Source organism: Candidatus Poribacteria bacterium (assembly GCA_028820845.1).
Lineage (GTDB): Bacteria > Poribacteria > WGA-4E > WGA-4E > WGA-3G > WGA-3G.
This window is the reverse complement of the sequence record JAPPII010000115.1, coordinates 1-57,671: the sequence shown is the minus strand read 5'-3', so window position 1 is coordinate 57,671 and position 57,671 is coordinate 1. Positions and strand designations below refer to the sequence as shown.

At 48.0% G+C, this 57,671-nt stretch carries 51 protein-coding genes (1 of these 51 running past the window's edge); 34 read left to right on the top strand and 17 right to left on the bottom strand.

The window, feature by feature from the left end; genetic code table 11:
* The 8 genes in view from OXN25_21835 to OXN25_21800 are tightly spaced (at most 31 nt apart) and all read left to right on the top strand, a layout consistent with a single transcriptional unit that may run on beyond the window.
* Positions 1 to 2,264, top strand: partial view of a hypothetical protein gene (locus OXN25_21835; GenBank protein MDE0427505.1) — the 3' portion only. The gene continues 541 nt to the left of window position 1, outside the view; 2,264 of the gene's 2,805 nt are visible here — the last part of the coding sequence; the start codon falls outside the window, past its left edge; its stop codon occupies positions 2,262 to 2,264.
* A gap of 9 nt (positions 2,265 to 2,273) precedes the next feature.
* A complete protein-coding gene (locus tag OXN25_21830; GenBank protein ID MDE0427504.1) occupies positions 2,274 to 3,185 on the top strand; it encodes a hypothetical protein in 912 nt (303 codons plus the stop codon).
* 31 nt (positions 3,186 to 3,216) lie between these two features.
* Positions 3,217 to 4,326, top strand: coding sequence for an XdhC family protein (locus tag OXN25_21825; protein MDE0427503.1), 1,110 nt, complete (start codon positions 3,217 to 3,219; stop codon positions 4,324 to 4,326).
* A gap of 2 nt (positions 4,327 to 4,328) precedes the next feature.
* A complete protein-coding gene (locus tag OXN25_21820) occupies positions 4,329 to 4,682 on the top strand; it encodes a hypothetical protein (protein MDE0427502.1) in 354 nt (117 codons plus the stop codon).
* 20 nt (positions 4,683 to 4,702) lie between these two features.
* Positions 4,703 to 5,467: a hypothetical protein gene (locus OXN25_21815; protein MDE0427501.1), complete on the top strand. Its 765-nt coding sequence runs from the start codon at positions 4,703 to 4,705 to the stop codon at positions 5,465 to 5,467.
* A complete protein-coding gene (locus OXN25_21810; GenBank protein MDE0427500.1) occupies positions 5,436 to 5,720 on the top strand; it encodes a hypothetical protein in 285 nt (94 codons plus the stop codon). The genes OXN25_21815 and OXN25_21810 overlap by 32 nt, the downstream gene beginning before the upstream one ends.
* 2 nt (positions 5,721 to 5,722) lie before the next feature.
* Positions 5,723 to 6,166 (top strand): type II toxin-antitoxin system VapC family toxin, encoded by a 444-nt coding sequence (locus OXN25_21805; GenBank protein ID MDE0427499.1) that lies wholly within the window; start codon positions 5,723 to 5,725, stop codon positions 6,164 to 6,166.
* Between the two features lie 28 nt (positions 6,167 to 6,194).
* Positions 6,195 to 7,088, top strand: a complete 894-nt coding sequence (locus tag OXN25_21800; GenBank protein ID MDE0427498.1) for a phytanoyl-CoA dioxygenase family protein — start codon at positions 6,195 to 6,197, stop codon at positions 7,086 to 7,088.
* Positions 7,089 to 7,119: 31 nt separating this feature from the next.
* Here the strand turns inward: OXN25_21800 and OXN25_21795 are convergent, their stop codons facing one another.
* From OXN25_21795 to OXN25_21775, 5 genes are all read right to left on the bottom strand, one after another.
* Entirely contained in the window at positions 7,120 to 7,536 is a 417-nt protein-coding gene (locus OXN25_21795) for a DUF420 domain-containing protein (GenBank protein ID MDE0427497.1), read from the bottom strand.
* Between the two features lie 15 nt (positions 7,537 to 7,551).
* Positions 7,552 to 8,430 carry a phytanoyl-CoA dioxygenase family protein gene (locus OXN25_21790; protein ID MDE0427496.1) on the bottom strand — a complete coding sequence of 293 codons (879 nt, stop codon included), beginning with the start codon at positions 8,428 to 8,430 and terminating at the stop codon, positions 7,552 to 7,554.
* 24 nt (positions 8,431 to 8,454) lie between these two features.
* Complete coding sequence (locus OXN25_21785; GenBank protein MDE0427495.1) at positions 8,455 to 9,258, bottom strand: phytanoyl-CoA dioxygenase family protein; 804 nt, start codon at positions 9,256 to 9,258, stop codon at positions 8,455 to 8,457.
* Between the two features lie 185 nt (positions 9,259 to 9,443).
* On the bottom strand, positions 9,444 to 10,412 hold the full coding sequence (locus OXN25_21780; protein MDE0427494.1) for an amidohydrolase family protein: 969 nt from the start codon (positions 10,410 to 10,412) through the stop codon (positions 9,444 to 9,446).
* Positions 10,413 to 10,448: 36 nt separating this feature from the next.
* Positions 10,449 to 10,940 (bottom strand): DCL family protein, encoded by a 492-nt coding sequence (locus OXN25_21775; protein ID MDE0427493.1) that lies wholly within the window; start codon positions 10,938 to 10,940, stop codon positions 10,449 to 10,451.
* Positions 10,941 to 11,125: 185 nt separating this feature from the next.
* Between OXN25_21775 and OXN25_21770 the strand changes: the two genes are divergently transcribed.
* The 6 genes from OXN25_21770 to OXN25_21745 all read left to right on the top strand — a co-directional run bounded on the left by OXN25_21770 (position 11,126) and on the right by OXN25_21745 (position 21,273).
* Entirely contained in the window at positions 11,126 to 15,256 is a 4,131-nt protein-coding gene (locus OXN25_21770) for a cohesin domain-containing protein (GenBank protein ID MDE0427492.1), read from the top strand.
* 78 nt (positions 15,257 to 15,334) lie between these two features.
* Entirely contained in the window at positions 15,335 to 15,835 is a 501-nt protein-coding gene (locus OXN25_21765; GenBank protein ID MDE0427491.1) for a type II toxin-antitoxin system VapC family toxin, read from the top strand.
* Complete coding sequence (locus OXN25_21760) at positions 15,828 to 16,019, top strand: hypothetical protein (GenBank protein ID MDE0427490.1); 192 nt, start codon at positions 15,828 to 15,830, stop codon at positions 16,017 to 16,019. Before OXN25_21765 ends, OXN25_21760 begins: the two co-directional genes overlap by 8 nt.
* A gap of 27 nt (positions 16,020 to 16,046) precedes the next feature.
* On the top strand, positions 16,047 to 16,247 hold the full coding sequence (locus OXN25_21755; protein MDE0427489.1) for a hypothetical protein: 201 nt from the start codon (positions 16,047 to 16,049) through the stop codon (positions 16,245 to 16,247).
* Between the two features lie 149 nt (positions 16,248 to 16,396).
* Complete coding sequence (locus OXN25_21750; GenBank protein ID MDE0427488.1) at positions 16,397 to 20,503, top strand: cohesin domain-containing protein; 4,107 nt, start codon at positions 16,397 to 16,399, stop codon at positions 20,501 to 20,503.
* Between the two features lie 62 nt (positions 20,504 to 20,565).
* Positions 20,566 to 21,273 carry a Uma2 family endonuclease gene (locus OXN25_21745; GenBank protein ID MDE0427487.1) on the top strand — a complete coding sequence of 236 codons (708 nt, stop codon included), beginning with the start codon at positions 20,566 to 20,568 and terminating at the stop codon, positions 21,271 to 21,273.
* A gap of 35 nt (positions 21,274 to 21,308) precedes the next feature.
* Here OXN25_21745 and OXN25_21740 read toward each other — a convergent pair whose 3' ends face one another.
* From OXN25_21740 to OXN25_21725, 4 genes are all read right to left on the bottom strand, one after another.
* Complete coding sequence (locus tag OXN25_21740) at positions 21,309 to 24,425, bottom strand: UvrD-helicase domain-containing protein (protein ID MDE0427486.1); 3,117 nt, start codon at positions 24,423 to 24,425, stop codon at positions 21,309 to 21,311.
* Between the two features lie 909 nt (positions 24,426 to 25,334).
* Complete coding sequence (locus tag OXN25_21735) at positions 25,335 to 26,135, bottom strand: phytanoyl-CoA dioxygenase family protein (GenBank protein ID MDE0427485.1); 801 nt, start codon at positions 26,133 to 26,135, stop codon at positions 25,335 to 25,337.
* A 19-nt stretch (positions 26,136 to 26,154) separates the two neighbouring features.
* Positions 26,155 to 27,234 (bottom strand): DUF1611 domain-containing protein, encoded by a 1,080-nt coding sequence (locus OXN25_21730; GenBank protein ID MDE0427484.1) that lies wholly within the window; start codon positions 27,232 to 27,234, stop codon positions 26,155 to 26,157.
* A 291-nt stretch (positions 27,235 to 27,525) separates the two neighbouring features.
* Positions 27,526 to 28,404: a sugar phosphate isomerase/epimerase gene (locus tag OXN25_21725; GenBank protein ID MDE0427483.1), complete on the bottom strand. Its 879-nt coding sequence runs from the start codon at positions 28,402 to 28,404 to the stop codon at positions 27,526 to 27,528.
* Positions 28,405 to 28,441: 37 nt separating this feature from the next.
* Here OXN25_21725 and OXN25_21720 point away from each other — a divergent pair, with 37 nt between their 5' ends.
* Entirely contained in the window at positions 28,442 to 29,119 is a 678-nt protein-coding gene (locus OXN25_21720) for an endonuclease III domain-containing protein (protein MDE0427482.1), read from the top strand.
* A 22-nt stretch (positions 29,120 to 29,141) separates the two neighbouring features.
* On the opposite strand, the gene ligA is transcribed toward OXN25_21720, so the two are convergent.
* The 3 genes from ligA to OXN25_21705 all read right to left on the bottom strand — a co-directional run bounded on the left by ligA (position 29,142) and on the right by OXN25_21705 (position 33,094).
* On the bottom strand, positions 29,142 to 31,148 hold the full coding sequence (gene ligA, locus OXN25_21715; GenBank protein MDE0427481.1) for an NAD-dependent DNA ligase LigA: 2,007 nt from the start codon (positions 31,146 to 31,148) through the stop codon (positions 29,142 to 29,144).
* 77 nt (positions 31,149 to 31,225) lie between these two features.
* Positions 31,226 to 32,653, bottom strand: coding sequence for an aldehyde dehydrogenase (locus tag OXN25_21710; protein MDE0427480.1), 1,428 nt, complete (start codon positions 32,651 to 32,653; stop codon positions 31,226 to 31,228).
* A 159-nt stretch (positions 32,654 to 32,812) separates the two neighbouring features.
* Positions 32,813 to 33,094: a BMC domain-containing protein gene (locus tag OXN25_21705; protein MDE0427479.1), complete on the bottom strand. Its 282-nt coding sequence runs from the start codon at positions 33,092 to 33,094 to the stop codon at positions 32,813 to 32,815.
* A 515-nt stretch (positions 33,095 to 33,609) separates the two neighbouring features.
* On the opposite strand from OXN25_21705, the gene OXN25_21700 reads away from it, so the two are divergent.
* The 12 genes from OXN25_21700 to OXN25_21645 all read left to right on the top strand — a co-directional run bounded on the left by OXN25_21700 (position 33,610) and on the right by OXN25_21645 (position 45,553).
* Positions 33,610 to 35,166, top strand: a complete 1,557-nt coding sequence (locus tag OXN25_21700) for a hypothetical protein (protein MDE0427478.1) — start codon at positions 33,610 to 33,612, stop codon at positions 35,164 to 35,166.
* Between the two features lie 123 nt (positions 35,167 to 35,289).
* Positions 35,290 to 36,534 carry an isocitrate dehydrogenase (NADP(+)) gene (gene icd / locus OXN25_21695; GenBank protein ID MDE0427477.1) on the top strand — a complete coding sequence of 415 codons (1,245 nt, stop codon included), beginning with the start codon at positions 35,290 to 35,292 and terminating at the stop codon, positions 36,532 to 36,534.
* Positions 36,535 to 36,624: 90 nt separating this feature from the next.
* Positions 36,625 to 36,762, top strand: coding sequence for a hypothetical protein (locus tag OXN25_21690; GenBank protein ID MDE0427476.1), 138 nt, complete (start codon positions 36,625 to 36,627; stop codon positions 36,760 to 36,762).
* Positions 36,763 to 36,841: 79 nt separating this feature from the next.
* Positions 36,842 to 37,243 carry a hypothetical protein gene (locus tag OXN25_21685; protein MDE0427475.1) on the top strand — a complete coding sequence of 134 codons (402 nt, stop codon included), beginning with the start codon at positions 36,842 to 36,844 and terminating at the stop codon, positions 37,241 to 37,243.
* The gene (locus OXN25_21680) at positions 37,210 to 37,620 is read left to right on the top strand and encodes a hypothetical protein (GenBank protein MDE0427474.1); all 411 of its coding nucleotides are present in this window, start codon (positions 37,210 to 37,212) and stop codon (positions 37,618 to 37,620) included. The genes OXN25_21685 and OXN25_21680 overlap by 34 nt, the downstream gene beginning before the upstream one ends.
* A gap of 296 nt (positions 37,621 to 37,916) precedes the next feature.
* On the top strand, positions 37,917 to 39,086 hold the full coding sequence (locus OXN25_21675) for a cohesin domain-containing protein (protein ID MDE0427473.1): 1,170 nt from the start codon (positions 37,917 to 37,919) through the stop codon (positions 39,084 to 39,086).
* Between the two features lie 69 nt (positions 39,087 to 39,155).
* A complete protein-coding gene (locus OXN25_21670) occupies positions 39,156 to 39,395 on the top strand; it encodes a hypothetical protein (protein MDE0427472.1) in 240 nt (79 codons plus the stop codon).
* A gap of 87 nt (positions 39,396 to 39,482) precedes the next feature.
* Positions 39,483 to 40,754, top strand: coding sequence for a DUF3696 domain-containing protein (locus tag OXN25_21665; protein ID MDE0427471.1), 1,272 nt, complete (start codon positions 39,483 to 39,485; stop codon positions 40,752 to 40,754).
* Entirely contained in the window at positions 40,751 to 41,239 is a 489-nt protein-coding gene (locus tag OXN25_21660; GenBank protein ID MDE0427470.1) for a hypothetical protein, read from the top strand. Before OXN25_21665 ends, OXN25_21660 begins: the two co-directional genes overlap by 4 nt.
* Positions 41,240 to 41,335: 96 nt before the next feature.
* Positions 41,336 to 43,261: a hypothetical protein gene (locus OXN25_21655; GenBank protein MDE0427469.1), complete on the top strand. Its 1,926-nt coding sequence runs from the start codon at positions 41,336 to 41,338 to the stop codon at positions 43,259 to 43,261.
* A gap of 188 nt (positions 43,262 to 43,449) precedes the next feature.
* Positions 43,450 to 44,466 (top strand): Gfo/Idh/MocA family oxidoreductase, encoded by a 1,017-nt coding sequence (locus tag OXN25_21650; protein ID MDE0427468.1) that lies wholly within the window; start codon positions 43,450 to 43,452, stop codon positions 44,464 to 44,466.
* A gap of 67 nt (positions 44,467 to 44,533) precedes the next feature.
* The gene (locus OXN25_21645) at positions 44,534 to 45,553 is read left to right on the top strand and encodes an SMP-30/gluconolactonase/LRE family protein (GenBank protein MDE0427467.1); all 1,020 of its coding nucleotides are present in this window, start codon (positions 44,534 to 44,536) and stop codon (positions 45,551 to 45,553) included.
* Positions 45,554 to 45,556: 3 nt separating this feature from the next.
* Here OXN25_21645 and OXN25_21640 read toward each other — a convergent pair whose 3' ends face one another.
* From OXN25_21640 to OXN25_21630, 3 genes are all read right to left on the bottom strand, one after another.
* Positions 45,557 to 46,957, bottom strand: a complete 1,401-nt coding sequence (locus OXN25_21640; protein ID MDE0427466.1) for an amidase — start codon at positions 46,955 to 46,957, stop codon at positions 45,557 to 45,559.
* A gap of 20 nt (positions 46,958 to 46,977) precedes the next feature.
* Positions 46,978 to 47,841, bottom strand: a complete 864-nt coding sequence (locus tag OXN25_21635) for a phytanoyl-CoA dioxygenase family protein (GenBank protein MDE0427465.1) — start codon at positions 47,839 to 47,841, stop codon at positions 46,978 to 46,980.
* Between the two features lie 86 nt (positions 47,842 to 47,927).
* A complete protein-coding gene (locus OXN25_21630; GenBank protein ID MDE0427464.1) occupies positions 47,928 to 49,400 on the bottom strand; it encodes a sulfatase-like hydrolase/transferase in 1,473 nt (490 codons plus the stop codon).
* A 182-nt stretch (positions 49,401 to 49,582) separates the two neighbouring features.
* On the opposite strand from OXN25_21630, the gene OXN25_21625 reads away from it, so the two are divergent.
* Entirely contained in the window at positions 49,583 to 50,203 is a 621-nt protein-coding gene (locus tag OXN25_21625; protein MDE0427463.1) for an NIPSNAP family protein, read from the top strand.
* Positions 50,204 to 50,414: 211 nt separating this feature from the next.
* On the opposite strand, the gene OXN25_21620 is transcribed toward OXN25_21625, so the two are convergent.
* The gene (locus tag OXN25_21620; protein MDE0427462.1) at positions 50,415 to 50,744 is read right to left on the bottom strand and encodes a hypothetical protein; all 330 of its coding nucleotides are present in this window, start codon (positions 50,742 to 50,744) and stop codon (positions 50,415 to 50,417) included.
* A gap of 18 nt (positions 50,745 to 50,762) precedes the next feature.
* On the bottom strand, positions 50,763 to 51,629 hold the full coding sequence (locus OXN25_21615) for a serine dehydrogenasease (protein MDE0427461.1): 867 nt from the start codon (positions 51,627 to 51,629) through the stop codon (positions 50,763 to 50,765).
* 143 nt (positions 51,630 to 51,772) lie between these two features.
* Between OXN25_21615 and OXN25_21610 the strand changes: the two genes are divergently transcribed.
* The 6 genes from OXN25_21610 to OXN25_21585 all read left to right on the top strand — a co-directional run bounded on the left by OXN25_21610 (position 51,773) and on the right by OXN25_21585 (position 57,641).
* Positions 51,773 to 54,733 (top strand): site-specific DNA-methyltransferase, encoded by a 2,961-nt coding sequence (locus OXN25_21610; protein ID MDE0427460.1) that lies wholly within the window; start codon positions 51,773 to 51,775, stop codon positions 54,731 to 54,733.
* 389 nt (positions 54,734 to 55,122) lie between these two features.
* A complete protein-coding gene (locus tag OXN25_21605; protein ID MDE0427459.1) occupies positions 55,123 to 55,614 on the top strand; it encodes a hypothetical protein in 492 nt (163 codons plus the stop codon).
* Between the two features lie 57 nt (positions 55,615 to 55,671).
* Entirely contained in the window at positions 55,672 to 55,854 is a 183-nt protein-coding gene (locus OXN25_21600) for a hypothetical protein (GenBank protein ID MDE0427458.1), read from the top strand.
* A gap of 212 nt (positions 55,855 to 56,066) precedes the next feature.
* Positions 56,067 to 56,411 carry a toxin-antitoxin system HicB family antitoxin gene (locus tag OXN25_21595; GenBank protein ID MDE0427457.1) on the top strand — a complete coding sequence of 115 codons (345 nt, stop codon included), beginning with the start codon at positions 56,067 to 56,069 and terminating at the stop codon, positions 56,409 to 56,411.
* 151 nt (positions 56,412 to 56,562) lie between these two features.
* On the top strand, positions 56,563 to 57,171 hold the full coding sequence (locus OXN25_21590; GenBank protein ID MDE0427456.1) for a hypothetical protein: 609 nt from the start codon (positions 56,563 to 56,565) through the stop codon (positions 57,169 to 57,171).
* Positions 57,168 to 57,641 (top strand): hypothetical protein, encoded by a 474-nt coding sequence (locus tag OXN25_21585; protein ID MDE0427455.1) that lies wholly within the window; start codon positions 57,168 to 57,170, stop codon positions 57,639 to 57,641. The genes OXN25_21590 and OXN25_21585 overlap by 4 nt, the downstream gene beginning before the upstream one ends.
* Positions 57,642 to 57,671: the final 30 nt, after the last annotated feature.

The following is a 57,671-nucleotide window of genomic DNA, read 5'->3' as shown; positions in this document are numbered from 1 at the left end:
CAGAGCAGACCCATATTCATCGCGTACACCTCAATGAAGATGCTCTTTTTGACCAACTGTTGAATAATGACTACAATCGACTTCTTGTTGTCATTAGGACTCATATTAGACAGTACCCTGATTTGACTGATTTGGGGCACAGTTTGGCGCTTCATACGCGCCTCTTTGAAACCTTTAGTGATGAAGGTGAAAAAGCAACGGATCCAACGACGGAACTCGGTCCCATTCAGGTACTCGCCACAGCAGCGGTTTACAATCCGCTCGAACCAGAAACACTTCAGTTAGTTCCTATTGCTTTTGATGCGTCTGCAGATGAAATTGAAGCAGCTATCACTGAGGGTGCCAAGAAAATTGAAGCGTATACGGTGAAAGCTAACCAGCACGCGTATCAGTTAATGGCGCAATTTCAGCAAGGGGTGGAAACCCGTTTGAGAGCACTTGTTCTCGGACCCGGACAGCGTGTCCACAATAAGGTTTGGGACGATTTGGTGATTCGAGAACTACGGAATACTATACTCGATTTTGTCGAATTTTATGAAACTTGTCTAACTGAATATTTTGGGGAGGACATCGCAGCAGCGAAAAAAGAGGTACTTACCCAGAATATTGATCCAATGATAGAATTTTGGCAGTTACAGGATAACCCGCAGCTAACGCTGAATCATCTCATCCAATCCTGTTACAAACTTGCGAATCAAGTACTGGATCGCGCTACCGGACTATTTCATGACTTGGTGTTTGAGCAAGATTTTATTGAAACCGGACTTGTCAAGCAGGTGGAACTCCTAATTTTTGAGAATAACGAACTTTTAGACGAGATTTATCTTCCGAAATGGACGCGCGGGACAGTACGTGAGAAAATTGCTGGCGTTGCGCTACGGTCAACTTTACATGCATCCCAAATTGAACGTCTTGGGACTATCTGGTTGGAATTGCTTGGACTCGCGAATTTTGTGAGTCAGCGCGAACAAGATTTTGAAGTCGTTATTCAACCGTTGGTCGATCTCTTATTGGCGACAAAAATGGTAGGGCAAACACAGCGCCGAAGTCAGCAGGCACAGCAACGCCGCAGTCCTGCCAATTTTGCCGGTTTTGAAATTCCAGATGATGATTTTGAGCAGCTCCTCAATCATGTGAAGCTGCATTTGCCAACGATAAAGCAGTGGTTGGAGCATCTGCCACCAAAAGTAGACCAGCAACAGCATTACGCGACCTTATGGACGTTACTGCTTGATGGTAAACTGCGTGAACGACTCCTCGCTGATATCCAACCCACTTGTGATATTAACCTCAGTGTACCAGACCAGACAAAGCGGCTCATCAATCTCATGTTGGGAAGTACGCTGATTATCCAAGCCGAAAAAGACCGAAAGTCGATAGAACGCAGTCTGAATCGGGCAATTATCTCGAAAACTGGGCACGAATTGACGAATGTCACCACACCCGCGATGCTCGCTATACATGGGGATGCGCTCCTTGCAATTCTCTATGAGGAATTATTGGGTTACCACGACACTTTGGCGAAGCGGGTGAACCGACTCTCCAATGCACCTCAAAAACGGAGAAAGCGGCGGCATCAGCAGTCAGGGAACGGTAACCCCGCGGATATTGAAGCAGTTGAAGCGGAACAGGAAAAAGTCAAGGAACTCATGATCTACCTGAGACCTTATCGGCAGGAGGAGGTTATCGGGACTTTAGCGATGGCTGGACTTGATCCGATCGCATCCAATCTTGAGGAGATTCGGAGACAACAGGTGCTCAGTTTTGATGTCAGTGATTTGCCTGCTATCGGTGAAACATGGCTTAGCGAAAGCAAGGGCATTGAGGATTATCCGAATCTGCGGATGTTCCTCCTACAGAACCAACTCCCTATATCTACGACTGGTAGGTTACTCATGGGATTGCGACAGCAGTTTCCCGATGAACTCTTCAACCATGTGATAGGACTTATTCAAGAGGTGAAAGTACTTCAAAGCGGGGACTATAAAGGCGAATCTCTCAATCAGTTTGTCTCTTATATCTCTGAAAAAGTGTGGCGATGGGAATTGACGCAGATTACAGAGGCTGAACTCCCACTTTTGCTCAAGGAGAAAGTCCTTGCATCAGCAATCTGCTATGAGAAAGAGGTCGAAACCTTGATGGAATATGTTGAGCGTTATGATGAACTTATATCCACTAAACTCGCTGCGGATTCGGAACTTGATGGCCATCGTCAATATCTTGAAGAACAGTTTCAAGCGATTGTTGAAACACTTTTGGTATAAAGGTGATAGATGAAAATAGTTTTGTTAGGCAACAATCAGTTTGCCGTCTCGGTTACTTGGGGCTTATGCCAATTAGAGGCGGTGCGTGAAGTTGCCTTTGTGTCAGCTGCGGCATCGAGCAAAAATAGATTTGTTCATTCAAAAGAAGCCGCACCGGCGAGTCTCCGAGATCTCGTGGAGGCAAATGCATTAAGCGCAAGTGGTACCGCAATTTCCGTTTACAACTCGTTAGAAGGGTTGTCCGGGGCAGATGTCATTGTTTTGCTACCACCGATGGGACAATCGGGTTTCCGGTCGCCTCAAGCGTCTAAAACAACAAGCATCGCATTCGCACGCGGTTTTGTTTCCGGAATCCAGCAATATGCTTCGGATGCCAAAATCTTGGTGGCGACATCTCCAGCGAATTACGTTGCTGCGTGGATATATCAAGCCCTCGGTACTGGACAGGTTATCGGTCTTGGAAACGGTGCTGCTACTGCGCACCTGACTGCTGAAATTGCGAATCGTGTCAAGGTTTCAGTGCAAGATGTGATGGCTCTGACTATCGGAAGTGATCAGGAGACATACCCACTTCCACAATACTGCCGTGTCAACGGTATTCCGATCGCACAACTAATGCCTGACACTGACATCGAACGTCTCCGTGAAGCAGTCGTGCAGCGTTGTCCATACACAACAGATGCGGGGTATACGTTAATCAGCCACATTTTGCAGGTGGTTTCAGCCATTGCACTTGATAGAAATCGGGTGATGAGTATTGGGACCCGTGTCTCAGCCGGATCAACATCGGTTTATTTGAACGTTCCAGCGAAAGTTGGATGTAATGGTGTTACCGACATCGTTCCGCTCGCATTGACGGAAGAACAACGCCAGCAGTTTAAAAAATTAGTCGCCGAGAGTGCTACAGACCAAGCGTCATAAAATTTCGGTTTCCGAATCAAAGAAATACAAGATGAGAGAAATATACCAGAAAATCCCAGAATTGATTGAGACTTCTCAGGTCGGTGCCTATTGTACCGTTGTGGAGACGAAGGGTTCAACACCACAAAAGCCTGGCTCAAAACTGCTAATTCTGCCCGATTTGCGAAATGTGGGCACCCTCGGCGGTGGATGTGTTGAAGCGGAAGCACGCCGACAAGCGATTGGGTTGATGCAAGGCGGAATGCCGCGACTCCTTGAGTTTCAATTGGATAGTGATTACGGTTGGGACGATGGACTCATCTGCGGCGGGAACATGAAAATCTTCATCGATCTGCCGAAAACGTCCGCCGAAGCCGAGATGTTTGAACGTCTTCAAGCACTCAATGAAGAAAAAATCCCGCTCGTCTGTGCGACTGTTGTAACCAGTGAAAAACAGGGCGTGGAAGTTGGGATGAAAATGATCTTTGCCAACACGGGTGAGCGCATCGGGACATTGGGCGATTCGGCTTTGGAGACTGCGATTGAAGAGAAAACTGAGGGGGTTCTTAAGGACAATCGCGCAGTCCTATTTCGAGAAAGCGGGACGGCTGGAGTTTTCTTAGAACCGTTGCAGCCGCGACCCACGCTGCTTATTGCGGGCGCAGGGCATGTCGGTCAGGCACTCTGTCATCTTGCCAATTGGTTAGACTTTGATGTCGTTATTGTTGATGATCGCGCCGACTTCGCTTCCGCTGAGCGGTTGCCGGAGGCAGACAACATTATTGTCGGTGATATTGAAACGGAACTCCGAAATTATCCAATCACCCCACTCACCTATGTCGTGATTGTCACCCGTGGACATCAACACGATGAGTCGGCACTCCATGCTGTTGTTGAATCGGATGCCCGCTATATCGGTTTGATAGGGAGCCGCCGGAAAATTAAACTCATATTCGACGATTTACTGGATCTTGGGATTCCCACGGAAAGACTTCAACGGGTTTACGCGCCTGTTGGTCTAAATATTAACTCGAAAACCGTGCCGGAAATTGCTGTGAGTATTGCATCGCAGCTCATCCAGATCCGTAACGCCGCTGAAAATGTTCAGACCTTCGATGCACAACCTGAGAGAATGCCTACGGTTAAAGTCGCAGGAGCATAGATATGAATGATGTTCATGTAAAAGAGGACAAATTTTATAATCTCTCCGAAGTCGTTGATGCTGTGAAAAAGACACTTGATCTTGTGAGTGAGAAGTCTAATAGACACAATGAACTTCGTTATTCATCCACGGATGTTTATTGGCTTTTGTATGATATGCTCCAGTATATCAACAGAAATGTTCCCGGTGAATTTTCCTTGCTTCAGATCCAAAAAGGAGTTTACCGAGTAAGATATACGGCTGAAGATATGGCAAAACAGAAGTCGAGTCGAAAACTCAAAGCAGAGGTAAACCGAACGGCACGTTATCTCGAAGAATTAACGGGTAGACGACCTCCGTGGGGCGAAAAAGAGTAAGTGTCTCTAAGGAGAAATCTATGGCAGTCATAGATTGGCTAAATGCAAATGACGGGTCTATAATAGGGATTGTCACTGTTGTACTTGTCGGTATCACAGGCTATTATGCCTATTTAACGCGTCGATTACTAAAAGCCTCTGACACACCTGAAATTGCGATCTCCGTCCGTCCGCATGAGGCACACGTTAATGCGGTTATGTTATGCATAGAGAATATAGGAACGGGAGCAGCTCGTAGTCTACAGTTCGCTACAAACCCTTCTTCTGTGTCTGCTCTAGATATACCGCTTGAGAAGATTGGTGTCCTTAGGAATGGAATCGCCTACTTTGAACCAGGACGGAAAATTGAGCAGCTTCTAGTGATTGTATTGGGGAAAGGGAAATTGAATGAATTAAGAAAAGCAGCACTTGAAATCACAGTTATGTATAAAGATTCAGCAAACCATGAACATAAACGTGCTTTTCGTCTTGATTTTGGCGAATTTGAAGGCTTTTCACAGTTTGGCACACCACCACTTTATGAGATGGCAAAAAATATTAAAAAGATACAAGAAGACTTACATCGTATTGTTACTGGCTCGCGAAAACCAATAATTCTCACGGAACCACTATCTGAACATCGCCGACAGGAGTTTACTAACTCGTTGGAAAATCGAATAAAACATTTGCCAAAAGAAACTCAAGAAAAAACTTTGCGGGAGGTCGATGTTGTCGTCAGCAAGCGAGAGCAGGAAGTATACGAAAAGGAGCAAAATGAGAAAACAGCAACAGACACAAATTCATGATGAAGAGGAAGTGAAACCGATGACAGTTACAGTTCATATCTGCCCAGGTGAACGTTTGTTTTTTGAAGTCCCTGATGATATAGACGATATAGTGGATATATCAATGAATGACAATCCACAATTACCCTATGAGGAATTTAAAGCAGCATTAGAAGAATGGGATGCCTTAGTGAGGAAATTTGCCAAGCCTGATGCCAAGCCATTATCCGACTATGCTGTGAGCCGTGAAGGTATATACGAAGACCATTTATAGACATGATTTATCTGATAGATACCAATATTTTGTTGCGGTTTGTGGATCCTACTGACGCAAGTTATCTAAGGATTCAAGCATCCATTGATAAATTACGGGCAAATGGTCATCAACTGCGGGCGACATCACAAAATTTCGCGGAATTTTGGAACGCTTCAACTCGACCCACTGATCGAAACGGTTTTGGACACACAGCGTTTGAAACAGGTCAGATATTGCAGCGTCTTGAACGACTTTTCCCGTTGTTGCCGGATTCGTCTGCTACATATCCCGAATGGAAAAGGCTCGTCGTGAATTATAGCGTTTTAGGTGTTCAGGTCCACGATGCGCGATTGGTTGCCGAAATGCTTATCCATGACGTAACACACATCCTAACTTTCAACACACAAGACTTTACCCGCTACGCCCCAGAAGGAATTGTGGCTGTTGATCCAGCGGCAGTTTAGTAAAACATAAATTTAAGGAGAGTATTTCGTGAATCAGGAATCAAAAGTAACGGTTGAAGATATTGAGATGTCCATAGAGGCGTTGGATGCCCAAAAAGCCGCCGACATCTTTGAGGAACACGGATGCCTTGTCGTCCGCGGGTTAATGAAACCCTATATTAAAGCAATTCATCAAGATATCGAGGCTGCTGCTGCGGAATCCATATCCTTACTTGACCAAGCAGAACAGATTGTTGAAGGGTGGCGTACACCGAATGGCACGCTATTCCTACCAGCACCAGAAGGCTATGAACGCGACAAACAGATTATGGTGTTGGCGGTGAACTATCAGACGAGCGCAGCGTTCTTCCAATCCTCTTTCGATGAAACCACAGCCAATATCGTTGAGGCAATCTTGGGACCGAATGTAGAAATATTTGGTAACGGACAATGTCTCTATAAGGAACCGGTTGGCGGACACCCGAAGCATCTACATCAGGATTCTGCCTACTTTGAACATCGCTATCAAGGTCCCGTCGGCATTCTGAACTATGTTGTAGATACGGATTTGGTAAATGGTGCGTTACACGTCGTGCCGGGTTCGCATCAACTCGGGCAGCTCAAACATATTGATACGTTCTCGCACCTCGGTCTGGAGGAAGATGAGTGGCCCTGGGAAAGCGCGCTCCCTATTTCTGGTAAAGCCGGTGATTCTATCTTCTTTAACGTTAAGACTATACACGGCTCCAAACAAAATATGTCCGACAAACCGCGTCCGGTTTTCATTAACCGTTACCGTCGAACAGACGACTTTGTAGTCATCGGTGGGACAACGACAACAAACCGGGCAGAAGCCGAGAAGCGTGCCGATGCAGCTGAGGAAGCGAAGAAATCTAATAGTGATCGAGGCTTGATGTTGCGCGGATTCCGTCCCTTTGGTTAATAAAAAATGAAATGGGCAGATGTCCTCTGCCTTACAATTGATACAACATCAGATAGATAAGCACGCCTGTTATCGAGACATACAACCAGATCGGAAAGGTAATCTTCGCGATACGACGGTGTGCATCAAACCGTTCACGCCACGCCAAATAGAGCGTCCGTAACGCCAACGGCACTATCACAAACGCCAAGATAATATGAGAAATCAGGATGGTAAAGTAGACGGGACGGATCCATCCCTGTTTTGTAAACGGCTTCGATCCTGCGTGATAGTGATAAATGACATAGCATATCAAGAAAAGTACAGATACGCCAAAAGCTGCCAGCATGCAATTTTTATGTGCTGTAATCTTCCGTTGGCGGATTTGCACATACCCTATTGTCAGCAGGAGGCCGCTGATTGTGTTTAGCGTCGCATTGATCGTCGGCAGGTCTGAAATCTCAAGCAATCTTTTCTCCTTCCGCTATCGGGGCCACCGATACGCTTGTGCACCTTTTGAATTCTCTAACGCAAATTCCCACCGTTCACACCACGTCTTATATTCTGTGTTACCCGCTTCGGGACGCAAACGACTCCGCATAAGAAATGCAGGGTAGAAAGGTCTTCCTGTCGGTTGATAGACATCGTGATAACGGAGGTCGAAACTCCATCGGATGCTGTCTGACTCGTTCGGTTTCGCACTATGAAGCGTGTAGTTGTGGAATAAGATAACACCGCCTGCGCGGATTGGTAGCGGCTTGGGCGTAAGGTCAGCAGGTTGATTTTCCGGTAGAACCGCCAATCCACCTGATGTCCAATCGTGCTTGAAAAGCCCCATCTTATGACTCCCCGGCAGCACTTGCAGACACCCGTTTTCCAACGTCGCGTCCACAATCGGAATCCAAACCGTTAGCATAAAGTACGGGTCCGTATCGGGCCAGCATACACCTGCGTCCTGATGCCAAGGTGTGGGTCCCCGCTGTGAGCTCTTTATTGGCAAAACAGCACGGATATGTTGGATCGGATTGCAGATAACCTCGGAACCGACAAAGGATTCTGCGATGTCAAGGATTTTCGGGTTCTTCAGAAAGTTAAAGGTCGCCTCACCACGCGCTTGCATAATATCAAGGCTTGCCGTTACTTCTTGTGCCTCATTCGCAAGATGAAGCAGCCGTTCCGTAAACGGTTTATCAGTGTGTGTATCGCTAACCTTTCCGTCTGTATGCAATTTCTCGGCGCGTTCTGCGATGATTCGGCTGTATTCGCCAATAACGGGACCCAGATCGGTTTCATCAAGCGCATCTTCAAGCAGTAGGTATCCGTTGTCGTGAAAGAACGAAACTTGAGATTCGGTTAAACGCATGATTGCGTCCTCCTTGCGTTGTGCCTATCCCCACCGTTGTTCTGGCGGATCAAAGACAAACCCGTGGAAAAACTTCCGCTGTTCGGGTGAAAGTTGCTCGTTATAGAAATGTTTAGAATAGCCCCAATGTTCTTGCGAAGCGATCATCCACGGATGCTCGTAGGCATAATAGAGCATTTCCCGGCATCCGTCTGATTTGGTAAAGATACCCGCAGAATGCCAGACGGCATTATGGAATAGAATAGCACTCCCCGGTGGCGCACACACCTCCAGTGCACCCGGATACTCATACGGATACCTGAGGTCTTCATGGCTCGGATCGTACATCGCTGTGTGGCTCCCCGGTATAAGCCACAAATTCCCTTGTCCACCTTCTGTCATGTCGGTCAGATAATAGCCGATTTTGAGCTGCAGAAACGGAATTGGACGTAGGTTTCGATAGCCTTCGTCGTGTCCGTCGATGTGCCATCCCATCGGACGTTCCTTTAAATCCGAAGCGTGTTCAACGATGGCATCCGAAGCGTGGTGGTGGGGCATCTTATTGAGCAAACCCGTAACATAAGGCAGAATAGGCTCCCAATCAAGAAGTTCCAAGAACGCCGGATGATCGCCGAGGATATAGAAAATACGGGTGCTTCTTTCACCGTGGATGTGGGTCATACCGGTTTCGGTTACCCCTTTCTCCTCACATTCCCGCCGTTTTTCAATCACCTCAGCAAGGGCACTCCTGAGTATGGAGACGTGTGAAGGGGTAAAAAAATCTTCCAAGACGAGATAGCCATTATTTTCAAAGAAAAACTTTTCGGCATCAGTCAATTCGTGAGACATACAGTAAACCCTCTTTTTTTTATCGTAAAACTCACAATTTATGTATACACCTACGGCTTAAAAAGGGACGCGTTTGTAGTAGGGCAATTCTGCGGCGTACTCGCCCCGGTTCATGCCATTAAGGCATGAATACCGTTGATTCATGCGAAGGGCATTATTGCCCGTCGTGTCAAAGGGTGCCTGGACTATAAATCGAACAACTTTATGGCGTTTTCACTAAAAATTCGTGCTTTATCTGCTTCAGGGATGGGCATCGCCTCAATCAAACCGACAAATCGTGGCATATCTACCCACGGATGGTCTGTTCCAAATAGCAGCCGCTCTGCCCCCGAATACTGATAAGCGTACTGTAATGATTCTACCGATGGCGACACGGTATCCAAATAGATACGTCGCAGATACGCACTCGGTGGTTGTGTTATATTTTCTCTGGCTCTGCCGAGTACCTCTGTCTGATGATCAATCCTGCCGCTCATATAGGGTAGAACACCGCCAACATGCGGCATCACGATTTGCAAATCCGGGTGACGTTCGAGAATCCCACTCAGAATTAGTCGTAACAGGGCAAAGCTGTTATCCACCTGTAACCCCATCATACCAATCATCCAGTGGTCTTTGATCGCCTCACCCCACGTCGGAACGGTCGGATGCATCACAATCGGCATCCGTAGTGTTTCAGCGTGTGCATAGACGGGTTCAAATTCTGGTGCGTCAACCGGTTTCCCACCGATATGGGAATAGAGCATTATCCCGCGGAATCCGAGTTGTTTGACGCGATCCATTTCTGTTATGGCTTCATCTGGATTTTGCCACGGAAGGCATGCCAATCCTACGAACCGCTGTGGATATGCCTCCACGAGTTCGACGATGGCATTGTTAATTGCTTGCGCGCCTTTGCTTCCTAATTCAGGCGCGAGCATGCACGGTGGGGGGATATTGGTGCTGAGGAGTGCCATATCGACTTCTGCTGCGTCCATATCCTTGAGTTTACGTTTCGGATCGTAGGCTTCGTCTTGTAAGCGAAAGGTCTGGACATCGCCGTACGTAACAACAGCCTCACTGCCGCGGCGGATGACTTGCGGAGGGTGCGGGTTCTGCCCCAGGATTTCGATATAGGCGTTTGGAAATATGTGGCTCTGACAGTCAATTCGCATTTTTTCGGTCATCAATATCGTTTAAGGCGCGGGTGCTTACTCTTTGAATTCTGCGATGACTTTGCGTATACCTGACAATGCATTTTCTGCAGCAGTTACCCGAGATTCAAGCTTTGCAATCCACGCTGCTTTTTCAGCAGAGAGTGTGTTCTGTTGCTGTTCTGGCGCAGGGGCGTTCACGGGGGACTTTTTGGTGTCGTCGGGTTGCTGGTTAGTTCCGAGCATTGCTAACGCTGCTTGTAGTTTCCGCCACGGCTTCTGAAAACTGAAATCCTCTGTGAGTTTATCGATGCGGACGATAGTGAAGACGCGCGTTGTCTTGAAGTCAGGATGATAGTCAACCATCAGGACACTGATGCCGGGTCCGATCTTCTCTTTGTAGCGCGGGTGCATCTGAAGCAGTTTCATGACCATCTTATGCTCTGTGCCCTGTAGGGGTTCTTTCAGGGGCGCGGTATCCCGAATCAACTCGAAGCGTTTTTGAATGTCTTCAACGCTCTCAAAAGTTTCTCCTACGAATTCAATCACTGTTTCATTCTCCTTTAACGAAAGAAATTTCGATAGATTTTGTGCCTTTTAGTATGCCACGTCTAACCGTTTTTTTCAAGGAATCTTTTTAGCCAAAGATTGTTGCGCTTCACTCCATCTTATGCTATCATCTAATACATAAAAAACCAACCGCTAATTGATCCTCTCACTTAACAGGAGCGTTTATGAAAGACCGGAAACATTTTATTCTCATCGGTTATCTGCTGATATTCAGCGTAAGTATTTATCAAAACGTTAACGCCCAAGAAAATCTCGCCCAAGAGGCGTATGCGATTTTTGAACAAAACTGCCTGAACTGCCACGGGGAACACGGCGCATTTACTGAGGAAATCATCATTGAGCACACGGTGCTCCTCGAAACTGGAGCTGTCATTCCAGGGCAACCGATTGACTCTACACTCTATACACGGCTCCTCGAAAAAGACCCTATCAGACGCATGCCCCTCGGACAACCTCCACTCCCACCCGCGGCGATCCACACCATCCGAAACTGGATTCAAGCTGGTGCCCCGAGTTGGGAACACACAACGGAGATCGCCGGCACTTTCATCACACCTGCGGAGATGCTGACACACATCGAAAACCACGTCAACACACTGGCACCGTTTGATCGCACCTTTGCACGCTATTTTACCTTCACACATCTGTATAACGCCGATGAGAGTGCTGAATCCCTTCACGCCTATCAACGCGCCCTTTCCAAACTCGTGAATAGCCTATCGTGGGGACGTGAAGTGATCCGACCGCAACCCATTGACGGAGAAGAAACGATCTTCTATATCGATCTCCGCGACTACGAATGGGAGATTGGCCCCAACCGCTGGACGCTGATTGAAGTGGAATATCCGTATAGCATTGCGTTCGACGCACCCACAGAGACAACACTGCGTGAAAAGTTAACGACGCTCCGTCAAGAAATGAACTGCGAAGTGCCGTTCGTGCATGTGGACTGGTTTCTCGCAACGGCTTCCCTACCGCCGTTGTATCACGATATTCTTGGACTACCTGAGACAGTCGGGGAACTGGAAGCAGACCTGGATGTGAATGTGGTTGAGAATATCCGTAACGCTGCGGGAAGGCGCGTCTGGCGTGCGGGTTTCAATAATTCGGGTGTATCGAACCACAACCGCGTTGTGGAACGCCACATCTCTCGGTATGGTGCGTATTGGAAGAGTTACGACTTTGCGGGAAGTGTGGGTTCACAGAACATCTTCACGCATCCGTTGTCTTTTACACACGATGGTGGCGAGATTATCTTCAACTTGCCGAACGGTTTACAGGCGTATTATCTCACAGATGCCGGGGGTAGACGTTTGGACGCGGCACCGATAAGCATTGTCTCGAATCCTGCGGCGAGTGATCCGACGGTTCGGAACGGTCTGTCGTGTATCGGGTGTCATACGGAGGGAATGAAAGCCTTTGAAGATCAGGTGCGTGTTGTTGTTCAGCAGAACCCCAACCCACCCTATAACAAAGCACAAGCGTTGCGGTTGTATACTGAAAAAGTCGTCATGGACCCACTCGTATCTGAGGATACGCAGCGGTATCGTCAAGCACTTGAGGCAGCAGGCGATATATTTGGGGGTATTGAACCGGTTCAACGGTTTCATGAGGCGTATCGGTCGCCACTTGATGCATCATACGCTGCGGCAGCAGTCGGTTTAGAGACAGAAACATTTCTTGCGGAGATTCGTGAGAATGTAGGTTTACAGAGTTTAGGGTTGCTGGTGTTAGAAAATGGGACGATAAAACGGGATACGTGGACAGAGAACTTTAGTGAAGTCGTTTTTGCATTGGATTTCCCATCGCGAAGTGCAGGCATCAATGTTGATCCACAAACAGAGATTATCCCTGGAGCGTCTGTACACATTCCTGACCCGAACCTCCGTGCCGCAATAGCAGACACCCTCGACAAAGCACCGGGAGACCCGATTACCACAGAAGAAATGGCTACTTTGCAGAAACTGTACACTGGTTACTATAACATTAGCGATTTAACAGGACTTGAATTCGCAAAGAATTTAATAGATTTAACTCTCCAGGACAATCCTTTATCAGACATTTCGCCGCTTGCTTCGCTGACAAAATTACGTCACCTAAGCATTCGAGACACTGAAGTCTTCGACCTTTCGCCGCTATCGAGATTGTATGAACTTGAAGTCATAGACGCCACATCACTTCGTATATCAAGTCTCGCTCCCTTGGCAGGGCTCAAAAACCTGAAAAAGTTAGACACCGCACACACTGATATTACTGACCTGTCACCTTTGGCAGGATTGACAAACCTAACAAGGCTCCGCTTATATGACTGCAAAGCAACCGACCTGTCCCCCTTGAAAGGCTTAACAAAACTGAGATGGTTCGGTTTGCCGCAGAACGATAATGTCCAGGACTTCTCACCCTTGTCAGGATTAACAGAGTTGAGACATCTTGACCTATTCGATACTGGTATTTCGGATCTTTCCCCGCTATCAGGCTTGGTTAATTTGGAAACGTTGATACTAAACAGCAACAACATTGTAGATGTCTCACCACTTACATCTCTGCGTAACTTAAAAAGGTTAGAACTTCACGAGAATAACATATCTGACTTCTCACCCTTGGATCCCATACGCGAGACGATAGAAGTCTTCATTTGGGACAGCAACCCTGGGTTTCCACAAGGTGGTCCAAAAATTGCGGGGCCTTGGCTATGGCTAACCTTGCCAGCAAACTGGGGTGAGGATTTCCTTCTGACGGATTACTTCGCAAAAGTATCCAACAATAAAGTTACAGAAGAACAGATCGCTACCCACGGGGTCTCGGAGGGAGCTTCTATAGGAGAAAGTGTGTGGTCGGTTGGAACACTTGAGCCTTATAACGCGGATCGCAAATATAAGAATGCGACGAACCTTACAAGACTATTCGACGCTCAAGGTGCTATTGAAGTTGGTGACGGCGCGGATCATGTTGTCGTCTATGGTTCTATCCCTGTGTTCTCTCCGAGAACACAGCAGACGAAAATATTCATAGGTACCAGTCATCCTCGGAAAGTCTATCTTAATGGCAAGTTAGTTCATGATCAAGCCTTCGGTCTCGGGGATCATGATTACAAAACATTTTTTCCAATCACACTACAACCCGGGAAAAATGTGTTTTTGATAAAACTTGGTGCTAAGTGGGAGACTCATCTATATTCTTTCTTGTTCGGATTTGAACCTGGCACGGAATATGAGGTATACAATCCGCGTGTTGGATATACTTTCTCTGAGCCTAAAGTCCATGTGGGTGATACCTTCACCCTCGATCTCAGCACAGAGGATGTCTACGATTTAGCAGGCTGGCAATTTGATATTGCATTTGATCCAACAATCCTTGAAGCCGTTGAAGTGAATGAAGGCGATTTTCTCAAGGAAGGCGGCGGAACGACCTTCTTCCAAAAAGAAACAATTGATAACGCGACAGGCAAGATTACAAAACTCAGCTCGGCACGACTCAGCGAAGACGGGGTCACCGGCACAGGAACACTCCTGTCAGTAACCTTCACCGCGAAAACACCCGGACAGACGCAGCTCACACTCGAAAACTTCCAACTCGCTGCGATTACGGGAGAACCTATTCCCGTAGGTCTGCCGGAGATACTTATCACGATAGAAGTACAACTCACGACTGGAGATGTCAACCGAGATGGACAGGTCAGCATTCTGGACATGGTGCTGGTGGCACGTCAGTTTGGGAACACTGTTCCTTCGGACTCGGCAGTTGACATAAACGGCGATGGCGTTATCAACGTTTTAGATCTGATTCTTGTCTCTCAGCACATGGGTGAATCCAGCGACGCAGCTGCCCCGTCTCTTGTTGGAATAAACGAGAGTGAATTGGATCCGGCGACAGTCAGGGCATGGATCGCACACGCAGAACTTGAAGACGATGGCTCTATTGCCTTCCAACAAGGGATAGCGAAACTTCGGGAACTCCTATCATCGCTGCTGCCGAAAGAGACAGCACTGCTCCCGAACTATCCGAATCCGTTCAACCCAGAGACGTGGATACCGTATCAACTCTCCGAACCTGCGGAGGTAACGTTGCGTATCTATGCTGTGAATGGTGAATTGGTTCGGACGTTGGCATTGGGACATATCCCTGCAGGTATCTATCAGAGTCGAAGCCGTGCGGCGTATTGGGATGGAAAAAATGAGGTAGGTGAGTCTGTCGCGAGCGGTGTCTATTTCTATACATTGTCCACGGAGTCCACACGCGACTCCGTTACCGCAGGCAACTTTACGGCTACGCGGAAAATGCTGATACGGAAGTAGGACGAAATTAACCAAATGTATAGCACGTCCCTTGAAAACTTTTGCTTTTCGGAACAGTTCGTGTTATTATAATAAAATATGGCAACGCATTCTCAAGAAGATAAGCATCGTGTTTACATTGATGCAACGATTCCGAGTTATCTGGTTTCTAATCCGAGTCAAGTTCCTAAGACTGCTGAGCGGCAAAGAATCACACAGGCGTTTTGGGAGGATACGCGTTTTGAGTTTATCTTGTCTGACTATGTTGTTGACGAAATATCAGTAGGAAATAGGGAACAGGCAGCCAATAGACAGCGCGCGGTTGAAGGACTCACTATTGTAGTCGCTGCGTCTCTGGAACTTGATTTTGCGAGACTTTTGGTTGCTGAAAAGGCACTTCCGCACAATGCGTTTACTGATGCGGTACACATAGCTGTCGCTACAACACATAATATTCACTTTCTTGCAACGTGGAACTTCGCACACCTCGCAAACTCACACACTAAACCGAGGATTGAGCAGATATGTCGTAATGCGGGTTATACACCACCCCGTATTGACACCCCAGAGGTAATATTGGAGGGGCTCTCTCATGTATGACGAATATGACGAAATTTTGAAAGAATGCCTTGATGCAAAAGCGCGTCTCGTCGACCTTTTCGGAGACTTAGAGACCTACATGGAATTCATGATGAAGAAACAGGAGAAGCGGATAAAACAGGGCGTGAAATATGCAGATTTCTCACCTTATCGTAAAAAGAATCCGGAAAAATCTGAGGTCTAAAGTTCAAATTGCCAGAGGTGCTCTCTCGTGTATGACGAATATGACGAAATTTTGAAAGAATGCCTTGATGCAAAGGCTCGTCTTGTGGCTCTGTTCGGAGACCTGGAAACCTATATGGAATTTATGACGAAAAAACAAGAAAAGGAGATGAAGGAAGGCAAAAAAAATTACATAGATTTACCAATCGTCCGCGTAAAGAAACCCGAAAATCCCAAGGGGAAAGAATAATAGCACTCGTTGATATACTGAAAAATCAGATGTCTTGGACGAGGTCCCTATGTCTTGTCCTTTTTTTTTGTTGGCAAAGTTTTGGGGTATTATCATTTAGAGTATCAAACCGATTCCCAATCAACTGTCTTATTCAAATAGGAGTCTGTATGAAAGTGTGGAAACATTTTATCATTGTGAGTTGTTTATTGTTGTTCAGTATTGGTATCTATCAAAGCGTTAACGCCCAAGAAAATCTTGCACAACAAGCGTATGCGATTTTTCAACAAAACTGCCTCAACTGCCACGGGGAACACGGTGCTTTTACTGAGGAAATCATCATTGAACACACGGCACTCCTCGAAACTGGAGCTGTCATTCCAGGACAACCGGTTGACTCTACACTCTATACACGGCTCCTCGAAAAAGACCCTATCAGACGCATGCCCCTCGGACAACCTCCACTCCCACCCGCGGCGATCCACACCATCCGAAACTGGATTCAAGCTGGTGCCCCGAGTTGGGAACACACAACGGAGATCGCCGGCACTTTCATCACACCTGCGGAGATGCTGACACACATCGAAAACCACGTCAACGCACTGCCACCCTTTGACCGGACGTTTGCACGGTACTTTACTCTCACACATCTCTATAACGCCGGTGAAACCCCCGAAGCACTTCACGCCTATCAGCGCGCCCTTTCCAAACTCGTGAATAGCCTGTCGTGGGGACGTGAAGTGATCCGACCGCAGCCTATCAACCCGGAAGAAACGGTCTTCTATATCGATCTCCGCGACTACGAATGGGAGATTGGTACGAATCGCTGGACACTCATTGAAGCGGAATATCCGTATAATATTGAGTTTGATGCCCCGACCCAAACGAATCTCCGTGAAAAACTGACGCACCTGCGCGGAGCAATGGACTGCGAAGTGCCGTTCGTGCATGTGGACTGGTTCCTCGCCACGGCATCCTTACCACCGTTATATCACGATATACTCGGACTGCCTGAGACAGTCGGGGAACTGGAAACACGCCTTGAGGTGAATGTGGTTGAGAACATCCGCAACGCAGCGGGGCGACGCGTCTGGCGCGCCGGTTTCAACAATTCGGGTGTTTCTAATCACAACCGCGTTGTAGAACGCCACATCTCTCGGTATGGTGCGTATTGGAAGAGCTACGATTTTGCGGGGAGTGTGGGTTCACAGAACATCTTCACGCATCCGTTGTCTTTTACACACGACGGTGGCGAGATTATCTTCAACTTGCCGAACGGGTTGCAGGCATATTATCTCACAGATGCCGGGGGTAGACGTTTGGACGCGGCACCGATAAGCATTGTCTCGAATCCTGCGGCGAGTGATCCGACGGTTCGTAACGGTCTGTCGTGTATTGGGTGTCATACGGAAGGAATGAAAGCGTTTGAGGACCAGGTGCGGGAGGTCGTCCAGCAAAACACGAATCCAGCGTTTAACAAAGCACAAACATTACGTCTCTATACCGAAAAAGTTATCATGGACGCACTCGTTTCTGAGGATACGCAACGGTATCGTCAGGCACTTGAGGCAGCAGGCGATATATTTGGTGGCATTGAACCCGTGCAGCGGTTTCATGAGGCGTATCGGTCGCCACTTGATGCATCATACGCTGCGGCAGCAGTCGGTTTAGAGACAGAAACATTTCTTGCGGAGATTCGTGAGAATGTAGGTTTACAGAGTTTAGGGTTGCTGGTGTTAGAAAATGGGACGATAAAACGGGATACGTGGACAGAGAACTTTAGTGAAGTCGTTTTTGCATTGGATTTCCCATCGCGAAGTGCAGGCATCAATGTTGATCCACAAACAGAGATTATCCCTGGAGCGTCTGTACACATTCCTGACCCGAACCTGCGTGCTGCGATTGCGGATGCATTAGGTAAACACCCCGGTGCCACGATTACCGCGGAAGAGATGGCAACGTTGACAAAACTGAACGCGGCAAACATGGACATCAGCGATTTAACGGGTCTTGCCTCTGCAAAAAACTTAACAGAATTACATATTAGGGATAACCCATTATCAGACCTCTCACCGCTTGCATCGTTGACAAAATTGCGTGACCTACAGTTTCGAGACACTGAAGTGGCGGACCTTTCGCCCCTATCAGGATTGCATGCACTTGAAGTGGTAAATGCCTCAGAGACTCACATAACAAGTCTCGCTCCCTTAGCAAGCCTCAAAAATCTGCAAAAGTTAGATATTGTCCATTCTGATATTACCGACCTCTCTCCCTTGGCAGGATTGACAAACCTAACGAGGCTCCGCTTATATGATGTCAAAGCGACTGACCTATCCCCCTTAAAAGGCTTAACAAAACTCAAATGGTTTGGTCTTACGCATACCAATAATATCTCGAATTTCTCCGCTTTATCGGGATTAACAGACTTGGAGCATCTGGACCTCGCCGATACTGAGATTTCGGATATTTCTGCCTTAGCAGGATTGATTAATTTGGAAACGTTGATACTCAATGAAAACTTGATTATAGATGTCTCACCTCTTGCATCTCTACACAACTTAAAAACTTTACAACTTCACGAAAATAACATATCTGATTTTTCACCCTTGGATCGCCTCCGCCAGACTGCAGAAGTCTTCACATGGTTTGGCAACCCGGGGTTTCCGCAAGGCGGTTCCAATATTGAAGGGCCTTGGCTATGGCTAACCTTGCCAGTAAACGGACGCGACGATGACCCTTTAGCACAAGCATCCAACGGTAAGTCTACAGAACAACAAGTCGCTACTCGTGGCACCTCGGAAGGCACACACATAGGTAGCCGTGTATGGTCGGCTGGGATGCTTGATCCTTACGACCCTAATAACCACAAAAGCAATATTACGAACCTTAGACGGTTGTTAGACTCCCATGGTGCGATTGAACCTAATGTTTACGGGCAGAAGTTCTTTGTTTACGGGGTTCTGGCGTTGTATTCTCCGAGAATACAACAAACGCAAATATTTATAGGTTCAAGTGCCGACCAAAAGGTCTACCTTAATGGCAAGTTAGTCCATGAAGACTACACAAACTATGCCCATGGAGCACACAATACCGGTTATCGAACATTTTTTCCTATCACGCTACAAAACGGGAAAAATGTGCTGTTGGTCCGACTTGAGGGGTTCAGAGCACATTATGAACTTTGGTCTCTCTTTTTCGGACTGGAACCTGGCACCGAATATCAGGTATACAATCCGCACGTCGGATATACACTCTCTACGCCTAAAATCCATGCAGGCGATACCTTCACCCTCAACATCACCGCGGAAAACGTTATTGATTTCGCAGGTTGGCAAGTAGACCTTGCCTTTAATCCGACTATACTCGAAGCAATTGAGGTAAATGAAGGCGATTTCCTGAAAATAGACAACGGCACGACCTTCTTTCAGAAGGGCACTATTGATAACACAACGGGTAAGATTACTAAACTCAGTTCGGCACGCCTCAGCGAAGATGGGGTTACCGGCACAGGAACACTCCTATCAGTGACGTTCACCGCGAAAACACCCGGACAGACGCAGCTCAAACTCGAAAACTTTCAACTCGCCGCGATTACAGGAGAGTCTATTCCCGTTGGTGCACCTGATATTCTTATTACCGTAGAAGGTCAACTCACAACTGGGGACGTCAACCGAGATGGACAGGTCAGCATTCTGGATATGGTACTGGTTGCACGTCAGTTCGGGAACACTGTTCCTTCGGACTCTGCAGTTGACATCAATGGCGATGGTGTTATCAACGTCTTGGATCTGATTCTTGTTTCTCAGCACATGGGTGAATCCAGCGACACAGCTGCGCCGTCTCTTGTTGGTATAAACGAGAGGGAATTAGATCCGGCGATAGTCCGGGCATGGATCGCACACGCAGAACTTGAAGACGATGGCTCTATTGCCTTCCAACAAGGGATAGCGAAACTTCGGGAACTCCTATCATCGCTGCTGCCGAAAGAGACAGCACTGCTCCCGAACTATCCGAATCCGTTCAACCCAGAGACGTGGATACCGTATCAACTCTCCGAACCTGCGGAGGTAACGTTGCGTATCTATGCTGTCAATGGTGAGTTAGTCCGGACATTGGCGTTGGGACACACACCTGCGGGTATCTATGAATCTCGGACGCGTGCGGCGTATTGGGATGGAAAAAACGAGGTGGGTGAGTCTGTGGCGAGTGGAATTTATTTCTATACGCTCACCGCAGGCGACTTCACTGCAACCCGGAAGTTCCTGATCAGGAAATAGCAGATAGTGATTAATAAATGGCGAACCGCGAACTACGAACCGCTACTAAAGGAAATAGCACGATGCACCAAAGACTACGTTCTGCCCCCACAGTCGTCTATCCCGAATCCGACGGTCAACCGATGGCAGAAACTCCGAGACATCAACAAGTCATGATAGATTTCGTGAATGTTCTGAGAAGACATTTCTATAAGATTCCCGAAGTGTATATTGGAGGGAACATGCTGCTGTATTACGAAGAAGGCAACCCTCGGAAGTCTGTCTCTCCGGATGTATTTATGGTTCGGGGGGTCTCCAAGAAAGAACTTCGGGTGTATAAGACGTGGGAACAGCATCCGACGCTTGATTTCGTATTGGAGGTCGCGAGTCCAAGCACAGTCAGAAAAGATTTAGGTGAGAAAAAGGAGCTTTACGCGAATGTCCTGAAAGTCAGAGAGTATTATATTTACGACCCCTATCATGAGGTAGAACCTTCGTTCATAGGGTTCCGTCTTGTCGGGGGTATGTACGAGGAGATAGAGTTTGTGAACGATCGACTTGTGTCTGAGCAGTTAGGCTTGGAACTTGGTGAGCATGAAGACACGCTGCGCCTGTATGACCCAATGAATGGTACGTGGTTGCCTACCTCTGATGAGCGAGCGGACGCAGCAGAGGCTCGCGCTGAAGGTGAGGCACGCGCTCGGCAAGTCGCGGAGGCTCGCGCAGCAGCAGCAGAAACCGAACTTGCTGAGCTTCGGGCAGTCCTTGAACGGCTACAAGCTTCTGAGTAGTGTCTACTATCATTCAAATCACTGTTAACAGCGTTCTATCTCCTGCGCTGTGGACTCCATCTAATCACATAATTAGATGGTATCTCCCTGACAAACATTGACGACGCGCGATCCCTGTCCCCAAAACGATAGGTGACAGAACTCAGATAAAGCTGCGCTTGCGCCCGGGTCATACCGACATAGAAAAGACGACGCTCCTCCTCAAGTTCCGCTTCTGTAATATCCTGCCGCCACATCGGAAAACTCCCCTCCTCCATACCAATAATGATAACGATCGGAAATTCTGTTCCCTTCGCTGCGTGCAACGTCATTAACGTCAGTTGTTCGGTCGTGTCGTCAAGTTCATCGACATTCGTGAGCAACTTTTGATAATCTAAGAAATCGGTGAGTCTATTCGTATCACTCATGGATTCAAAATGAAGCACAGCGTTCATAAACTGAATACGCCGTTGTCGCCACGCAAGGTCTTCCGGAAACTCAGGAGGCGGGACATCCTGTAATTCTTCCATATAGGCTGTTGCCTGTTCCGCCTCCGCTGCTTCAAGCGGGAAGCGATCTGGCAATTTAGGGTCGTGCATCTGTACGACACGTTTCGCAGCATTGAGAAACGCATCCGTTTCAGTTAAGGTTTCCTTAGTAGGTGATGCGCCAGTTTTGGCGAGGATACCGATACCCACGAGAGGTAGGAGTTCAGTCAGAGATTTTACCTCGCGTTTGTAAGCATCAATTTTGATGAGTTCTTTAAAGATTTCTCGATTGACCTCAACGTCCTCCAAAGCACCGTGTAGGCGACCGTGTTCGATTCCAAATTTTTCGGCGAGTGCTCCCATGCTACACCGTTGTCGCGGGAAAAGCCGACGCGCTGTGGCGAGTGTATCGTAATGGGGAGCGGACAAATCCCGACTCAAATATCGTCTGAGGTCCCGCGCGAGGATGGGATTATCGTATTCCGCTACGTTGTGCCCAATCAAGATCCGATCTTGGAGGAACCCCATGAGTTCCGGCAAAACGATTTCAATTCCTGGGGAATCTTTGACTGTTTCTGCGTCAATTCTGTGAATGCGCGTGGCGGCACGTGGAATGTGACCACCCGGCGGTTTTACCAAACTATGAAACCGTTCGACTTCGCTGCCTATTGCGCTGAGTCGTTGTGCAGCGATTTCAACAATCTCTGCCGTTTTTGGATTGATGCCAGTTGTTTCCAAATCGTAGACAACCATATCCGCCATGTTCGGACTTTCAAAACGGTTGATAAGCCGTTGGCAAAGTTTGAGGGCTGCGAGACTCCGAACCCCTTCAGTTCCAAGATGAATCGCATCTGTATCTATTACATCCGCTGTTCCAATCAGGATTGTCCGCGCGTCTCTCCCACTTTCACCAATTTCCGAAAAATCGCCGATGAGTATGTGGACTCCATTTGCCATCTGTGTCACATCGTTTTCATCAGGAGGTAGGAATTGAAGTTGCGCTGTGTGATCCAGATAGGTTTCAAGTGTCTGGTGGATAATGTGTGCCGCGCAGTATTCGTCAATCCCATGACTGGCAGTAATCTGAATCGGTTCATCGAGGTCGATGGCACTATAGAGAACATCTTGCGCCGTTGTGAGATTCGACAGTTCAGGTTGCCTTTCGATGACTTCCAACTCTTCAGCGCGGTAGGCAGAACGAGACTGTTCCAACGCGTCAAAGAGTTTGAGAATTATCTTATCAACCGCCTCTCCTTCGATTTCAGTTGATAAATCCTCAAGTTGCGTCCAGAACTGACGCACATTTCGGCGGGTCAAGGGACCGACATCCTGTGGATATGCCTCGATATTTTTCAGCAGTTCGATGAACGCAATATGTTCGCGTTGTGCGAGCCACTTAAGGCGCACCCATGTCAGATCGTCAATGCAAGTCTCAGGAAAATTGATGGCGCGTTCCAAATCTTGTGGAAGTTGCCACTGGATAAAACGGAGATAGGCGAGAATGCTCTTACTATTTCCCTCTCCAAAGGAATTCATCGGTTGAACGCGTTGAAATTGGATGTTGGCACGTAGGAGCTGCTCAGCCAACACGTCTGCGAGTCTATGTGTTCGGTAAAAGATCGCTATATCGCGATAAGAGTAGTTGCGTTGTTCTACTAATTTCCTGATAACATCAATGACACCGAGTGCTTCTGCTACAGGAGTATCGAAGGTATAGTGGAAAATGTCGCGTCCGACATCTTTGTGGGTTCTGAGGGTATGCTGTTTTTGTCGTTCTATGTTTTTAGAAATGACTTCCTCTGCGGCGCGCAAAATCTTCTCACTGCATCGGTAGTGATCGTCCAGTGTGAGGGTCTCTGGGTTGAAGTCGATTTTGAAATCCTCAATATACTGTGGATTCGACCCACGCCAACTATAGATCGCCTGATCTTCGTCAGCGACGACCATCAGGTTCCCCTCCGGTGGTGGACAGAGCAGTTGGAGTAAACGATATTGTACGTTGTTCACATCGTGGTATTCATCAACAAGGATGTATGAGATCTCCCGACGATAGGCTTCTCGGACCTCTGCTACCCGTTCAAGCAGTTCGACGGTTTTCACAAGGAGATCGTCGAAATCAAGCGCATCGTATTCGTCGAGTTTATCCTGATAGCTTTGCAGGACACTTCGGATGTTTTCAATGGTTCCGGACTCGTAAATATCCAATGTATCCGCTGCATCGACAGGATTCTGTAATTTACATTTGGCATCACTGATGACGTTGCGCAGCAGCCATGGTGGATAGTCGTCAGGGTTAAGGCTTAACTCGCGGACGCTTTCCGTTAGAATCTCGTCTTGGAACTCTTGATCAAAGATAGTGAAGTTTTCGCTCAGTCCGATTTGTGTTGCATGTTTTCGGAGCACTTTGACGCAAAATGCATGGAAGGTGCAAGCCTTAACGCTGGATCCGTGTGGTTCACCGATTTCACTATTGATGCGTTCCTGCATCTCCTCCGCGGCTTTGTTTGTAAAGGTAATTGCGAGGATGTTTTCAGGTTTAATATTGTGTTCACGAATCAAGTAGGCAATACGGTGTGTAATGACTTTTGTTTTTCCCGTGCCGGGACCCGCGATGACGAGCAGTGGACCATTTTTATGTGTTACTGCTTCTCTCTGTTTTTCGTTTAATTCATTGAGGATGTTCATCGGATTTCCTCCGGTGCCTTCTATCGGAAAAGGTTCGCATCACTTTCGGTATTTCGTGAAATATAGTGCTTATCTCAAGGTTACAACACTGATGTGAAGGTTCGCCATTATGATTGAACCTGCGTTATTATACCATATTTGATGCGAAAAATCAATACAATTTTTCTGTGAATTATCAGTAATTTGATATACGCTATTTAGCATAATCTTCGGTGTCAAACCCCCGTCCTTTAGGTCGGGGATGTAGACACCGCCTATGGTTGTGTGAAAAAAAGATTTGACATTCACCTAAAAATGTAGTATAATATTACCAGACACTTGGACACCGTTTCCACCCTCTACTCTCTGTAGAGGTGGTGTCCACTACCGTGGAAAGTAGTCAAAAGTGTTTGGTGTCCATATCACCTAAAAAGTATATCGGAACACACCGACGTAGCAAGAGGAGTAGAATTCCAGCCAACTGCGTGTGTTCCCCCAATTCTATTCTAAACGGGCAGGCTCGGCTGCCCTAAGTGGAGCAGACGTAAGACGGTGGACTCTTAGAGGAAACCGCAGACTGCGAGGAAGCACAGGTTTCCCCACGCTTTAGCGTGTGGGTACCGTTGACGGAAATACAACCCATTTTATAGTAGATATGAAAAATAAGTTTACACTATAAGCGAAAACTCACGCACCGCTGGCGAGGTTTCCTAACCTTGCCAGTCGTATCCTGAAGTTCCTTTAAAATAGGTAGGTGCGGTTTGTAACCGCACCGTTTTCGTTTTATATCCTTGCTTTTCCAGTTCCCATCCATTTATTGCATCATTAACAGGATTTCCCAACCTCACCGAGACACCTCGTTGAAGAAGGTTCCAGGATTTCGTCATCTTGCTATTCAGCCTTAAGAAAACGCACCAATAAATTTTGCTATCACGGCTTAGTGTCCGTATTAACAGGTGGCTCGTCGTTGTTGAGGAACCGATCGATGGTGTTAATAGTTGCCGGACTCGTGCGAAAGTCAGCGACCCACGGTTCTCGGAAGTATACCTGTTTTTCACGCGGCAAACCTAAAAGCACTTCAGGTGGAATCCGCAGTCGGTGCCAATGCGTTGCGAGATGCGCATAAGCGTTTAGCACTGCCACACGCGGTGTCTCACGTTGCCATACAGGACCGGCATGACACAGATTTTCCGTGAAGAAGATTGCACTACCCGCCGGACATTCATAAGTCATTAGAAACGGACTCCGTTTCCCTTCTTCTAACGACATGTGGTCGGGATGCATCGGGAAGTTGGATTTGTGGCTGCCCGCTATGAAGTGTGTTGCCCCGTCCTTTTTGGAAATATCCGTGAGTTCAAAGACGACGCGCACCATTCCCGCATGGATCCGTCCGTTATGGACACGGTATCCGAAGATTGGATCACCTTGTTGCGGTCCACCACCGTGGAGTCCGCCGTGTTCCTGTCCTTTTTCACGCCAGACAGAGAAGGTATTTTCCATTCGGACATCGGGCCCGATGATTTCGTGTAAAACATCGAGAACTTTCGGATGATCGATGAGGACACTCGCGGGACCACCCGGCACGGCGCGATGTTCCGGTGGAAGCGATTCTGGGTTGTGATGTATCCGGTCAATCTGTTCAACGATTGCGTCCACTTCATCGCGTTCAAGGATTGCGGGACGGACAAGGAATCCGGTTAAGTCGAATCGAAATTTTTCTTCATCGGTCATCTGTTTATCTCCTTCAGTACTACGGCTTTGGTTTCCCCACGATTTTTGCGTGTGTCTTCTGCACCGCATCAACCAGTTTATCTGCACCAAACCGTACAACATCCGTTGCAGGTAAGCCTGTCTCTGCTTCTGTTGCACGGATAGCCGCTTGTGCTTCTGACTCAGATAAGTCAAAACAGTTCAACGCCAACCCAATCACTTTGGCAGGCTTTATCGGCGCAGCCATCGCTTCGTATTGGGCTATCATCTCAGGCAATGACGGCAACGGCACTGTATACCGAGCGACCGTGTCCCGCGAAGGTTGATGACAGAAGATCATCGCATCCGGCAGACTCCCGTGGAGTAGGCTTAACGTCACACCAGAGTATCCGGGATGGACCAGCGAACCTTGCCCTTCAACGATAAGCAGTTCGTGATTTTTCGCACCTTCAAGCACAATCTCCTCCGCCGCACCCGCAGTGAAATCAGAGACAACAGCATCGATCGCAATACCCCAACCCCATACCATAATTCCATTTTGCCCTGTTGGACAGAATTCTGCGTTCACGCCACGCGCCTGTATGGCGTTTGTAACCTCTATACCCGATAGCATTTTACCGACTCGGCAATCTGAACCTACAGTTAGGACGACAGTCGCATCGACATCAGCGGCTTTGCACGTCGCAACGGGTAGGTGAGCAGGCGGTTTCCGGGCATCCCAGAGGACAACATTGTGTGCGTCTGCCAGTTCGGACAGATCCGTATCTTCACTCAGAAATTGGTGCAAGCCGCTCATGATGTGTAGACGATTTTGGATCGCTTCGTGAAGGATCGCCCGCCACGCATGTGGTAACTCCCCACCCGGCGGCGCAATACCGATAGCGAGCATCGTCGGATTAAACCGCATCGCCTCAGCGAGATTGCTGACAATTGGGATGCCTTCACCAATCTCAATCACTTCGCTGGTATCTCGTCCGGCGTTATCGCTATCAATAACTGCAACTACATTGTCAGGGAGGTAACGCACGAGAACTGTGGCAGTTTTCGATTCGAGGATACCGAATGAACCTTCGGCAAGAATCGCTATTTTGTGTGATTTTGGTTGTAATTGCTTTACCATTTTTTATCCGTCGTTTCGTGCAGATTGAGGATATACCGATAGGTTAGCATAAATTGTAACCAATTGCAAGGGATTGAAAGATAGATCCAGAGTCGTTTAGTTTTAAGAGTTAAGTTTGCCTATGTGAAGCCTTCCCGTTTCCGGATGCCCGAATTTATTCGGGATAGCGCACTTTTCCCGAACAAGTTCGGGCTTCCAGAGGCAAATTACTGGAAAACTAAACAGCCCTGCGTATAGGACAGACGCATACTGATTGCTGACTACTGACCGCTGAAAGCCGACAGCCAATAACTAAAGAAATTGCCGGAGATACCGACCACCAAGCGCGAAACCATCTAATCCAGGGGCACCGCGGTCCTCGTTTTCAACGCAAAGCACATAGTCGTAACCCGATTCCTGCAAGGCACCAGTAATCGTACCCCAGTTCAGTTGTCCACGTCCGGGCACACGGTATTGCCACCACCAGTTCCCAATGATGCCTTGCCGAAACTTCATTTGTGGACTGATTTCGCAATCTTTCACGTCGGCATAATACCATTTGCCGTTGAACATACGGATAGCGTCCTCAGCCGGTAAAATCCCCATCCACAGCCAATGCGACGGGTCACAGGATAACCCTAAGGAATCCGATGGGATTGCGTCGAGAATCCGTTCCCACATTTCAGGATTACAAGCGATATTGCCCATCCGAACGGCACAGTCTAAGGCAATCTGGACACCTTTCTCTTCGGCGAAGCGGACAACAGGGGTCCACATCTCCTTGAACCGTCCGACGAGTTCAACCGACCTATCCCCAGGGTTTCCCGGTTCTGAAGAGAACTGCCCATAAAAATGCCAGCTGACCGGACTACCCGCATACGTCACCAACACAGGGGCACCGAGGATATGTGTCGCTTCAACGGCTTGCATGAGTGCCGCGCGTGCGTTCTCTCGTGTTTCTGTATCATCGTCGAGTAGGTTACAATGCGATGTTAAGGCTGCGAGATAGATGTCGTTCGCACTGAGAATTTCCTTGACTGCTTCTGTGTCGGATTGTATAATGACGTTGGGTTCAAAAACGCCTGTAGCGTTGGGACGGATTGCGTCGAACCCGTTGGCTTTTGCCCACGCTGCGCATTCGGCAAGGCTCCACGCGCCGTTACCAACGCTCGTACTGAAACTTAAATCCATAATCTTCCCTTTTTAGAACACCGAGGACACCCTACGCATGCAAATTCTGTGCGAAGAGAATCAGACTGAAAAACTGTATTCACTCTATAATCAACTGCTTGCCCAACACGGACACCGTAAGTGGTGGCCCGCCGATACACCTTTTGAAGTAGCACTCGGGGCGATCTTAACGCAAGCAACATCGTGGCGTAATGTCGAAATAGCATTGGACAATCTCAGGTCCGCGGGTGCTTTTACACCCGAAGAGATAGATTCTGTTAGCCAAGCGACGTTAGAGCGTCTCCTTCGACCCTCACGTTATTTCCGTATGAAGGCGCAGAAGGTGCGTGCGTTTGTAGAGTACATTAAGAAACGTCCTATGCAGGTGATGTTCACACAAGATGTCCCCGAATTACGTGAAGAACTGCTCACTATCTACGGTGTCGGTCCCGAAACAGCAGATACCATTATCCTCTACGCTGCAGGGAAACCGAGTTTTGTCGTTGATTCGTATACCTATAGACTTTTCTCGCGATTGGGGTGGGTTGAAGGGAGATACGATTATGACAAACTCCGTGCCTTGTTTATGGACAATCTCCCTCATGATGTCGATCTCTTCAACGAATATCACGCCTTAATCGTTGGACACGGTGCGAGGGTGTGTCATAAGAAAACACCGAACTGCCAAGAGTGTCGTTTGCGGACATCTTGTGCTTACTATAAATCTTCTGAGTGAGAGGTGGCTGCGAATCTACGTGCTACTGAAGTTTCTCGAAAAAGTCCGTTTCTGTTAGAATTGGGATCCCCAATTCTTCCGCTTTTGTATATTTGCTTCCGGTGCCTTCGCCTGCGATCAAGTAATCCGTTTTGCTTGTTACGCTTGATGTCACCCTTCCACCCCGGCTTTTAATTGCATGAGACGCTTCCGAACGGGTCATACCGTCCAGACTTCCCGTGACAACGAACGTTTTTCCATCGAAAAAACTATCTATAGGCTCACTTGCCTGCGTCTGAGTAAAAGCTGCCGCTGCTGTAAAGCAGTGTAAGCCTGCCTGTCGTAGTTTTTCAAGCAGTGCTTGGTTCTGTGAAAAGAAGGTGGATACGCTTTCCGCTATCTGCGGACCGATACCCTTCACGGATTCAATGTCTTCTGGCGTTGCCTGACTAAGGGTGTCTAAAGATGAGAAGTTTTCGATCAGCAGTTCAGCGACGGTTTCACCGACATGGAAAATACCGAGTCCAAAGAGCAATTTTTCTGCCGATGCCATCTTGCTCTGTTCAATTTGGTGGACGAGGTTACGAGCAGATAGCACTCCCATCCGCTCCAATTTGCTTAATGGCTTTACTTCTAACGTATAAAGATCCGCAACATCACGGACTAATTCATTATCGACCAATTGGGTAATTGTAGCGGGGCCGAGACCCTCAATCTGGAGGGCGTTGCGCGAAGCGTAATGTGCAATACGACGTTTCAATTGTGCCACACACCCTACATTCACACACCGAACTGCGACTTCTTTTTCTGTGCGTTGGACGGGTGCGCCGCATGCTGGGCAATGATCTGGGAATCCAAAAAGGTCTGGATCTCCAGTTCTGTCTGCCGTTAGAACCTCAACAATTTTAGGGATGACATCTCCGGCGCGCGCAAGGACAATCTTATCGCCAATGCGAATGTCTTTCGTCTGAATTTCTTGCTCGTTGTGGAGGGTGGCGTTTGTAATTGTTGCCCCCGCAAGCGACACAGGCTTCAGGATCGCGACGGGTGTCAGGGTGCCAGTGCGTCCTACCTGCACTTCGATTTTTTCAATGGTTGTAATGGCTTGCTGGGCGTTGAACTTGTAGGCGATTGCCCAGCGCGGATATTTGGAAGTGGTGCCAAGGGTCTGTTGTTGAGAGAAGCGGTTGACTTTGACGACGATGCCATCAACCTCGTATGGAAGCTCGTGTCGTTTTTCGACCCACTGCTGATAGCAAGTCTCCACGTCTTCAATTGATTTGTGGCAGGCAGTATCTGGATTGCATTTCAGACCCCAACGCCGCATACTTTCTAACGATTCCGTATGCGTTGCAAATTCAAAGCCTTCGGCGTAATTGAGCGTGTATATGAAAATATCTAATGGACGGGAGGCGGTAATAGAAGCATCTAACAGTCTGAGTGAACCGGCAGCGGCGTTCCGAGGGTTCGCAAAAGGCGTTTCGCCTGCCGCTTCGCGCTGCACATTAATTTCACCGAGGCGATGCTTCGGCAAGAATACCTCGCCACGCACCTCTAACACAGGCGGAACTGCTGCTGCCGGTTCAGCAAGCCGCAAGGGAATAGAGCGGATCGTTCGCAAATTGTCGGTTACATCTTCGCCGTATTCACCATCACCGCGCGTGAGACCCTGCGTAAGAACCCCGTTTTCGTAAGTTAACGAAACCCCCAATCCATCGATTTTCAGTTCCGTGACATATTCGACGGGGGCGTCTTCTAGCAACCGCTGCACGCGTCCCGCGAATTCCCGTAACTCGTTCTCGTTGTAACTGTTATTCAGGCTCAACATCGGGTTACGATGCTCTAATCGCGTGCCTAATTCCGCACCGCCACCGACCCGTTGCGTCGGTGAATCCGGTGGGATAGGTGTTGGATCCGACGCTTCGAGTGCCTTAAGTTCCTTCATAAGCACGTCGAAATCCGCATCAGAGATTTCCGGCTGGTTTTCGATATAGTATTTATGCTCATGATAGCGTATTAACGCCCTGAGTTTCTCAATCTCTGTTTGCATAACACTGGGTTCCGTTGTAGGCGTGGCTGTCCTAAAAGATTCAACGGTACGACCTACCGCAAGTCTGTTTATCTGCGTCACAACGTATGTGCTGATAAATTGTTTGCAAGTGTTAACCTTCTCTGGCGAGTAAAGGTGCGCGGACGGGTGAACCCTTCGCCTGTGGGGCCTGCGATCGTCATCGCTAAAAATCCTTCGCCTTCAAGTCCACAAGATGCGTAAGAGGGAGCATTGATAACCGTAACAGAGCAATCCATCGCTTTCGTGAATTGCGTAATGCGTTTGGTATTGTTCGTGTGTAGCACGGCTGTATGCCCGCGTCCGCCTTCTGCTCTGACTGCGCCTGCCAATGCCTCATCGAAATCTCGGCACCGAACAACCGGGAGAATCGGCATCAGGTATTCGTTGATGACAAAGCCGTGGTCTGCTGGGACCTCTACAACGATAGCAACTGTCCCTGCCGGGGCAGTAACCCCAGCGGCGTTTAAAATAGTCGTCGCATCTTTGCCGATATATTCTTTGTTGGATTCTTCTTTTTCCGTAACAACTGCTTCTAATGCCGCAAGTTGGCTTGCGTTGAGTAGATGTCCACCATTTCGCGTGAGTTCTTGAATCGTTTCATTCGCGACGGAATCAATAACGAAAAGTGCTTTTTCGCCGATGCAGAGCAGGTTATTATCGAAACTCGTGCCTGCAATAATGTGTTTCGCTGCTTCTTGGATTTCGGCGGTTTCGTCAATAATCGCTGGTGGGTTGCCGGGACCCGCAGCGATGGTTTTTTTCCCACTTGATAACGCTGCTCTGACAACAGAGGCACCACCAGTTGCAACGACCATGGCGATATCGGGATGCTCCATAATCTCTTTTGCGGTCCGCAAACTGGCGTTCGCAACGGAGGTGAGTAGGTTTGCTGGCGCACCTGCTTTTACAATCGCCTCGTTAATAACGTGCATCGTCTCTTCGGTACAATCGCGGGCGTTCGGATGCGGACTGAAAACAACGGCGTTTCCAGCAGACAGCATTATGATCGCGTGGTTAATCACTGTTGATGTCGGATTGGTCGTCGGCGTAATCGAGTTGATAACACCGAAAGGGACATACTCAATGAGAAGCGTCCCGGCATCACCTGAGATTGACTCCGACAGTAGATCTTCTACACCCGGTGAAAGTGTTACAGCACCCTCATTTTTCATTACCTTGTGTGCGGCGTTGCCCATGTTAGTGTCTTGGACTGCGAGATCCGCGAGACGTTTGGCGTTAGCGAGTGAAACTGCTTTAATCGCGTCAATAATTTCACGTCTTTTGGCGAACCCAAGTTTAACGAAGGCTGCTTGTGCCGTTTTCGCTGCAGCGATGGCTTCTGCGGTTGTGCCAAAAACACCGGCGCGCGAAGAACTCGCCGCCGCGGATACTGACGGTTGTGCTGTTACCGGTCTATCCTGTTGCAAAGTTCTCAAGACTTGAGAAACAATTTCTTCAATCTGTTTTTCGTCAATTTGTGCCATTCAGCCCTCCAGGACCTCATCACGGGCAGCACGCTTACACGGATACACGTCCAATTGGCGTTACTGAACCTGTGAGAGTTATAACTTTTCTCTGGCGAAGTGGCGTAGGGCTGAGGCGCGAAAGTCATCCCCCGCCCTACAAAACCTGTTCATTTATTATTATTCTGAACTTCCGCCGAGAATGGTTTCCACATCTGAATGTGGGCGAGGGATGACGTGTACCGACACCAATTCGCCAACGGCTTTCGCGGCTTCTGCACCCGCGTCTGTTGCAGCTTGCACCGCACCGACATCTCCGCGAACCATGACGGTAACAAAACCGCCGCCAACTTGTTCTTTTCCGATGAGTTGGACGTTTGCAGCTTTCACCATGGTGTCTGCAGCTTCGACCGCACCGATCAGTCCGCGGGTTTCAACCATTCCTAATGCTTCATTGCGCATGTAATTAAGCTCCTTGTCTGTCTGTAAAATAAAAAATAGGATGAAGGTACCACACAGCGCACCACCGATATGTCTTTAGGATTCTCCCGTAGCGTAGGCGCGCACAGAGGTTCCTTAATCAAATAGGTTCGTTAATAATGATACTACAAAATTCGCATTTCTGCAAGTCAAATTTTTGACATTTCCAAACTTTTATCTTGACTTTTAATGAAAATTCTGATAAAATATATTAAGGTTTTAAAAATAGCCAGTCAGTAACTTTTTCGACGAAATCTGGAATCCCTTATTGCCCATCGCGTGAAACGGGTTGCCCGGTCCAGACGTGTTAGCATTTTAGCGATACTTATACCATTTCTGATTGAAATTGTAGCATAAACTTTAGTTTGTGCAGGCTTGTAGCATTATGCTTTAACCTTTGCATTAAAGGGCAGTTAATGCGATATAAACTTTTAGAAGTGGTATTACAAGACGAAATTTGCTCTTAAAAATAATAAGTCAACGAAGGAGAACTCATTTTGAATAAGAATTTGGAGGCGAAGCAGGTAGCCGCGGTTGAAGATATCCTGTCTCATGTGCCTGAAGCCTCAGCGTATGCCCCGGTAACGGATGCCTTGAACAGAGCGACTGAGTTAGGCGAAGATGGGATTGTCGCTATTCTCAATGGTGTCAGTTCAATGCCACAGTCAACGACTGTTTTCGCAAATCCAGCACTCCATAAAACTGCGGTTGACTGCGCTGGCACCCAGATAACATTGAATATCCGTAGTTTTGCCCTCCGCGGTATTGTGACCGAGAGTGAGATTATCGCAGACCAACTCAGCCCCGCGTATGTCATCTTTGTCGGGCTTTTCGGGAGGAGACCTGAGACAAATACGGATGGAATTGATGAAGAGGCGGTGCTAACAGAATTAATAAATAGAAAATTTTATGAGGTCACAACGGCTCGCAGAGAGAGCCTCACAGGTAACGAACGCCTTGTTAATCAGGTCGCAGAATTTGTTAAAGCCTTCCCAGAAGCCGGTCCCGAAGCCGTCATTCAGCATTTCTCAACGCTCCGTAAACTCAGCCACCCAAATCAAAAAGGAATCAGTGGAACAAGGGACCCCGGTGAACTCCTCGTTGAACTTATTGAGACGCACATGGAGAACGTCGCTGTAGCCACAATCTCTACCTATATGCGGCATCAGCTTCGAGAGAACAGTGCACTCCATCCACAAGTCTTGGCAATGCGCGCCACCGATCTCATCACTGAACATGAGAAAAACGGAAGCACCGCTTTCCAAACCTCCTATAGTCTGCTCTTGGGACGCGAAGCAACCCTTATTGAGGCGAATATCCTTGAACGGATGGGCATCATCCAGATCCACCACGGTTCTGCGGGTTCCAACGTCGTCGCACGCTATCTCGCCACTTTGCATACCGGTATGGTCTCCGATTTCTTTGTTGCTTCACAGATGACCTTAGATGGCAACCGGCATTTCGGCGCGATTCACGATATGACGGCGTTTATTAACCAAATTGAAGACCTTGATGATGCTGCACTTGAGGATGCGATCCAACAACGCATGTTGACCGCACTCCCGACCTTCGGACATCCAGAAATCGCCGCTGCTGGACGCTCCGATGAAATCCAGCAAGATCCGCGACCTGCCATCTATTTCAACCCCTTCTTAGAGGCTCTTGACAACGGTGATATTCAACTTAACGATCAGCAGAAAAAACGTTTACGTATCGCCCAGCGTATCTACCAACTCGCTTTCATTGAAGGGTTTATCCGACCCGGACGCGAAGACCAACCCCCGCTCCGTCTAACACCGAACACCGATTTTGGTGGATGGTGTGTCCAAGAAGGATTGGACATCTATGAAACCGATAGAACGCTGTTGACATATATCTTCCGAGGCTTCGGATGGATGATGGACGCACGCGAACAACTCCAATTGAAAATTATCCGACCCGTTATCCCACCGCATCCTGATGTTATTCCCAAACCGACCGACGATATGACGATCCCGGATGAAGTTGTTGCATTACACAAGCGGATGGCGGATCAGAATGCTTTCGCTGGATAGCCGCTACTGACAAAGGATCAGAGACAACCCCAGCCGAGTTGGGCTTAGCTGAAAACCGCCATGAATAACGTTCATGGCGTCCAGATTCAATAATTAAAAAAACGAATTAGAGAGGAACAACGAGTGATTGAATTCGAGCAATTAACAGTTCCGACTGAGGGTGAAAGAATTGGACTCACCGATGGGCGGCTTGTTGTGCCAAATCAGCCGATTATTCCTGTCATTGAAGGCGACGGTATTGGACGAGACATCATGAAGGTGACCCGCCGCGTTGTTGACGCAGCTGTTGATTCCGCCTACAATGGCGAAAAGCAGATCGTCTGGTTTGATGTCTATGCTGGCGAAAACGCTATGGCGAAGTACAACGAGTGGCTGCCACAGGATACCTTCGATGCAATTGAATACTTCCGTGTTGCCCTCAAAGGACCGCTGACAACTCCCGTCGGCGGTGGGTTTCGGAGTCTAAACGTGACCTTGCGTCAGGTCCTTGAACTCTACGCGTGTGTCCGTCCTGTCCGATATTTCCAAGGCGTACCTGCCCCTGTCACGCATCCTGAAAAGATGGATGTGGTTATTTTTCGTGAGAATACGGAAGACGTTTACGCCGGTATTGAGTGGGAGCAAGGCACACCGGAAGTGAAAAAGGTTATCGAACTCCTGCGTTCTGAAATGGGTGTAGAGATTCGCGAAGATTCCGGTGTCGGTATAAAGCCGATTAGCATTTTCGGCACGAAACGCTTGGCGCGGATGGCGATCCAGTACGCAATCGACCACGGCAGAAGCACTGTTACCTTTGTGCACAAAGGCAATATCATGAAGTTCACTGAAGGCGCGTTCTGTGCCTGGGGATATGAACTTGCCAAAGAGGAATTCGCCGAGCAGACAATCACGGAAGACGAACTCTATGACGAGTACGGTGGTGAGCGTCCTGAAGGTAAAATCGTTGTCAATGACCGGATCGCAGACAGCATGTTACAGCAGATTCTAACACGAACAGATGAATACGATGTGATTGTTACGCCGAATTTAAACGGCGATTATCTCTCGGATGCAGCAGCAGCGCAAGTTGGAGGTATCGGCATGGCACCGGGCGGCAACCTCAGCGATGAAGTCGCACTCTTTGAAGCGACACACGGCACTGCCCCGAAATACACCGATCAAGATGTCGTCAACCCGGGTTCCCTCATCCTCTCTGCTGTCATGATGTTAGAGCATCTCGGTTGGCAGGAAGCGGCTGATCTGATTATCGCGGGACTTGAAAAAACCATCCTCCAAAAGCGGGTAACCTACGATCTGGAGCGTCTCATGGAAGACGCGACCAAGGTCCGCACCTCTGAGTTCGGTGCAGCGATTGTTGAAAACTTCTAAAGGGTAAGTGCGGTTTGCAACCGCACCGTATTTTCCTTCCCTAATCTGGTAAGCCCAATTTTTGAATCGAACCTAACAAAGGAACGGCACATGTCCTTGAAAACGAAACTTATTCTGGGAGCTGGTGTGTTGGCGGTTATTGGTATCGGCATCGGTCTTGAGTTACATCGGCTTCACAGACGGATTCTGGAGGAGTTAGTCGCAATTCGCCAACAGGGTGATCGGTAATTAAAACCATTTTCAACCGCACCGTAAAAATGGGTTAACTATAACGCTTTTACATTCTTCCTAACAAAAGGAACTTCTTATGAGAGACAGAATAGTGTTTTTTATTCTTGGTGCTTTGCTCGCAACGCTCGCTTATTTAGTTGGTGACATGAATAATGCGAAAGCAAAGGACGAAGTTGTTACTGAAGATTTGAATGTTCTTGGAGATTTGCATCTCGCTGGTAGACTTATGGTAGGAGGTGGAGAGATTGTTCTTACCAACGGAAGGGATATTTCACGAAGGGTAACTATTAGTGCCAGTGATAGACAAACAGCGATTATCCTCGACAATCAAATAGATCCGAATACCCGTGGATCTAAATCGGCTTTATATTTCAGTGCATATACGGTGGATGAAATCGGTGTAAATAGGGCGGATATAATTTTCGTTGAAACTGGAGAAGAAAAGTGGCGCTTGAGCTCAGACCAACCTGTTCGCTAAACTTAACAGAAATCCGTTATGATATTACCATGTCAAAGGAAATAATCACTATGAATTCATTGGCTATTGAAATATCTGAAAAAGTTCGCAGGGCGGTTGATGAGCTGGACAAATCAATTGATTCGCCAGAGTGTTCGGACAAAATCGCAGAAATTGATAAAACAATCAAAATTATAAACGAGCACGCAAAGTCTTTCAAGTCAGATAATTCGACTTTTTGGATGAAAGAGTTATTTCAAAAAGTTGTTGATTATTTAAAGGAAGCTAAATCAGCGTTAGAACCCGAAGAAACTGGTGATTATAAAAAATTAATTTGGGATGCGTATCAGCTTAGCCATCATATAGAGGTAAAGAGTAAAAATAGAATTTCAAAGTGAGGTTTAGCAAACTTACTAGAACGCGAGTGTTAAGTTCATCATGTAAGTCCAAACATTGCGCCGGCCTGGATATACGGAGAAGAAAACTTCACACCGACAAACCTATTGAGTCCCGTAGGATTCATTTTCCTGGGTATTTCTTCAGTATCTATATGGAAAACGAGGTCAACAATTCAATTCATTTTTCTTTAGGTCCGTAGGGACGATATGTTTGTAGAAATGCAGCCTCCCTGCCCTCTTTAGTCCCGTCGGAACGGTATCTGTAAAGACGTAGACTTTTGGGAAAATTATCTAAGATGAAACTGCTTTTTTCCATTGCAACTGTTTTCATGTTTTTGGGTTTTACTGTCGGAAGTTACGGACAGGCTCTCGTTTATGTGTCATCGACACAGATTGAACCGCTTGCTGTCGGTGAGCAGATGCACCTGAATATTCAAATCAGGAAGGGCGGTAGTGTTTCAGGATATGAATTGACCGTGGGTTTTGATCCAACTGCACTCCGCTATATTGAAGGAACAAACGCGGATTATTTACCTGCGGGTGCTTTTGCAGTGCCTCCTATAGTCAATGAAGGCACTGTTTATGTTACTGCAACATCCGGAGCAGAGGCTGCGCCCGCGAGTGAAGGTACGCTTGCTACATTAACTTTTGAAGTGATTGCTGCCAAAGGTTCTATCATTAAACTAATGGACGTAACCCTTTCCGATAGTGCTGGGATGCCGTTGGCAGTCGCAACCAAAAACGGGCAAATTGTAGCAACTGATTTGCCTACGATCTGGGATGTTAATGAGGATGGAAAAGTGAATATCTTGGATTTGACGCTGGTGGCAAGCAACCTTATGGCAGATATTCCAGTGAATCCACGCGTGGATGTCAATAAAGATGGAAATGTTAATATTTTAGACTTGGTACTGGTTGCCCAAAACCTTGATGCTGCTGGTGGTAATGAGCCCGAAGTCAGAGTGAAGTTAGTCGCCTCGACTTTCGCATCGTTACTACCTTTTGAAAGGAATACCGGCTTCGCTGCTGAAGAGGAAGCTATTCGCGAACTCTATGATGTATACGCAACCGCACATGGAGATCAAGATGTTGATGTACTTGGCGAGGTTTGGTTCAAAAGCGAATCACATGACGTTTTTACGGCATGGACCTTCTGGGCTGGCACTTTTGAAAGGAACAACGGATGGAAAGCAGTAACGGCGGCGTGGAGGGGTATCTTCCGACTCCGACAAGGAGCTGTGACAGTTAACATCACCTACATCGCTATTGACAGCAGAAGAAAAGAAGCCATTTTGCGAGGCTCATATAATTGGGGAAATCAGGCAGGAAACCTGATTTCCGCACTGCAAAAGGACGGCGAAGACTGGAAAATTCGCGCGATTGATTACACGGATGGAAGGTTTGGAAAACAGGTCAAAGATATGACTGGCCCTGCCTATACCTTCGGAGAAATTGCTGGACAATAGGTCTCTTTCAAGGACGATTTTCAACTTACCCTGGCCAAGCGGTGTACCATTACCAGGGTGACTACCAGGGTGACATGTACTTCGGGGGCAGCAGGACTCAATATCAGTCAGTACAACACCTTTAGGAAGGGAGGAGAGGATGGTGCAGTGTTCGACGTTGGCAATGGTAAAGGCAGCCTTGTTGTTAAGTGTATTGACGGCGGCGGTATGCCACCTATTCCGCCGCCTCTAAATGCTGACCATATCCAATTTTTATTACCTGGATCGATGAAGGTGCTGAAGATAATTGACGGAATTCACATTTCGTAGTTAAACAAGTGTAGTTTTCAACTGCACTGAGGTTGTGATATAAGGTACTATGCATAGGAATATTTTTTCCAAAGGAAGGTATAGGTCATGATTACCGAACTCAGTGCGCAAAATTTCAAATCGTGGAAAGATACAGGTAAGCTGCAGATAGCACCCTTAACCGGCTTCTTCGGCGCGAACAGTTCTGGCAAAACCAGTATTCTGCAAACACTCCTTATGCTAAAGCAGACCGTGGAACGTCCAAGGGACTGGGACGGAGTGATTGATTTCGGTGATGATAACTCACTCGTTAACTTGGGAAGTTTTGATAACCTCATTCATCAACGCAGACGGGACCATCCACTTCAAATCTCGCTATCGTGGAAATTTTCCGAAAAATTAAGCCTGCCAGATATGGACAAAATAGATACCATCTCCTTTGATTTGAGTATTGATAACATAGAAAATGAAGCTTCTAAAGTGAGTTTCAATTATAAAGCAGGTGAACAACACTTTGGAATAGCCTTGGGCGGTCCAAATGTCCATTTGGCTTCTATTCCCGGTGAATCTAATCGTGGTGATATTGTATCTCCATTCCGATGCTATGGAATCTACGATGCTCAACTTGATATTCTGCAACTTTTCTCGCCACTGCAAACGTGTTTTGAAAACCTGTTCCGCAGCATCCGTTATCTCGGTCCCCTCCGTGAATACCCGCATCACTACTACGCATGGCAGGGCGAGCATTTGGCAGGTGTAGGAAAGCACGGCGAAGAGATGGTTACCGCTCTCTTTTCTGGACGAATCCAACTTCGTTTTATTGATAAACAGATAATGGAATGGCTACAGCGTTTAGACTTAATCGATTCCTATCGACTCAATCCCATCTCCGACACAGAAAAAGATTACGAATTTCTCGTCCGAAAGTACAAGGGTGGGCCCGAAGTCCGACTCACCGATGTCGGTTTCGGTGTTTCACAGATCTTGCCAGTGCTGGTTCTCTGCTATTACGTCCCCGAAGGAAGCATCCTTATCCTTGAACAACCTGAGGCACACCTCCATCCGAAAGTCCAATCAGAATTGGCGGATCTTCTTATTGAAGTCGTCCAAAATCGGAAGTTACAAATTATCCTTGAGAGCCACAGCGAGCATCTGCTCATACGGCTAATGCGGAGGATCGCTGAGGAAGAAATTTCAGCAGATGATACGGCCTTCTATTTTTGCGAAATGAACGAAGGTATATCTGAAATTGAGAAACTTGACGTGGATGATTACGGAAACATCACAAATTGGCCACAAAATTTCTTTGGTGATGAGATGGGCGACTTGGCAGCAAAGGCTAAAGCGGAGATGAAACGTCGGAAAGCCGATAAATTATGAAAGTTATTGTAGATACAAATGTTCCGCTGGTTGCCAATGGGAAAGCAGACCAAGCGTCTGAAGATTGTGTGGAAACTTGCATTGACGAACTAATGAAGATTACCGAAGGTAACGTAAAATTAGTGTTGGATGACTTGCGCCGAATTATCGGAGAATACCGAAATAAGTTGAATCCCGGAGGTTTTCCCGGTGTTGGAGATGCTTTCCTTAAGTGGGTAGAGATAAATTGGGCAAATCCACAACAATGTGACTTAGTTTCCATTACACCGACTGATGATTTAGAAGCTAATTTTCAAGAGTTTCCAACAGACACCGCACTATCGGATTTTGATCCAGATGATAGGAAATTTATTGCCGTTGCACTCGCACATCCAGAAAAACCGCCCATCCTGCAAGCATTAGATACTGCATGGTGGCACTACCGCGATGCACTCCATCAAAACGGCGTAACTGTTGACTTCATCTGTGAAGATGACATTCGCTAATTGTAAACCTATAACCCTTCTGTTTCATAAAAAAATAACTTGACACCAACCCCGCCTTTAAGGTATCATCTCCAATAACAGCAGAGAAGGATACCTATGGCGAATCCCACCTTAAAAAACCAAAGACCCCATCCCGGTGTAACCGTCCGTGCCATCATACTCGGTTTGCTACTGATCCCAGTGAATACCTACTTTATCATGGCAAACCATCTCAAGTTTTGGAGCACGCTGCCGACCACGATGTCACTCATCTACAACGTAGTTATTACGTTGATGGTGCTTATCCCGTTTAATCTTCTGCTAAACCGATTCCTGCCACGATTCGCGCTACGACAAGGCGAACTGTTGACAGTCTTTGTGATGCTTTCACTCTCCTCAGCGATTGCTGGACACGATATGATGCAAACGGTGATTCCGACCATATCAGACGGCTTTTGGTTCGCAACACCTGAGAATGAGTGGCGGCAGCTTTTCTGGCGATACCTCCCACCATGGCTCACCTCCAACGATGAGGCGGGGCTAAAGGCGTTTTATGACGGTGAAAGCACGATTTACACGATGGGACATCTCGGCGGTTGGCTGCGTCCGATTCTCTGGTGGACGGTCTTTCTGACTGTGCTTATCTGGGTGATGATCTGCCTCGACATTTTTCTTCGTAGGCAGTGGATTGAACACGAACGGTTGACCTATCCGATCGTGCAATTGCCGTTGGAGATGACGCGGCTTGACGGACGACTTTTCAAGTCGAAAATGATGTGGCTTGGATTTGCAATCGCCGGTGGTATCAACTTAATCAATGGATTCCATGTGCTATTTCCTGAAATCCCCGAAGTCCCAGTCCGACATGCCGAACTCGGTCAATACTTCACCCAAAAGCCGTGGAGATCAATTGGCTGGACCCCTGTTTATATCCGTTCTTTTGCCGTTGGACTCGCCTACTTGATGCCGTTGGAAATGTCGTTCTCTATCTGGTTTTTTTACTGGTTCTGGAAAGCGCAACGGGTATTAGGTAGCGCCCTTGGACTCGATGTGATGCCGGGTTTTCCTTACGATTGGCAGCAAGTGATGGGCGGCTATCTCGTCCTCGCCTGTTTCGCACTCTGGGGCGGCAGACGCTATTTTTTCGCCGTTTTCAAACACGTCTTTCGAGGCTATCATACACCGGGAGAGATTGACGATAGCCGGGAACCGATGCGCTACCGATGGGCAGGGATTGGGTTGGTCTGCGGCCTATTCTTCTTATTCACTTTTTCACATCGCGGCGGGATGGAATTCTGGACAATTGCCCTCTACTTCCTAATTTACTACCTCTTGGCGATGAGCCTCACGCGTATCCGAGCGGAAGTTGGACCACCGACGATTCGGACTTACGCAACGCCGCACGATATCCTCACCGATATTTTCGGCACCCGATTGATTTCGAGGGGCAGTTTAACGATGATGCGCCTCTATCTCACCTTCAATCGCGGGTCTCGCGCCCATCCAATGCCACACACGCTTGAAGGTTTCAAACTCGCCGAGGAGACAGGTATGCGGTCAGGGAGGCTAATTGTAGCAATGATGTTCGCTGCGGTGATTGGAATTCTCGCCTCGTTTTGGGCGTACCTTGTCGTCGGCTACAAAATCGGGGTCGTCAGCGATCTCGGGACGGGGGGCTACAATCTTCTGCAAAGTTGGATTTCCCACCCGGTCGACACCGATGTGCCTGCCGTGGTTTTTATCGGGGTCGGTGCGTTCTTTACCGGTTTCTTCTGGTGGCTACGGACGATATTTCCGTTCTGGCCCTTCCATCCTGCCGGTTATATGGTCGCTGGTGAGAAATCGACAATTGGTAGACTCTGGTTTTCCATTTTTATCAGTTGGAGTATCAAAACGTTATTGCTGAAAGTCGGCGGGATTCGGCTCTATCGCAAAGCGTACCCACTTTTCCTCGGTTTAATTCTCGGCGAATTCATGGTCGGTGGTGTATGGGTGCTGATCCGACTTTTCACAGGAACGGCGATGTATTCGTTTTATAGATAGCCGTCAGCGGTCAGGACCTTCCGCTACGCTCCACTCTCGGCTATCGGCTGTCAGGGCGCATTCCTTCGGAATGCTTTCAGTTATCGGTAACTTTCCAAAGAAAGTCTTTTGACTGACCGCTGAGAGGATTTTTGAAAAAATCCGACCTGATCGCTGACTGCTGACAGCGAATAACAAGGAGATAAAATATGAGACTGGTTGTTCTTTCCTACAGTCATCACGGACGGAGCATGGCGCGCACGGCACACGAACTCGGACATGAGATTGTCGGAGTCATGGACGGTGAACCTGCTCCCCGGCAACAGTTGATAGATGATTTTCAGTGTCTCGGCTTTGAGACAGCGGCTGCATGCCTTGATGCCAGCAAACCCGATGCGGTACTCGTCGCTGGAAAACATATTGAAATGCCAGCACACGTTCAAGCCTGCGTGGATCGGCGTATCCCCTACCTCTTAGACAAGCCCTTTGCTGACTGTGCCGACCGATTGCGTCCTGCTGCTGAGGCATCCGAAAAGCACGGTGTTTTCAGCGCGCTTGTGCTACCGAATCGGGCAAGTCGAATTGTGAGTGTCGTCCAAGAGATGGTCGCTGATGGAAGTCTCGGAGAACTTGTGTTGTATAATAGCAGACTGAACAACGGTCCCCCATCCCGCTACGATCCGACCCCATCCGCTTGGCACAACGATCCGAGTATATCAGGCGGTGGATGCTGGGCTGTTGAGGCGGCGCACGGTATTGATACATTCCTTCAGTTTGTCGGTGATCGTGAAATCAGTGTTGTCGGCGTGGTGATGTCCAATGCTATGCACAGTCGTGGCGTGGAGGATAGCGGTGTCGGCGTGCTGCGAACGGAAGACGGTATCACGGGTATTATTGAATCGGGTTATACATACCCGTCTGGTACGCGCGGTGGCGATCATTTCTTTCGATTCGTCGGAACGAAGGCATCGGTGTTTGAGCAGTACGGTCGCAACGGTGAACCGTTGATTGAGGTACATACAACGGAAGGGGTCCAATTTAGCGAGGATATATCTCACGGCGAGCGAATACAGGGAATAATGGGGAGCGCGTTTGATGCAATTCGGGATGGGAGTACCTTTGAACCCACGGTTGCTGATGCCGTGCGGATCCTTGAGATTCAAGACGCCGTTTACGCGCATGCGCGTCAAGGGATAACAACCCACGGTCCACACCCAATGGGTTGACACCCTTCGCAACGTATGTTAAAATCTTGCCATTCAAGAAACGAATTGGAAGGAGCGAAATAAGCCGATGAATGTATCACAACCCCTTACTTATGCCGTTGCTGCAGGTTTGGCGTTAGCACCCGCGTTAATCGGAAATACTGCAGGACACGATGGTATCTTCGCGCCCGGTGCGGCGCTTAAAGAACTGTTCAACGGTGCGCATTTCACGGAAGGTGTCTCCGTCGCACCAGACGGGACGGTCTATTTCAGCGACATCACTTTCACAGATCAGACAGGTATGCAAGCCGGAAATATCTGGAAACACAATCCAGAGACTGGAGAAACCACGGTTTTCCGTTCTCCAAGTGGAATGTCCAATGGGACGAAATTTGATGCACAGGGACGTTTGGTCGTTGCTGAAGGTGCGGATTTCGGGGGACGCAGGATTACGCGGACGGATATGACGACGGGTAAGAGCGAAATCATCGCCGGTCTCTATAACGGGAAACCCTTTAACTCACCGAACGATTTGTCGATTGACGAGCAGGGACGCATCTATTTTACTGACCCTCGGTATGCCGGGAATGAACCTGTTGAACAACCCATCTTTGGCGTTTATCGAATCGATCCAGACGGTTCCGTGCATCTCGTTGTTACAGACGCTGGGAAACCGAACGGTGTGGCTGTTTCCCCTGATCAAAAAACGCTCTATGTCATCAGTCATGACAACGGCGCGATGGGAAGTTTCCCTGATGAGGTGCCACTGCGTAACGGACGGATGGCACTCCTCGCTTATGATCTCTCACCGGAAGGTACCGCCACTTTCCGAAAAGTTCTCGTTGACTATGCCCCACAAGACGGTCCAGACGGTATGGTTGTTGATGCTGAGGGGAATCTATTCGTAGCGGTACGTGATGAGACCCGACCCGGAGTCCGTGTCTACACACCTGAAGGAGAGGAACTGGCGTACGTCAAAACGCCGGATAAACCGACCAACGTCGCATTCGGACGGGGCGAGACCAGCAAGGTGCTTTACATAACGGCGGAGAATTGTCTCTACAGCATCCAAACGCTGAAAGAGGGGTATCACCTACCACAGAAGTAGCACTTAGACATCAGGATGGAGGTTGTGCCACGACGTAGCGCGCTCATAAGCGTGTCCAACCCGACACAGTAACGGCTCTGTCAAGTGTTTGCCGACGAACTGAATGCTCAACGGTAGTCCTTCGCTATTCAAGCCGCACGGCACGGATAGCGTCGGTGCGCCGTTGTAGTCGTACGGCACGGTAAATCGATAGAACTTCGGATCACGGACGCCAGAAGTACCGTATAACATCTTTGGTGAGACGCGGTGTGGCGGCGCAGACATTGACGGGCATACCAATACGTCAATCTCCTCAAAGACCCGTCTAAGATGTCCTGTACAAGCGGCTCTCAGATTGTTTGCTTTCGCATAATCGGCACCCGTTACCTTCGCTCCCATATCCAGCCATCCTCGGAACCAAGGTCCATAAGCATCCCGTTGTGATGGATAGGTCGCTGCGTGCGCTAATACCGCCTCGGCAGAACACAACGTTGACCACACTGAGGTGTATGCCTCCACATCCGGTAATTGCACCTCAACAATTGTTGCCCCTTGATCGGCGAGGACTTCCACACCCGCACGCACGGCTTCGGCGAGTTCCGTATCAATATCGTTCGTGGCATAATGGTCGTCGAACCCGACCCGAATACCTTGAAGGTCTTGTCCAATCCCCTCCAGCATATTAGGCACTGGATTCGGCAGAGAAGTCGGATCATTCGGGTCAAAGCCTGCGATCGCCGCAAGCATAAGCCCTGCATCAGCGGTGCTTCGCGTCATCGGGCCGACGTGATCCATCGATTCCGCAAGCGCGAGTACACCGTAGCGGCTGACCCTACCCCACGTCGGTTTTATACCGACAACCCCACACGATGCCGAAGGAAAGCGGATTGACCCGCCTGTATCGCTCCCAAGCGAACCGAAACACAATCCCGCTGCCGTTGCAACACCGGAACCACTCGACGAAGAACCCGTCCACCGGTCAGGGTTCCAAGGATTCTTGGGGATGTCAAATTCAGGGTTGTAACCACCCATCGCCCCTTCGGTCAAATTGAGTTTGCCGAGCAGCACTGCACCCGCCGCTTCCAGTTTAGCAACGACTGTGCCGTCAAACGTAGGAACGTGATCGGCGAGAACTTTTGCTGCGCCCATTGTGCGGACACCTTTCGTGAAGCAGAGGTCTTTCACGGCAATTGGAACACCGTGAAGGGGACCCCGATAAGTGCCTGCGTGAATTTCCTGTTCTGCCTTCTGTGCCGCAGCCATCGCATGCTCAGACATCACTGTGGCGTAGCTCATCAGTTGACCATCGAGTTGTTCTATGCGCGCTAACATCGCCGTTGTAACATCTACAGGCGATACCTGCTTAGAAGCAATCGCTTCCGCAATCTCGGTAATTGTTTTAAAATGAAGTGGTGTTTCAGACATCTGCTTTTTCCTCGTTCTTTTTAATTCACATCACTCGGACGCGGGTGTCCTAAGAGACTCAGCAGCCGATCGCTGGCATTTTCGAGTGCATCTTCGGGAACTGGAACCTCGTTGCAAAGATTGAATCGCCAATACGCCCAATACGCTGCATACTGCGATTGCAAAATGTAGCGCGTCTTATCGGAAAGGTTCGGAGCACCCCGGTGCCAGCACTGCGGATCCTGCAGATAGATGTCGCCTGCCTTACAGAAGATAGAGACAGGTTTGTTTCCCTCAAATTCGGGGTTTTCCTGATTGTTGGGATGCCTACCGGAGTAATGGCTGCCACGGACGTATTGCGTCGGTCCCTCCTCGATGGTATCAATATCGTTCAACGCCATCTGGACGGTGAACCACATCACGGGCATCCGTAAGCGTGGATCGTGGCGCGGCATCTCTTCGGTGACGGGGAAATGCACTGAACCGTCAACGTGCCAGCGATCAATTGAGAGTCCAGGAAGGTTCCGTAGAACATTTTGCCCACAAAACTTGCAGTTCTCACCGACAATCGCTTCTGCCAAGCTGAGAATCGGTTCACGGAGAAGCATATCTCGGAAGATCGGATCCAGTTCAATTGTGTTCCGTAAAATGAAGGGCATCGGCTCCTGAGAATCCGCATGCGCACCCATCTGGATATATCTGACATCCGCAAGGTGCGGATTCGTTTTCTCTGCGAGTTGCGGATCGGCGAAGAATTCATCAGTCTTCTCTCGGAGGGCGGTAACCTCTCCTTCAGTCAGCACACCCGGAATATAAACGAACCCATCACGGAAGAATTGCTCAGCAATCTCTTTTGTCTTTTCTTCACTAAAAGGTTTACCCTTGCGTATTGGACTGTTTGCCATGTTGTTTCTCCTCTTTCCCTCACATGGGTAGGCGAGGTTTCCCAACCTCGCCGGTTTACACCGTATCGATTAATTCTAAAATCAGCTCAATCCAAATAATCCATCTCTGGTAGCAGATTCCAACGGTATTGGTCTGAGGGTTGTGTATGCCGTCCCCACCTACCGAGAAGTTGCGTGTCTGCGCGTTTTGCTGTCATCTGTGCTGCGACTTGATCTGGATCCCAACCGTCCAAAACCTTCTCGGTCAATTGGGCCAAGATGTCTCGGCATGTTGGGTCGGCTGCGCGATCGCGCAACTCGTTCGGGTCTTCCTTCAGATTGAAAAGCTGCGCCGGTTGTCGGTGATAGTAGTTCAGTTTCCAATCCGCATCTCTAACCATCCGATGATAGCAACCGTCATCGGTGCAGTATTCGGAGAAGGCGATGTCCTCCCACTGTGGGTCTTCCTCTCGAAGAAGCGGCAAGACGCTCCGTCCACGAGAATGGGGCAGCGTCGGTGCCTCAAGCGCATCAAGCATTGTTGCATTTAAGTCCAGTGCACTGACGACCCGATCACAACGCACGCCTTCGGGTAATGTGCCGCGCCACGATAGGATTGCAGGGACTTTCACCGAATGCTCATAGAACGTCTGTTTCCACCAAAGCCCGTGTTCGCCGACCTGTTCGCCGTGATCGGAACTGTAGAGAATCAACGTATTCTCATCTAACCCGTTTTCTCGGAGTGCGGTCAAGATTTGTCCAATCATTACGTCCATCCGCGCGACCAATGCCCAATACGCCGTGCGTGCGCGGAGAATCTCGGGGTCGGAGACCTCAACAATCCCACACTGCTCACGCCACCGTCGGAAGTGCGGATGCAACGCCTCTGAAAAAAGCTCAGGATTTTCGGGCATCGTCATCCGTCCTTCGTATAATTGATAGTCCTCTTGACGCGCCACGAAAGGTTGATGTGGCAACATGAACCCGACGGAAATGGAGAAGGGGGCATCTAAGAATCCAGCGCGTTTCTGGACACCGAGCCGATTGAGATAGTCAACCGTCGCAGCGGTTACATCCTCGTCATGCACCTGATACGCGCTCTGTCCTGCCCCCGATTTTTCGAGACTCACGCGTGCCGGTCCCGCGGTTCCAGAGAGTTCACCGTGATCCACACCGCGGCCACCGTGATAGTTCGGACCGTGGTCGCCAACGAGACGTTCAGCATATCCGTGGAGTTGATCGGGTCCGAGCGAGTGCATCCGTCCGATAAGCACGGGTTGATACCCTACTGCCCCCATGGCGTGTGCAAAAGTCGGAATCCCGGAATCGAGGATATGGCTGTTCATCCACACGGCGTTTTCGTAGGGATATCGTCCACTGAGCATTGACATCCGGGAGGGGACGCAGATGGGAGAAGGGCAATAGACGTTCTCAAGTACGACCCCTTCAGCGGCGAGACTGTCAAGGTTAGGGGTTTGCACCAGCGGATCGCCGTAACAACCTGTTACATAAGGGTTATGCTGGTCGGAGTGGATATATAGCAGATTGGGACCTGGATTCGGCATTTCGGTTCCTTCCAAAGACTTCGCTAAATTCTCCTTCATTATACACGGATAGAAGTCGCCGTCAAGAAAAATATAGTGTCCTTAGGAGTTAGCGGTTAGCCTTTCTCCTAAACACACTTGACACGGGTCGTATTTTGAGGTATCATCCACACAATTTAACAAGAATGCCTCAAACCGAATAACGCCGGAGGAATAGCATGATCTACGAAATAAGAACCTACAACTTGAAACTCGGTCAACTCAACGAATACTGGGACCGCTTCAGCGAAAAACTACCCGCACGCCAAGAATTATCGAAGCTCGGTGCCCACTGGTACACCGAAGTCGGACCCTTGAATCAGATGGTTGCCGTATGGCCCTACGAGAGTCTCGAACAGCGAGCAGAAATCCGACGCGCTGCGGAAGCCGGACCGAATCCAATCTGGCCTCCCGATACCAGTGATCTGATCGTCTCAATGGTATCCGAGATTTTTCTACCGGCACCTTTTATGGAGCCTTTGGGCGACAGAGACATCGGACCCATCTATGAAATGCGTTTGTATACCTATCCCCCAGAGGGCATGCCCCAGGTTTTAGAGGCATGGAGCGCGGCGATTCCGGAACGCCTGAAGTTTTCACCATTGGCAGGTTGTTGGTATTCGGAATACGGTGGGACTAACAATTTTATCCATGTATGGGCTTATGAGAGTTTTGAGGCGCGAGCTCGGATCCGAGCAGAGACACGGGAGAAGGGTGTCTGGCCCCCCAAAGGCTCCGTCAGACCGATTGCACAAGAGAGCAAACTCATGCTACCTGCCCGGTTTTCACCGATGCAGTAGTTTGCCGTTGAACGTATCGGAAACGTCAATTTGGGATTCACCATCTCTAAGCTTCTGCCATCAAATATCTTTGTAGGAGCGAGCTGTGCTCGCGAGGCAAGGTAATAGGGACGCTCCGTGTGCCTCCCACTATCTGAAAAAATATAGGCGAGGAAAGAATTCCTCGCCGAAAAAGAATTGGATAGTATATCTAACAAATATTTACTGGTGCTCAGGATTTTTCAACTTTACTCACATTTTTCCCAAGATGATAAGCATCGGTAGGCATATCTTTGCGCGCAAGCGGATGCGCTATGTTGTAATCTGCACCTTGCGTAACCCGGGCAATGTCTTTTAAAGGAGCAGTCAAACGTTCATATTCCTCGGCCAAGCGATGGAACTCCGATAAGAGCTCAGTATCAATCTTAGGATTGTTTCTTGTGGTAGTCATGTCAGGACCCTGTCCGCGCAGCATAGAAACCTCATCAGTTGTATTTGAGGTTTTCTTGTCTTTGACATTCTCTACTAGAGAGTGCTTCAAGGATTGATGTAGCGTTTTCATTGTGACCTCCTTTTTTGATTAAAAATATTCGCGAGTGTGTACAAACGAGATATGCTTCTCTCTCTGAATATAGTCATTGAGCAACCCAACGTAATCATTGAGAGCAGATAAAATATTTGGATGATCCTCAATCTCCTCAATTTTCAGGCGTATACCCTCTGAACGTAAGGTTAATGTGTCTCTTGAAATCATGCGGCCGTGAGAATGCCAACGTTCATTGTCACTTAGAACTTTAGCTATATCTTCTGCTCTTTGCTTTTTATCTTCATCCGTAACGGGTTTACCTGTAGAACTGTGAGTCTCCCAATTTTTGAATTTATAGGTGGACAGCCAATTAATCAAGAGATCGTGCGACAACTCGCGGGCCTGTTCAAACTGGTAGAGCTCTCCTAAGTCAAGTTTGTTGAGAAGTGTAATGTCCGCCATGTTCAGTTGGCCAGCCTCAGCTTTTTCAGATAGCCGCTGATACTGATTCAAATACGACATAGCTGGAACCAATTCATCGTTCTTGACAATTTGAGGATCAATGGGCCCTAAACAGGAGAAATAATTCATAAAAATCCTATCGCCCGCCATCACAAAAACCGTTCCTGCGGACATAGCACGGTCGGGGATCAGAAAGTCAACTTCATTGTAGTGGTGACGAATGACAGATACTAAGCGTTCAACCACTTCAATGGTCCCTCCAAGTGTGTCTAGAATAACGGCTATTCTGGATTTCCGCTCTTGAAACAACTCAATGGCATATTTTACTTTGTACTCTAAACTGAGTACCATCGGACTAGAAATAGTGAGAACATCTGCTTCAAGAGCATTCTCAATTTTACCAAGATAGGTATTAAGTTGGTTACGTGTATGCCGATCAACAGGTCGTAGTGTGTCCAAATAGTTTTCCTCCTTGACTTAAGAACATTTATCTGATACATTATATTACACTGATTCTGCAATAAAAATCAAGTAAAAAACGTATAAAATCAAGTAAAAACGTAATTGACTAACCTTTTCGATTTTTATGAAGGAAGCACAGAATGGCAAGAAACAGACGCACCACGCAACAAAAAGAGGTCCAAGACTACCGACACGATACCGCCACTCGAAAAAACAACCCACCCGCAGGCATCGCCGCACAAGGCAAAATCCAAGAGACACCGAAACAGGAATACGCCTACAATCCTCACCTACCCCCCAACCTCCGATCCGACCCAAACGGAGATGCAGACGAACTCCCAGAATTACTACAAATCGCACAACAGCGAACACTCACTGCGGAGGAAGCGAAGACCATCGCCGATGCACTCCGACACCACGAACCGTGGCTCGAATGGGCAGGGAAACAGGAAGCAAAATCTTTCACCGTCGATCCAGTTGCGTTGCATATCCACGAACGTGTCAGTGCCAAAGCCATCTTGAAAGTCGCTGAGTGCCAAAACGTCCAGCGCGATCTCTTTGCCGACCCACAGCAGACGTATAGCGAAGCGATTGATTTTTACAAGCGAGACATAGACTGGGCAAACCGCCTCATCCTCGGCGATAGCCTTACTGTGATGAGTTCCCTCGCGCACCGAGAAAACCTTGCCGGTAAGGTGCAAATGATTTATGTTGACCCACCCTACGGCATCAAATTCGCCTCCAATTTCCAACCTACCGTCTTTCAACGTGATGTGAAGGACAGAGAACAAGATTTAACCCGTGAACAGGAGCAGATCAAAGCCTACCGCGACACATGGACACTCGGTGTCCATTCATACCTCGCTTATCTGCGTGACCGACTGATTGTTGCCAAAGACTTGTTGACAGATAGCGGCAGCATCTTTGTCCAGATCAATAATGAAAATGTCCATCGAGTGCAGTCTATCATGGACGAGGTGTTTGAAAATGAGAATTTTGTTTCAACAATTACATGGACTCGTGCCAATATGACTTCTGCAACAGGGATAGCGTCAGTATCCGATTATATCTTGTGGTATGCTAAAGACAAGGTCCGGATGAAGTACAACCCACTCTGGCTGGAATGGGATGAACGAACTTCCGATCCGCTTCTTAGACGTTATACTCAGGTTGAACTGGAGGATGGAACGCGCAGGGGAATGTCAGTGGAAGAAAAAGAAAAACCATGGCTATTACCTAAGGAAAGCAGGAGGTTTTTGGAACTTTCAGTATCGTCACAGAGTGGCGGAAGTGCTACCTATAAATATCAATTTGAGGGACAGGCTTATACTCCTCCCGGCAATAGGGGTTGGAGCACAAATATTGATGGGCTGAATCGCCTCATGAAACAAAGGAGACTTGTTGGTAAAGAACGGGCTTTATACTATATTCGGTATGCTAAAGATGCTATTGGGAGACCTCTCACTAATCTCTGGACGGATACTGCTGGTAGCCGAGAGAAGACTTATGTGGTTGAGACTCAGCCTAAAGTTATTCAACGATGTATGTTGATGACAACGGATCCCGGTCATTTAGTGCTTGATCCTACCTGCGGAAGTGGCACAACTGCCTACGTTGCCGAACAATGGGGAAGACGGTGGATTACGATCGACACGAGTCGCGTTTCGGTTGCGTTGGCAAGACAGCGCATATTGACAGCGACTTTTGATTATTACAAACTCAAAGACAAGTCAAAGGGTATCGCGGGGGGCTTAATAAACAAAAGTGCCGCGTACATTACGCTCAAGAATATGGCTCAAAATACTGCGCTTGACCCTATCTTCACAAAACATGAACCGATTCTCAAAGAGAAGTTGGATATACTAAACCGGACCTTAGGGGAAGTTACACCGGAAACTCGATCAAAACTTCTCGCTAAACTTGAACAAAAAGAGAGACTTGAGCGGAAAAGATCCATCACGGATGCAGATCGACGACGCTGGCAACTCCCGGAAACAAGCTGGCAGGAGTGGGAAGTCCCTTTCGATATGGATCCTGACTGGCCCCAACCCTTACAGGATGCCCTAACCGATTACCGCAAAGCGTGGCGGAAAAAGATGGATGAGGTGAACGCTTGTATCGCTGCGTCGTCTGAAAGTGAAGAGTTGGTAGACCAACCAGAAGTGGACAGGAAGCGGATCCGGGTAAGCGGACCCTTCACGGTAGAGGCAGTGCAACCCCCCGAAGAGTCACTTGATATTGATTCCCCTATCGGTGGCGAACCGGAAGAAACTTTGGACACTTACGACGCTGAGACAGATGGACAGGATGCTGTCAACGCTGAGGCATACCTTGACCAGATGATTCGCCTACTCCGAAATGACGGCGTACGGTTTCCCAATAACCAAACGCTAAAATTCGCCTCACTCGATCCGCTTGAAGGGGATATCCTTCACGCCGAAGGAAGTTGGGAAAATGACGATACCGAACGTCTCATTGCTGTCGTATTTGGTCCACAACACGGTCCCGTAACAACAGTTCAAGTTGAAGAGTGCCTACCCATTGCATCGCGCCGCGGTTACGATGAATTAGTTTTTGCAGGTTTCAGTTTTGATGGTGCAGCACAAGCCATAATCCAAGAAGATCCGAATCCAAGAGTCCGTATTCACATGGCACACATCAATCCCGATGTCGCCATGGGTGACCTACTTAAGGAAACACCTTCAACACAACTATTTACTGTATTTGGAATGCCGCGCACGACACTTGAAGAAGTTGCCAATGAAGAATACATCGTCAAGATGGAGGGTGTGGACATATACAATCCCGTAGACAACACAGTGAGTTCTGCGGGTGCCGACAAAGTCGCAGCGTGGTTCGTCGATTCCGATTACGACGGTCGTACCTTCTGCATTACACAAGCCTTCTTTCCCGACAAAAGTGCTTGGAACAAAATCGCTCGTGCCCTCAAAGGTATCATTGACGAAGGCCAATTTGAGAAATTCAGCGGCACAGAATCGTTACCCTTCCCCGCTGGTGAGCATAAACAAGTTGCCATCAAAGTCATTGACCCGCGTGGGAATGAGGTGATGTCGGTGCATAGTTTGAGAAATCAATATTAAAAGTAGTAGGTACACTCCGTGTGCCGTCCACAAAAAGAGTGTGAGCTTAGGCACAGAGGACGTGCGATGAATCACACCACTGCGAACTGGAATTTGATTCTCTCGGTGGGTGATATATGCTGATTGTCTGAATCGCGGATTATGCGGGTGACACGGATTAACGCGGATTGTGGAAATTTGTCCGATTCACGTTTTTAGTCCCGTTAGGGTTTATTTGCTTGGGTATTTCTTCAATATGTTTATAGAATACGATAACACACCCTCTTTAGCCCCAGCTGGGCGACATGTGTAAAGAATTTGACATCATGTTTTAGATTGTGATATACTTCATTAAAGCGTTGACTGGAACCTGACAATACTGTTTACTCCAACTCCAGATAGGAAACATCATGGACGAAGAACGCCGAAATCCATACGATGATTCAGACTCTGATGACGCAGAAAAACTTTATGAGTTATATGTTAGAGAAGAGGAAGACCTCTCTAAGCGCGATCTGTCAAATGTTGAGAATCTCGACAAAGCAATTCTTTCTTTATCAAGTGCAGGTCTAGGACTATCATTGGTTTTCATAAAGAACGTAGTTGAACTGTCAAGAGCTAACTATGTATGGGTACTACACCTTTCTTGGCTGATGTTTGTCTTGGCAATTACATCCACTCTACTTTCATACCTTTTCGGTCAACGCGCGTTGGACAGACAGCGTGAGTTCAATGAAAAGTACTTTTTGGAGGGTGACGAGGATGCAGGACAGCAGAAATCCTTCTCATCATGGATGACGCGTTTTTTGAGTTATGTTTCTGTCTTTACTTATATTACTGCTGTTTCTTGCACGGCACTATTCATTGGGTTGAATTTAGGAAATATCCCCGCAAACGGATAAACTGTATAGACAATGTGGTGAGTTTAACTTGCTATAAACGTTAGAGGAGCTATTATCATGAAAAATAAGAAACCCCTTCCAGCGAGAGCAGGATATGAGCGAATACTTGAAGCTGCTGGACCTCGCAAACCACTTCGCAAACCACCAGGGAAACCCTTGCCGCCCTCTTCTCCAGCCAAACCTGAAGGGAATAAACCTGCGCAGCCTTCTCCACCACCCAAAAAACCTGCTGGCAAATAGGTGGGACTTACACAAGAGCGCGCCCTTTACAAAGGGCGCGTTGTCTTTGCTAAAGTGTTTCTCAAGAAAATACACCTATCACCTTACGTACTTTGAATTCACAAAAATTGGGTAGGGGCTGGCTATTTGTATTTTAGCCCAGCGGGGCAACATGTGTTTGAAACTTGAATCATAGGTTGACACAGATAATACCGATTGGAGACGATTGGAGAATGACCAAAGATGTTTTTGATGGCTTCATGGTTAATGTATTTTTTGATGAAGATGGCGATTATCTTGCACATCTCGTGGAACTTCCAAACGTTTCAGCTTTCGGGCCGACACCCGCCGAAGCATTAGCGGAGTTAAAAACAGCGTGGGAACTGATGAAGGAATGCTACCAAATGGACGGTGAACCGATTCCAAAAGCACCTGCGCGGAATGAATACGAGGGACCATTCAATGTTCCTGTTGACACACAACTTTATCACGCTTTGGCAGACGAAGCAGCGAAAGCAGGAATGAGCCTTTACACACTCGTGACGCGAAAACTGCGGTCAGCAGCACCTAAGGTATAAAAGAATGGAAAGCACAAAAGGTAGCTGCTGAGGAGGTGTCTCATGAAAAATCAACAAAGGGACGCAGAAAAAGAACACGAACTCTCTGTTAGGAGAGGCTATTCGCCGCTCCCCTCTTCAAACTCTTGAGCCATTCGGACTCGAAAAAGATGTGATTTTAGAGATATTCGGTTTTGGTACTGAAACATGTCCGTTAGCAACCAAGGATAGTGCTACAGAAGGTTCGCCTGATGCGAAATTTGCACAACAAGCTGCACCAGCATCAACATTCCTATATTCAATTGCGGACTTAGACCTTGATAGTGAACAAGACAGCTACACAACCTACTTCCTGTTAAGTCTTGTAAATTTTGTCGGTCGTATCCACACAGATGAGTCTTATCAGGGGCTTACAAAATTGCTCAACCGCTTGTTAACAGAGAATCTAAATCTGAAACGTCTTCTTTTAACACAAACTGTCGTTTCACTTGCTAAAGTGAGTGTCGGGCTGGGTCAGGAAGATTCTGTTTCCATACTCAAATCTGCTGTGTCTCAACTTCAGGATCCAGATCACAATCTTAGTGTATTGGCTGGCTATTTTGATAAATTGAATGCCCCGGAGGGTATAAAGGAAATTCTGATCCACCACGCGGAACCATCTGAAATGCTTGATCTTGAAGTCGAATGCTTAGCGTTATTACAAAAACACGACCCCAAATTTGTAGAAAACCGGAAAGCACAAAAAGCAGCTGCTAACACACAAACCGAGGAATCTTCATGAATCAAAATCAACTTGAACTCCCAATCCAACCTGTAGAACAACCCATCCTGTGCAGTCCCTACGAAAAACCGAATGCACACTGGTTTTATGAGCAGACCGGAGAAGTCATCAGACAAGAAGGACGGCGCGAGGCAGGCTACTGGTATAAAACCCAACGCACCGGCAGCCAGCAGCTCCAACTCTTCCGGGAAGAGGAATGGGACGACCTCCCATTGGTCAACGCCCTACGCGCAGATGTCGAACGCTGGCGCAATTCCAATTACTTAAACGCCACACCCGTAACCCGTGAACTCCTGCGACATTGGGCACGCGACGATCTTTTGCGAAGACTCTTTTTCTGTCAGCGAGAAGCAGTCGAAACAATTATCTATCTCGCCGAGATTCGTCAAGGGGGCAAACGGATTGGTTTCAACCCCCAATTCACCGATGAAAACCTTGCCGAGTTGGTAGGTAGTGTTTACATTGTGTAAGTTATTGACATTTTTGTTAGGTTTTGGTAG

Excerpts from the sequence above, each read along its gene's own strand:
- OXN25_21830 (MDE0427504.1), top strand. The coding sequence starts at position 2,274 with ATGAAAATAGTTTTGTTAGGCAACAATCAGTTTGCCGTCTCGGTTACT.
- OXN25_21825 (MDE0427503.1), top strand. The coding sequence starts at position 3,217 with ATGAGAGAAATATACCAGAAAATCCCAGAATTGATTGAGACTTCTCAG.
- OXN25_21820 (MDE0427502.1), top strand. The coding sequence starts at position 4,329 with ATGAATGATGTTCATGTAAAAGAGGACAAATTTTATAATCTCTCCGAA.
- OXN25_21815 (MDE0427501.1), top strand. The coding sequence starts at position 4,703 with ATGGCAGTCATAGATTGGCTAAATGCAAATGACGGGTCTATAATAGGG.
- OXN25_21810 (MDE0427500.1), top strand. The coding sequence starts at position 5,436 with ATGAGAAAACAGCAACAGACACAAATTCATGATGAAGAGGAAGTGAAA.
- OXN25_21805 (MDE0427499.1), top strand. The coding sequence starts at position 5,723 with ATGATTTATCTGATAGATACCAATATTTTGTTGCGGTTTGTGGATCCT.
- OXN25_21790 (MDE0427496.1), bottom strand. The coding sequence starts at position 8,430 with ATGCGTTTAACCGAATCTCAAGTTTCGTTCTTTCACGACAACGGATAC.
- OXN25_21785 (MDE0427495.1), bottom strand. The coding sequence starts at position 9,258 with ATGTCTCACGAATTGACTGATGCCGAAAAGTTTTTCTTTGAAAATAAT.
- OXN25_21780 (MDE0427494.1), bottom strand. The coding sequence starts at position 10,412 with ATGCGAATTGACTGTCAGAGCCACATATTTCCAAACGCCTATATCGAA.
- OXN25_21770 (MDE0427492.1), top strand. The coding sequence starts at position 11,126 with ATGAAAGACCGGAAACATTTTATTCTCATCGGTTATCTGCTGATATTC.
- OXN25_21765 (MDE0427491.1), top strand. The coding sequence starts at position 15,335 with ATGGCAACGCATTCTCAAGAAGATAAGCATCGTGTTTACATTGATGCA.
- OXN25_21760 (MDE0427490.1), top strand. The coding sequence starts at position 15,828 with ATGTATGACGAATATGACGAAATTTTGAAAGAATGCCTTGATGCAAAA.
- OXN25_21750 (MDE0427488.1), top strand. The coding sequence starts at position 16,397 with ATGAAAGTGTGGAAACATTTTATCATTGTGAGTTGTTTATTGTTGTTC.
- OXN25_21745 (MDE0427487.1), top strand. The coding sequence starts at position 20,566 with ATGCACCAAAGACTACGTTCTGCCCCCACAGTCGTCTATCCCGAATCC.
- OXN25_21740 (MDE0427486.1), bottom strand. The coding sequence starts at position 24,425 with ATGAACATCCTCAATGAATTAAACGAAAAACAGAGAGAAGCAGTAACA.
- OXN25_21735 (MDE0427485.1), bottom strand. The coding sequence starts at position 26,135 with ATGACCGATGAAGAAAAATTTCGATTCGACTTAACCGGATTCCTTGTC.
- OXN25_21730 (MDE0427484.1), bottom strand. The coding sequence starts at position 27,234 with ATGGTAAAGCAATTACAACCAAAATCACACAAAATAGCGATTCTTGCC.
- OXN25_21725 (MDE0427483.1), bottom strand. The coding sequence starts at position 28,404 with ATGGATTTAAGTTTCAGTACGAGCGTTGGTAACGGCGCGTGGAGCCTT.
- OXN25_21720 (MDE0427482.1), top strand. The coding sequence starts at position 28,442 with ATGCAAATTCTGTGCGAAGAGAATCAGACTGAAAAACTGTATTCACTC.
- ligA (MDE0427481.1), bottom strand. The coding sequence starts at position 31,148 with ATGCAAACAGAGATTGAGAAACTCAGGGCGTTAATACGCTATCATGAG.
- OXN25_21710 (MDE0427480.1), bottom strand. The coding sequence starts at position 32,653 with ATGGCACAAATTGACGAAAAACAGATTGAAGAAATTGTTTCTCAAGTC.
- OXN25_21705 (MDE0427479.1), bottom strand. The coding sequence starts at position 33,094 with ATGCGCAATGAAGCATTAGGAATGGTTGAAACCCGCGGACTGATCGGT.
- OXN25_21690 (MDE0427476.1), top strand. The coding sequence starts at position 36,625 with ATGTCCTTGAAAACGAAACTTATTCTGGGAGCTGGTGTGTTGGCGGTT.
- OXN25_21685 (MDE0427475.1), top strand. The coding sequence starts at position 36,842 with ATGAGAGACAGAATAGTGTTTTTTATTCTTGGTGCTTTGCTCGCAACG.
- OXN25_21675 (MDE0427473.1), top strand. The coding sequence starts at position 37,917 with ATGAAACTGCTTTTTTCCATTGCAACTGTTTTCATGTTTTTGGGTTTT.
- OXN25_21665 (MDE0427471.1), top strand. The coding sequence starts at position 39,483 with ATGATTACCGAACTCAGTGCGCAAAATTTCAAATCGTGGAAAGATACA.
- OXN25_21660 (MDE0427470.1), top strand. The coding sequence starts at position 40,751 with ATGAAAGTTATTGTAGATACAAATGTTCCGCTGGTTGCCAATGGGAAA.
- OXN25_21655 (MDE0427469.1), top strand. The coding sequence starts at position 41,336 with ATGGCGAATCCCACCTTAAAAAACCAAAGACCCCATCCCGGTGTAACC.
- OXN25_21650 (MDE0427468.1), top strand. The coding sequence starts at position 43,450 with ATGAGACTGGTTGTTCTTTCCTACAGTCATCACGGACGGAGCATGGCG.
- OXN25_21645 (MDE0427467.1), top strand. The coding sequence starts at position 44,534 with ATGAATGTATCACAACCCCTTACTTATGCCGTTGCTGCAGGTTTGGCG.
- OXN25_21640 (MDE0427466.1), bottom strand. The coding sequence starts at position 46,957 with ATGTCTGAAACACCACTTCATTTTAAAACAATTACCGAGATTGCGGAA.
- OXN25_21635 (MDE0427465.1), bottom strand. The coding sequence starts at position 47,841 with ATGGCAAACAGTCCAATACGCAAGGGTAAACCTTTTAGTGAAGAAAAG.
- OXN25_21625 (MDE0427463.1), top strand. The coding sequence starts at position 49,583 with ATGATCTACGAAATAAGAACCTACAACTTGAAACTCGGTCAACTCAAC.
- OXN25_21620 (MDE0427462.1), bottom strand. The coding sequence starts at position 50,744 with ATGAAAACGCTACATCAATCCTTGAAGCACTCTCTAGTAGAGAATGTC.
- OXN25_21610 (MDE0427460.1), top strand. The coding sequence starts at position 51,773 with ATGGCAAGAAACAGACGCACCACGCAACAAAAAGAGGTCCAAGACTAC.
- OXN25_21605 (MDE0427459.1), top strand. The coding sequence starts at position 55,123 with ATGGACGAAGAACGCCGAAATCCATACGATGATTCAGACTCTGATGAC.
- OXN25_21600 (MDE0427458.1), top strand. The coding sequence starts at position 55,672 with ATGAAAAATAAGAAACCCCTTCCAGCGAGAGCAGGATATGAGCGAATA.
- OXN25_21595 (MDE0427457.1), top strand. The coding sequence starts at position 56,067 with ATGACCAAAGATGTTTTTGATGGCTTCATGGTTAATGTATTTTTTGAT.
- OXN25_21585 (MDE0427455.1), top strand. The coding sequence starts at position 57,168 with ATGAATCAAAATCAACTTGAACTCCCAATCCAACCTGTAGAACAACCC.